This is a genomic window from Psychromonas sp. B3M02, assembly GCF_003318165.1.
Classification (GTDB): Bacteria; Pseudomonadota; Gammaproteobacteria; order Enterobacterales; family Psychromonadaceae; genus Psychromonas.
On record NZ_QOCB01000020.1, the window covers coordinates 1 to 48,975 of the forward strand.

The 48,975-nt window shown below is 37.6% G+C and carries 40 protein-coding genes and 5 tRNA genes; 15 read left to right on the top strand and 30 right to left on the bottom strand.

Features of this window, described 5'->3' with window-relative positions; translation table 11 throughout:
* Positions 1–255: 255 nt before the first annotated feature.
* Together DS885_RS02570 and DS885_RS02575 are read left to right on the top strand one after the other, a co-directional pair.
* The gene (locus DS885_RS02570; RefSeq protein ID WP_113817845.1) at positions 256–1,440 is read left to right on the top strand and encodes an efflux RND transporter periplasmic adaptor subunit; all 1,185 of its coding nucleotides are present in this window, start codon (positions 256–258) and stop codon (positions 1,438–1,440) included.
* Positions 1,441–1,448: 8 nt separating this feature from the next.
* The gene (locus DS885_RS02575) at positions 1,449–4,562 is read left to right on the top strand and encodes an efflux RND transporter permease subunit (protein WP_113817846.1); all 3,114 of its coding nucleotides are present in this window, start codon (positions 1,449–1,451) and stop codon (positions 4,560–4,562) included.
* A 63-nt stretch (positions 4,563–4,625) separates the two neighbouring features.
* Here the strand turns inward: DS885_RS02575 and DS885_RS02580 are convergent, their stop codons facing one another.
* Both DS885_RS02580 and DS885_RS02585 read right to left on the bottom strand, forming a co-directional pair.
* Positions 4,626–5,705, bottom strand: a complete 1,080-nt coding sequence (locus DS885_RS02580) for an alkene reductase (RefSeq protein WP_113817847.1) — start codon at positions 5,703–5,705, stop codon at positions 4,626–4,628.
* A 191-nt stretch (positions 5,706–5,896) separates the two neighbouring features.
* A complete protein-coding gene (locus DS885_RS02585) occupies positions 5,897–6,289 on the bottom strand; it encodes a hypothetical protein (protein ID WP_113817848.1) in 393 nt (130 codons plus the stop codon).
* A 252-nt stretch (positions 6,290–6,541) separates the two neighbouring features.
* On the opposite strand from DS885_RS02585, the gene DS885_RS02590 reads away from it, so the two are divergent.
* A complete protein-coding gene (locus tag DS885_RS02590) occupies positions 6,542–7,912 on the top strand; it encodes an MFS transporter (RefSeq protein ID WP_113817849.1) in 1,371 nt (456 codons plus the stop codon).
* Between the two features lie 525 nt (positions 7,913–8,437).
* On the opposite strand, the gene cyoE is transcribed toward DS885_RS02590, so the two are convergent.
* The 6 genes from cyoE to DS885_RS02620 form a co-directional block, all read right to left on the bottom strand.
* Entirely contained in the window at positions 8,438–9,319 is an 882-nt protein-coding gene (cyoE, locus tag DS885_RS02595; RefSeq protein ID WP_113817850.1) for a heme o synthase, read from the bottom strand.
* 31 nt (positions 9,320–9,350) lie between these two features.
* Entirely contained in the window at positions 9,351–9,680 is a 330-nt protein-coding gene (cyoD, locus tag DS885_RS02600; RefSeq protein WP_113817851.1) for a cytochrome o ubiquinol oxidase subunit IV, read from the bottom strand.
* On the bottom strand, positions 9,680–10,315 hold the full coding sequence (cyoC, locus tag DS885_RS02605) for a cytochrome o ubiquinol oxidase subunit III (RefSeq protein WP_113817852.1): 636 nt from the start codon (positions 10,313–10,315) through the stop codon (positions 9,680–9,682). Before cyoC ends, cyoD begins: the two co-directional genes overlap by 1 nt.
* On the bottom strand, positions 10,312–12,300 hold the full coding sequence (gene cyoB / locus DS885_RS02610; RefSeq protein ID WP_113817853.1) for a cytochrome o ubiquinol oxidase subunit I: 1,989 nt from the start codon (positions 12,298–12,300) through the stop codon (positions 10,312–10,314). The genes cyoC and cyoB overlap by 4 nt, the downstream gene beginning before the upstream one ends.
* 2 nt (positions 12,301–12,302) lie before the next feature.
* A complete protein-coding gene (cyoA, locus tag DS885_RS02615) occupies positions 12,303–13,262 on the bottom strand; it encodes a ubiquinol oxidase subunit II (RefSeq protein ID WP_113817854.1) in 960 nt (319 codons plus the stop codon).
* A gap of 307 nt (positions 13,263–13,569) precedes the next feature.
* The gene (locus DS885_RS02620; protein ID WP_113817855.1) at positions 13,570–13,977 is read right to left on the bottom strand and encodes a hypothetical protein; all 408 of its coding nucleotides are present in this window, start codon (positions 13,975–13,977) and stop codon (positions 13,570–13,572) included.
* 421 nt (positions 13,978–14,398) lie between these two features.
* On the opposite strand from DS885_RS02620, the gene ylqF reads away from it, so the two are divergent.
* Positions 14,399–15,340 (top strand): ribosome biogenesis GTPase YlqF, encoded by a 942-nt coding sequence (ylqF, locus tag DS885_RS02625; protein ID WP_113817856.1) that lies wholly within the window; start codon positions 14,399–14,401, stop codon positions 15,338–15,340.
* 161 nt (positions 15,341–15,501) lie between these two features.
* Here the strand turns inward: ylqF and DS885_RS02630 are convergent, their stop codons facing one another.
* Positions 15,502–16,995 (bottom strand): peptidoglycan-binding domain-containing protein, encoded by a 1,494-nt coding sequence (locus tag DS885_RS02630; RefSeq protein WP_113817857.1) that lies wholly within the window; start codon positions 16,993–16,995, stop codon positions 15,502–15,504.
* A gap of 126 nt (positions 16,996–17,121) precedes the next feature.
* Here DS885_RS02630 and DS885_RS02635 point away from each other — a divergent pair, with 126 nt between their 5' ends.
* Positions 17,122–17,631: an OmpA family protein gene (locus DS885_RS02635; RefSeq protein WP_113817858.1), complete on the top strand. Its 510-nt coding sequence runs from the start codon at positions 17,122–17,124 to the stop codon at positions 17,629–17,631.
* 292 nt (positions 17,632–17,923) lie between these two features.
* The gene (locus DS885_RS02640; protein WP_113817859.1) at positions 17,924–20,323 is read left to right on the top strand and encodes a diguanylate cyclase; all 2,400 of its coding nucleotides are present in this window, start codon (positions 17,924–17,926) and stop codon (positions 20,321–20,323) included.
* Positions 20,324–20,387: 64 nt separating this feature from the next.
* On the opposite strand, the gene DS885_RS02645 is transcribed toward DS885_RS02640, so the two are convergent.
* A complete protein-coding gene (locus DS885_RS02645) occupies positions 20,388–20,687 on the bottom strand; it encodes a hypothetical protein (RefSeq protein ID WP_113817860.1) in 300 nt (99 codons plus the stop codon).
* 243 nt (positions 20,688–20,930) lie between these two features.
* Positions 20,931–22,874 carry a DNA topoisomerase III gene (locus tag DS885_RS02650; protein WP_113817861.1) on the bottom strand — a complete coding sequence of 648 codons (1,944 nt, stop codon included), beginning with the start codon at positions 22,872–22,874 and terminating at the stop codon, positions 20,931–20,933.
* A 290-nt stretch (positions 22,875–23,164) separates the two neighbouring features.
* Here DS885_RS02650 and DS885_RS02655 point away from each other — a divergent pair, with 290 nt between their 5' ends.
* Positions 23,165–23,743: a hypothetical protein gene (locus tag DS885_RS02655; protein ID WP_113817862.1), complete on the top strand. Its 579-nt coding sequence runs from the start codon at positions 23,165–23,167 to the stop codon at positions 23,741–23,743.
* 20 nt (positions 23,744–23,763) lie between these two features.
* Here DS885_RS02655 and DS885_RS17870 read toward each other — a convergent pair whose 3' ends face one another.
* The 3 genes from DS885_RS17870 to DS885_RS02670 form a co-directional block, all read right to left on the bottom strand.
* Positions 23,764–23,985, bottom strand: a complete 222-nt coding sequence (locus DS885_RS17870; protein ID WP_113817863.1) for a DUF1294 domain-containing protein — start codon at positions 23,983–23,985, stop codon at positions 23,764–23,766.
* A gap of 121 nt (positions 23,986–24,106) precedes the next feature.
* On the bottom strand, positions 24,107–24,634 hold the full coding sequence (locus DS885_RS02665) for an NADPH-dependent FMN reductase (RefSeq protein ID WP_113817864.1): 528 nt from the start codon (positions 24,632–24,634) through the stop codon (positions 24,107–24,109).
* 415 nt (positions 24,635–25,049) lie between these two features.
* Positions 25,050–25,286: a PA3496 family putative envelope integrity protein gene (locus tag DS885_RS02670; protein WP_113817865.1), complete on the bottom strand. Its 237-nt coding sequence runs from the start codon at positions 25,284–25,286 to the stop codon at positions 25,050–25,052.
* 354 nt (positions 25,287–25,640) lie between these two features.
* On the opposite strand from DS885_RS02670, the gene DS885_RS02675 reads away from it, so the two are divergent.
* A complete protein-coding gene (locus DS885_RS02675; protein ID WP_113817866.1) occupies positions 25,641–26,693 on the top strand; it encodes an aldo/keto reductase in 1,053 nt (350 codons plus the stop codon).
* 73 nt (positions 26,694–26,766) lie between these two features.
* Here the strand turns inward: DS885_RS02675 and DS885_RS02680 are convergent, their stop codons facing one another.
* The 4 genes from DS885_RS02680 to DS885_RS02695 all read right to left on the bottom strand — a co-directional run bounded on the left by DS885_RS02680 (position 26,767) and on the right by DS885_RS02695 (position 32,735).
* Positions 26,767–29,181: a DNA polymerase II gene (locus DS885_RS02680; protein ID WP_113817867.1), complete on the bottom strand. Its 2,415-nt coding sequence runs from the start codon at positions 29,179–29,181 to the stop codon at positions 26,767–26,769.
* 167 nt (positions 29,182–29,348) lie between these two features.
* On the bottom strand, positions 29,349–30,614 hold the full coding sequence (locus DS885_RS02685; RefSeq protein WP_113817868.1) for a uracil-xanthine permease family protein: 1,266 nt from the start codon (positions 30,612–30,614) through the stop codon (positions 29,349–29,351).
* Between the two features lie 84 nt (positions 30,615–30,698).
* Positions 30,699–31,325, bottom strand: a complete 627-nt coding sequence (upp, locus tag DS885_RS02690) for a uracil phosphoribosyltransferase (RefSeq protein ID WP_113817869.1) — start codon at positions 31,323–31,325, stop codon at positions 30,699–30,701.
* A 192-nt stretch (positions 31,326–31,517) separates the two neighbouring features.
* Complete coding sequence (locus DS885_RS02695) at positions 31,518–32,735, bottom strand: ammonium transporter (RefSeq protein WP_113817870.1); 1,218 nt, start codon at positions 32,733–32,735, stop codon at positions 31,518–31,520.
* A 484-nt stretch (positions 32,736–33,219) separates the two neighbouring features.
* Here DS885_RS02695 and DS885_RS02700 point away from each other — a divergent pair, with 484 nt between their 5' ends.
* Together DS885_RS02700 and DS885_RS17875 are read left to right on the top strand one after the other, a co-directional pair.
* Positions 33,220–33,540 carry an ABC transporter ATP-binding protein gene (locus tag DS885_RS02700; protein WP_220149632.1) on the top strand — a complete coding sequence of 107 codons (321 nt, stop codon included), beginning with the start codon at positions 33,220–33,222 and terminating at the stop codon, positions 33,538–33,540.
* 120 nt (positions 33,541–33,660) lie between these two features.
* A complete protein-coding gene (locus DS885_RS17875) occupies positions 33,661–33,921 on the top strand; it encodes an ATP-binding cassette domain-containing protein (protein ID WP_369007747.1) in 261 nt (86 codons plus the stop codon).
* A gap of 139 nt (positions 33,922–34,060) precedes the next feature.
* Here the strand turns inward: DS885_RS17875 and DS885_RS17495 are convergent.
* The 8 genes from DS885_RS17495 to DS885_RS02740 form a co-directional block, all read right to left on the bottom strand.
* Positions 34,061–34,206 (bottom strand) — tRNA-Asn (locus tag DS885_RS17495).
* 65 nt (positions 34,207–34,271) lie between these two features.
* A tRNA-Asn gene (locus DS885_RS02710) sits at positions 34,272–34,347 on the bottom strand.
* Positions 34,348–34,483: 136 nt separating this feature from the next.
* Positions 34,484–34,559 (bottom strand) — tRNA-Asn (locus DS885_RS02715).
* A gap of 212 nt (positions 34,560–34,771) precedes the next feature.
* Positions 34,772–34,847, bottom strand: a tRNA-Asn gene (locus DS885_RS02720).
* 136 nt (positions 34,848–34,983) lie between these two features.
* Positions 34,984–35,059 (bottom strand) — tRNA-Asn (locus DS885_RS02725).
* 352 nt (positions 35,060–35,411) lie between these two features.
* On the bottom strand, positions 35,412–36,155 hold the full coding sequence (locus DS885_RS02730) for a DUF3379 family protein (protein ID WP_113817873.1): 744 nt from the start codon (positions 36,153–36,155) through the stop codon (positions 35,412–35,414).
* Positions 36,148–36,711 (bottom strand): sigma-70 family RNA polymerase sigma factor, encoded by a 564-nt coding sequence (locus tag DS885_RS02735; RefSeq protein WP_113817874.1) that lies wholly within the window; start codon positions 36,709–36,711, stop codon positions 36,148–36,150. Before DS885_RS02735 ends, DS885_RS02730 begins: the two co-directional genes overlap by 8 nt.
* Before the next feature lie 268 nt (positions 36,712–36,979).
* Entirely contained in the window at positions 36,980–37,471 is a 492-nt protein-coding gene (locus DS885_RS02740) for a hypothetical protein (RefSeq protein WP_113817875.1), read from the bottom strand.
* Between the two features lie 454 nt (positions 37,472–37,925).
* On the opposite strand from DS885_RS02740, the gene DS885_RS02745 reads away from it, so the two are divergent.
* Together DS885_RS02745 and uspE are read left to right on the top strand one after the other, a co-directional pair.
* Positions 37,926–38,669, top strand: a complete 744-nt coding sequence (locus DS885_RS02745; protein ID WP_113817876.1) for an FNR family transcription factor — start codon at positions 37,926–37,928, stop codon at positions 38,667–38,669.
* 179 nt (positions 38,670–38,848) lie between these two features.
* A complete protein-coding gene (gene uspE, locus DS885_RS02750; RefSeq protein ID WP_113817877.1) occupies positions 38,849–39,790 on the top strand; it encodes a universal stress protein UspE in 942 nt (313 codons plus the stop codon).
* A gap of 91 nt (positions 39,791–39,881) precedes the next feature.
* Here uspE and DS885_RS02755 read toward each other — a convergent pair whose 3' ends face one another.
* The 3 genes from DS885_RS02755 to DS885_RS02765 all read right to left on the bottom strand — a co-directional run bounded on the left by DS885_RS02755 (position 39,882) and on the right by DS885_RS02765 (position 43,628).
* A complete protein-coding gene (locus DS885_RS02755; protein WP_113817878.1) occupies positions 39,882–41,768 on the bottom strand; it encodes a methyl-accepting chemotaxis protein in 1,887 nt (628 codons plus the stop codon).
* Positions 41,769–41,946: 178 nt separating this feature from the next.
* Positions 41,947–42,411 (bottom strand): thioredoxin-dependent thiol peroxidase, encoded by a 465-nt coding sequence (gene bcp / locus DS885_RS02760; RefSeq protein WP_113817879.1) that lies wholly within the window; start codon positions 42,409–42,411, stop codon positions 41,947–41,949.
* 137 nt (positions 42,412–42,548) lie between these two features.
* Entirely contained in the window at positions 42,549–43,628 is a 1,080-nt protein-coding gene (locus DS885_RS02765; RefSeq protein WP_113817880.1) for an AI-2E family transporter, read from the bottom strand.
* A gap of 443 nt (positions 43,629–44,071) precedes the next feature.
* Between DS885_RS02765 and DS885_RS02770 the strand changes: the two genes are divergently transcribed.
* A complete protein-coding gene (locus DS885_RS02770) occupies positions 44,072–45,517 on the top strand; it encodes a M48 family metalloprotease (RefSeq protein ID WP_113817881.1) in 1,446 nt (481 codons plus the stop codon).
* A gap of 87 nt (positions 45,518–45,604) precedes the next feature.
* Here the strand turns inward: DS885_RS02770 and DS885_RS02775 are convergent, their stop codons facing one another.
* On the bottom strand, positions 45,605–46,294 hold the full coding sequence (locus tag DS885_RS02775; RefSeq protein WP_258546828.1) for a YgjV family protein: 690 nt from the start codon (positions 46,292–46,294) through the stop codon (positions 45,605–45,607).
* A 245-nt stretch (positions 46,295–46,539) separates the two neighbouring features.
* Between DS885_RS02775 and DS885_RS02780 the strand changes: the two genes are divergently transcribed.
* Together DS885_RS02780 and DS885_RS02785 are read left to right on the top strand one after the other, a co-directional pair.
* The gene (locus tag DS885_RS02780) at positions 46,540–47,160 is read left to right on the top strand and encodes a LysE family translocator (RefSeq protein ID WP_113817882.1); all 621 of its coding nucleotides are present in this window, start codon (positions 46,540–46,542) and stop codon (positions 47,158–47,160) included.
* Between the two features lie 18 nt (positions 47,161–47,178).
* Complete coding sequence (locus tag DS885_RS02785) at positions 47,179–48,828, top strand: FMN-binding glutamate synthase family protein (RefSeq protein ID WP_113817883.1); 1,650 nt, start codon at positions 47,179–47,181, stop codon at positions 48,826–48,828.
* Positions 48,829–48,975: the final 147 nt, after the last annotated feature.

A 48,975-nucleotide genomic window follows, 5' to 3' on the forward strand; every position in this document is an offset into this window, starting at 1 on the left:
ACATTATATTAATCACATACTTAATAAGATTTTTCTTAAAAATAATTTGTCACAATTGCCTGTTAATATTATTGAAATAATGGCTTTATTAAGTATTAAAATGCCATAACATATTAGCAATATGAGTAAGTTAATATTGTTCACGTTTTTATTAACTAAAAATGTAGATAATCGTTCATCTTAACTCTGCCTTAACTCCTTTTATGGGATAGTTATTATCCATCGTTCTATTTTATTTTACACCGAGGTTGACCTATGACTTTTGCTAACGCAATTAAATACCCTTTACTGTTAAGCCTTTCCTTAAGCCTATTGGGCTGTGGAGATGAAACACCACCAAATCAACAAGCTGCAGCAAAAATTCATGTCGATACATTAACCGTAGATTATGTAAATTTACGGTTAAGTAGTGAATTACCCGGTCGAGTGACAGCCTTTAAGGAAGCAGAAGTAAGGCCACAAATAACAGGTATTGTGAAAAGTCGCTTGTATGAAGAAGGCAGTTATGTACAAGAAGGTGATACTCTTTTCTTAATTGACCCTACCACTTATCAATCAACGGTGAACAGTGCTAAAGCTGAACTAAAAAAAGCGCAAAGTACAGAAGCTAATGCCAAAAAAGAGATGGAGCGTTACGCAGAACTATTAAAGAAAAAACTCAGCAGCCAACAACTTTTTGATCAAGCTGAAGCAACTTACTTAGAAGCAAAAGCTGAAACAGCAATCAGCCAAGCTGCATTAGATTATGCCAACATAGAGTTATCTTATACTAAAATTAAAGCCCCTATCTCAGGTCAAGCAGGCTTCTCTAATGTATCTGAAGGCTCTTTATTAACCTCAGGCCAAACTGATTACCTGACAACCATCATTCAAACGGATAATGTATATGTAGATATGCAACAGTCTGCTGTGAACTTATATAAAATAAAACGACAATTTAGAGATGCCCTCGCAACAAAACCTGTCGTGCCTGTTACATTGACATTAGAAGATGGCACCACTTACCAACAACAAGGTACTTTGGGCTTTGTTGACACTCAGGTAGAGGGCTCAACAGGTACAGTGACATTAAGAGCAGTATTTCCTAACTCAGACGGGGAATTATTAGCGGGTATGTATGTTCGAGCACATATCGCTTACCCAGAAGCACGAGATTACCTCGTTGTACCACAAAATACTGTGGTAAGAAGTCAATCAGGCGCACCTTCTGTTTATGTTGTGAATGAAGACAATGTGGTGGAGAAAAAAAGCATCACATTAAGCAATGAAGTGGGCAGCAGTTGGGTTGTTGAAAAAGGCTTAGAAGTTGGTGATCGTATTATTACCAACAACCTAACTAAAATAAAAAGTGATTTGTCTGTCGTCGTTGATAGTAACATCACCAGCGCCGAGCTTGCTGCAAACACCACTACCCCATCAACAACAGATACAGCGGAATAGGAACTAGTATGTCTCACTTTTTCATTCATAGACCCATTTTTGCGTGGGCGATGACCATCGTAGTATTAATTGCGGGTATCGCTTCGATTTTAAATTTACCAATAGCACAATATCCAACTATTGCGCCACCCTCAGTTGAAATCAGTGCAACTTATACCGGTGCATCGGCAAAAACCATTGAAGACAGTGTAACTCAGGTTATTGAGCAGAGCATGACGGGAATAGATAACTTACTGTACATGTCATCCACCAGTGACTCTTCAGGTAGTGCTTCAATTACCTTAACTTTTAGTGCTGAAACCGATCCAGATATTGCACAAGTACAAGTGCAAAATAGCTTACAACAAGCAAGTAGCCGTTTGCCTACAGCCGTTCAAAATGCCGGTACAACCGTCACAAAAAGTACCTCAGGGTTTATGTCGGTGACCGCACTTTATTCCCCTGATGGTTCAATGAATGCAGGCGATATCCAAGATTATGCTAATTCAAGTATCAAAGATATTATTAGTCGTGTAAATGGTGTCGGTAGTGTGACCATTTTTGGTCCTTCTTATGCGATGCGTATTTGGTTAGATCCCGCTAAACTATATAGCTATAACTTAACTCCTGTTGATGTATCGGACGCAGTATCAGTACAAAACAGTCAAGTCACGGTTGGACAAATTGGTGGTACCCCTTCCACTGATTCACAAATGATTAATGCGACGATTACCGCACAAAGTTTATTAACATCAGTTGATGAATTTAAAGAGATTTTACTAAAAGTAAATGAAGATGGCTCCAAAGTACGCTTAAAAGATGTGGCAAGAGTAGAGTTAGGTAGTAAAAGCTCTAGTGTTGTCCCGATGTTCAATGGCTATGCAACATCAGGTATTGCAATCACCCTTGCATCGGGTGCAAACTCGCTTGATACACAAAATGCTGTAGATGAAAAACTAGCGGAATTATCTAAATCATTTCCTGAGGGGTTAGCATTTAAGAAAGCCGTAGATAATAACAAATTTATTCGCTTATCAATTGAAGAGGTCGTTAAAACCTTAGGTGAAGCAATCATTTTGGTTTTCTTTGTTATCCTGCTTTTCTTACAAAATTTTCGTGCAACGCTCATTCCTACTATTGCCGTACCTGTAGTATTACTAGGTACCATTACTGTTATGTCTCTATTAGGCTTTTCCATTAATACCCTTACCATGTTTGGTATGGTATTAGCGATCGGCCTATTAGTCGATGATGCGATCGTCGTGGTCGAGAATGTTGAGCGTATTATGCACGAAGAAAAGCTCTCTCCTCTAGAAGCCACTAAAAAGTCAATGGGACAGATCACCAGTGCCTTAGTTGGCATTACTATGGTATTAACCGTGGTATTTATCCCAATGGCCTTTATGTCAGGCTCAACAGGGGTTATCTATAAACAGTTCTCAATTACTATTGTTACCGCAATGGTGTTATCGGTGATCGTTGCCTTAACCTTAACACCGGTACTTTGTTCAACCCTATTGAAACCAGTAGATAAAACTAAATCATCAAAAGTGTTTACCTACTTTAATATAGGCTTTGATCGTTTGTTAAAAGGTTATCACGGCTCAATTGGGCGTGTATTAGCTCGCCCTGCCCGCTTTGTGATTATTTACGTGGTGTTATTTGCCGGTGCTGGTTACTTGTTTAACAACATCCCAAGTTCATTTTTACCCAGTGAAGACCAAGGTGACTTTAATGTGATGGTACAACTGCCAACAGGGGCAACCATCAAGCAAACTGAAGCCGTCATGAACGACGTGAGAACTTATTTCGAAGACAATGAAAGTGACACTGTTGGCACCATATTTACTGTATCAGGCTTTAACTTTGCTGGGTCGGGTCAAAATGCAGGTATGGCATTTGTCGGTTTAAAAGATTGGTCTGAAAGAACCACAGATGAAACTAATGTTAATGCCATTATTCAACGCAGTATGGCTTACTTTTCGAGTTATAAAAAAGCCTCAATTGTTGCCTTCAATTCTCCAGCTATTCGTGAGTTAGGCACATCAACAGGTTTCGATTTCTATCTAGAAGATATTGGTAATGTTGGCCATAGCAAGTTAGTTGAGATACGTAATCAACTATTGGCTAAAATGGCTGAAAGCCCTGTACTGCAAAGAAGCCGAGCAAATGGCTTAGAAGATAATGCACAGTTCTATCTCGATATCGATTATGAAAAAGCCAAAGTATACGGTCTGAGTATCAGTGATATTAATGATACTTTATCGATTGCTTGGGGTTCATCTTATGTGAATGACTTTATCGACAAAGGTCGCTCTAAGACAGTGTATATTCAAGCAGATGCACCGTACCGTATGAGCCCAGAAGATTTAGATCATTGGTATGTACGTAATAACCAAGATGAAATGGTTCCCTTCTCTGCCTTTACCTCTTCGCATTGGGGAGTGGGTTCCCCGCAATTGTCGCGCTATAATGGTAACTCAGCATTAGAAGTGTTAGGTGAAGCGGCAACAGGTTACAGTACAGGTGATGCAATAGCGGAAGTTAATAAATTAGCTGCTGAAGTATCAAGTGATGTGCAAGTAAGCTGGACAGGAACTTCATACCAAGAGATAGAAGCGGGTAACCAAGCACCTATTTTATATGCGATTTCAATATTGATGGTTTTCCTTTGTTTAGCTGCTTTATATGAAAGCTGGAGTATTCCATTAGCGATTATTTTAGTTGTACCATTAGGGGTATTAGGTGCATTAACAGCTATCTTATTACGTGGCTTTGAGAATGATGTTTACTTCCAGGTTGGTTTATTAACCACTATCGGTTTAACCGCGAAGAACGCTATTTTGATTGTGGAGTTTGCTAAAGAACAATTCGATAGAGGTGTTGACCTAGTTTCTGCCACAGTACATGCCTGTGAAATGCGTTTACGTCCCATTATCATGACTTCGCTAGCCTTTGTATTAGGGGTCTTACCGTTAGTTGTGAGTACTGGAGCTGGTGCTAATGCACGAAATGCACTAGGTACATCAGTAATGGGGGGAATGATTGCAGCAACTTGTCTCGTTATGTATTTTGCACCACTGTTCTTTGTGATGATCGTAAAACTATTTAAAACCGAACCTAAACCGGAAGTAATAGATTAAACAGCAGTATTAAAAAGAGCGGCAAAGCCGCTCTTTTTGTTTCTGACATATAAAATAATATTATTATGACGCATCCATAAAAGGATAATCTGTATAACCCTCTGCACCAGGTGTATAAAAGGTACTTTGCTCAGGCGTGTTCAACTCTACTCCTTGTTGAATGCGTTCTACAAAGTCAGGGTTGGCTAAAATACTGGTACCAAAAGCAACACTGTCAGCTTGGTTATTACTGATAACCTCAGCCGCTTCTGCTGCTCCGTATCCCATATTCACCATTAGATGCCCTTGATAAGCTTCTCTTGCTACCGGAATAACATCAGCTTTCTGCAAACCAAAAAAGTCGGCACGCATCACATGTAAGTAAGCTAACTGATACTGATTCAACATAGTGGCAAGGTAAGTTAACCAAGCAATAGGATCGCTATCTTTCATGCTATTAAAGCTATTTAAAGGTGATAAACGCAAACCTACTCGCCCACTTCCCATTACTTCAGTTACAGCCTCTATCACCTCTCGTAAGAAGCGAGAACGATTCTCAAAAGAACCACCATATTGGTCTGTTCGTTTATTGGCACTATCTCGCAGGAACTGATCAATTAAGTACCCGTTCGCACCATGAATCTCTACTCCATCAAACCCCGCTTCTTTTGCATTAAGCGCAGCTTGACGAAAATCTGCAACAATTTCTTTGATTTCTTCAACACTTAATTCACGTGGTACTGTATAAGGCTTTTTACCTTCTGGTGTATGTGTTACATCTTCAATAGCAATCGCACTTGGCGCAACGGCTTCTTTACCACCATTAAGTAATGGATGAGCCGCACGCCCGGCATGCCATATTTGCATAAAAATACGACCACCGGCTTGATGTACTGCTTCTGTAGTTAACTTCCAGCCTTCGATTTGTTGTTGTGAGTAGATACCAGGATCATCACCAAATGAAGAAGTATTTTCACTGACCATAGTACATTCAGTGATCAGCAAACCAGTACTTGCACGTTGAGCGTAGTATTCCGCCATCAATGCATTTGGTTGGTGATTAGGAGCACGCGTGCGCGTTAAAGGCGCCATTACAATACGATTCGCTAGTTCAACATCACCCACAGAGACAGCTTGAAATAATTTATTTTCAGCTAAAGTCATCAATAACTCCTCATTTTAAACAATAAGCAGCGTCGATTAACGCTACAATAATAACTTTGGAATTGCATATTAATACCATAAAACATTAACAACAATAGACCTAAATACAATTAACTATTGTCTAAATAACAACAATTAATTCTCTATTATGCTTTTTATAATCAAAGCACCTCAAAATAAGTGACCACTTACTATACCGACTTACTAAGCTTAATATGTACAGCTTGAAGTAACTGGTCACCAATTAACTCCGCTGTATGACCATTTTTTTGTTGATCAAACACCTCATTATTATCTAACTTATCCTGTGCTATAAACAGGTCGCCGGAAGAGAAATCTCGATACTCGCCATTACGTAAGGTCATTCTTAAGGTTCCTGAGCGAATAATGATTAGTGTTGGATCGCCCGCAACATGCCAAGTACTAAAATAGCCAGGTTCACTGATTCGATAGCGAAAATTCAACGCACCCTGTCGTTCGCTGATCATTAAGCCGTTATAATCTTCAACAGAATATTCAACCTCTTTAAAAACAGAAAGACCTGTTACATCGGATGTAATGGCCGGTATTGTGATTGTATTCAAAATAGAAACGCCCTTTATAAAAAAGATAACAGGCGTTTATTATTAACATGGGTTGTACTGGAATGATAGAAAGATAAGTCATGCGTTGAAACCTTTTAGTAAATTGGAAAAGGATCAATGAAACATTCAAAGCTTAATAATTCACCTACAAATTACAAGGTTGTTTACCTTGATGTCCATGATAAAATATCGCTCCTCACCTGTGGCTTCCCCCTTGCTTAAGGCCTCACAACAACAGAGTTATAATATTTTATGAGTAGTACTGGTTTAAATAGCATTGAAAAAAGAGCAGCCTTTTCATTAGCCGCTGTTTTTGGTCTTCGTATGTTGGGTCTATTTATGATCCTACCCATTTTTGCCATTTATGGCGAACAACTCATTGGCTATAGCCCTGTTTGGATCGGTATCGCTATTGGTGCCTACGGCTTAACCCAAGCGATGCTACAAATTCCAATGGGCATTTTATCTGATAAATATGGACGTAAACCGATTATCCTGATTGGTCTACTTATCTTCTTACTCGGTAGTATTGTAGCTGCCATGTCAGATACTATTTATGGCGTAGTATTTGGACGAGCATTACAAGGAATGGGCGCAATTGCCAGTGCGATTCTAGCCCTTGCGGCTGACCTAAGTCGAGAAGAACAACGACCTAAAGTGATGGCGACTATCGGTATGTTTATCGGTTTATCTTTCACTATTGCGATGGTGGTAGGCCCTATTACCGCTGAAGCCTTTGGTTTAAGTGGGTTATTTTGGTTTATTGCAGTATTAACTATTTTAGCCATTTTTTTGATTCAATTCTTTGTACCTAACTCCATTAATAAAGCGCCTCGTGGCGATAGTGTTGCCTTACCAACACAACTCAAAAAATTAATCCGTCACCCACAATTATCACGACTTAATTTTGGGGTATTTACATTACATATGGCTATGACAGCGTGTTTTATTACTTTACCTAAACAGTTTGTAGAAAGTGGTTTAATGCTAGAAGATCATTGGCAATTATACCTACCCACGTTAATCGGCTCATTTTTCCTGATGATTCCATTTATGATATTTGCCATCAAAAAACAAAAAGAGAAGCAAATGTTATCAGCATCGGTTTTATTACTCACTCTATCTTTGTTTTTACTGTGGTACCTGCCTACCGGTTTTACTAGTTTAGTAGTAATGGTCGTATTGTTCTTTACTGCCTTTAACTATTTAGAAGCAACCATGCCCTCTCTTTTGTCTCGTATTTCACCGGCTGGGGTAAAAGGCAGCGTGATGGGTATCTATTCAAGCAGTCAGTTCCTAGGGGCTTTTACAGGTGGAGTATTAGGGGGATTAATTGCTGGTGAATTCGGTGAACAAGCTATTTTTCTTGCAATGTCGATCATTAGCGCCGCTTGGTTTTTGGTGTCTTTAAGCATGCGAGCACTAAGAAAATCTAAAAACTTTAGTTTTGCTATTAATGTCAAAAATGAAAAGAAAGCTGGCGAAGTCGCAGAGCAGCTAATCAATATGCCAGGTGTAATAGAAGCAACGATTGTCTTTACCGAGGCCATCGCTTACCTGAAAATTGATGAGAAGATTGTCAATATTGCCGATATTAAAGCTCTATTAAACCAACCTAAATAACTCTTTATATTACCAGTGGTACTGGTGCATAGCTTGCACCTCTGCCACACCTTCCCTGTTAATAATCCTTACTCCAATTCCCCTGCACTAAGCTTATATCAAGTAATGCACCTATATCTTTTATAAAGTGCCAAGTAAAAACCTACACTTACTCCGAAGGTCTAATACTAATTTTTTTAAATAAGTGATCTCAATATTGCGCAGGAGAAATGGCTTAGTTCAAGGCGTAATTTAAGCCTTTCGACGATTAACTTCGTTAATAGTCTATCGGAGAATTAACCAAACGATGTTAATGCTTTAATAGTTGTTTTATTTGCGAAAATTACAACGAAGGAATCAGTTATGTTAACAAGTAAAATAACTCAGTTACTTAGTGTGATTGGTATTAGTTTAACAAGTAAGCTAGATCAGTTAATTAATGTCATTGGGGTGATGACTATAAAACTACGATATTGGTTTTTAAAAACAAAAAAAAGGCCCTGAGTTCTCACTCAAGGCCTTCAATAAATACATTTAACTGTTTAGTTAAAAGCTGAACGCTTGCGGTGCAATGCTTTGGTAATCTAAAGCCATCGCAATACTTAATGCTGTAATATTCACAATTGAAAATGCGAATACTCGACGTGCCCAACCAACGATATCAACATCACGACGGTAGCCACGTAAAGCCATTAGTAACCACCAGAAACTAGTGATACAAGCAACCGCCATAAAGGCTAAACCTGTAAAACCAGCAATAGGCAATAACATCACCACTAATGCATAGATTGCGATATAAATAACAATACGTTGCTTCGCTTTATCAATACCTTGTGATACTGGTAATACTGGTATATTCGCTGCTTGATAATCTTTAAAGCGGAAAATAGCAATCGCGTAAGAGTGTGGCATTTGCCACAAACTGAACATGACTAATAAAATAACCGCTGCCATATCAAACTGACCTGTCACTGCACAGTAACCCACAACAGGCGGCACTGCACCAGATAAACTACCAACAAAAGTACCATACACAGATTTACGTTTCATATATAAGCTGTAAACAACAACATAAATGAAGTAACCAAACAAACCAGAAAGTACTGCTGCCGGCGTCGTATAGGCAATAAGCAGACCGAAACCTGCAATACCTAATACTACGCCGTGAGACAACGCACAGAATGCAGACATTTCGCCAGTGACGGTAACTCGCTTACGAGTACGTGCCATCACCACATCTATATCCCTATCAATCACGTTATTGATTGCACACCCCGATGCTATGATCAGTGATAAACCAATTAACGTGGCACACATTAACCATAGGTCTACATCACCACGCGAAGCAAGTAGAAAACCACCCGCTCCACTGATGAAGTTACCCATGATAATGCCAGGTTTAGTTACACTTAGATAACGACGAAACATCTCTAACCTCTTTTTGAAAATACACTAGAATCTAGAAGTGCATCATCATTGCGTTTGATTCATAAATAATCCAAACAGACAAACCTACTACCATGACAATAATCAATGCACTAAATAGGAATGAGAAGCTATTTGCACGGCCATCTTCAGTAATAAAGTTTAGGTGTAAGAAGTATTTTAAATGCACCCAGATTTGAATAATCGCTAAAGTAACGATTGTCCAAATAGTAGTAATTTTAGAGTAATCACCACCCATTACCATGTAAAATGGGATAGCCGTTAAAATAACTGATAGCACAAAGCCAACTAAGTAACTTTTAACAGTACCGTGTGATTCATCATGATGTGTATCTTGACTCATTACATTGCCCCCATTAAGTAAACAACGGTAAATACGCAAATCCAAACGATGTCTAGGAAGTGCCAGAATAAGCTTAGGCAGCTTAAACGTGTTACCGTCGCTTTACCTAAACCACGACGAGCCACTTCAATCATCATAATAGTCATCCAGATTAAACCAGCTGTTACATGTAAACCATGTAAACCAACTAATGCAAAGAATGAGCTTAAGAAAGCACTGTGTTGTGGGCCATGACCATTAACGATCAAGTGATGGAATTCGTAGATTTCCATGCCGATGAACACTGCACCTAAACAAAACGTTACTAATAACCAGATTAATGTTAATGCTTTCTTCTGGCCTTGCGCTGCAATCATTGCAAAACCAAAAGTAATACTACTTAACAATAATGCTGCTGTTTCCACAGCAACAAAATCCAGTTCAAAAATGTCTTTACCTGACACTCCACCTGCTGTGTTCATAAACAACACAGCGTAGGTAGCAAAAAACGAGGCAAATAATAGACAATCCGTCATTAGGTATAACCAGAAACCAAATACGGTATCACCTGATGTATCATGATGATCGTGATGATCATCATGTGTTGATGCAGCATCTACATTAGTAGATGCTAAATCTGCTGAAAGCGTACTCATGCTTTAACTCCTTCACGGCCACTTAAATTAAATGCTTTTTCAGTTTCAAGAATCTCATCTGGTTGTACGTAGTAATCAACATCGTTGCAGTAACAGCGCTTAATAAACACCGCAATCGCACCAATTAGACCAGCACCTGCTAACCACCAGATATGCCAAACCATTGCAAAACAGAAAATAGTTAATGTAGCACCCATTAGGACACCCGCAGAGGTATTCTTAGGCATATGAATCGGGCTGTAGCTTTCTTTAGTAACGTAAGCTTGACCTTTTTCTTTCATATCTGTCCAAGCGTCAATATCATCAACGTGTGGAATGACAGCAAAGTTATACGCTTGTGGTGGTGACGTACTCGCCCACTCAAGTGTATGACCGTTCCATGGATCACCTGTTTTATCATCAAGCGCTTCACGGTCTCTAAAGCTCACGTATAGTTGAATCACTTGCGCAATAATACCGAACATAATAATGATCGCACCAACAGCAGCTAGGTATAACCAGAAGTTCCACTCAGGTGTATTAGTATGATTTAGACGACGAGTCATACCTAGGAAACCTAGTACGTATAACGGCATAAATGCTACGAAGAAACCAACAATCCAGCACCAGAAAGATACCTTGCCCCATTTTTCATTAAGCTTGAAACCCATCGCTTTAGGGAACCAGAAAGCAAAACCAGCTAGGTAACCAAATACAGCACCACCGATAATTGTGTTATGGAAGTGAGCGATTAGGAATAAGCTGTTATGTAATACATAGTCAGCACCAGGAATTGCTAATAGTACGCCTGTCATACCACCGATAGTAAAGGTCACCATGAAACCAAGTGTCCATAATACTGGTACCGTGATACGCAAACGTCCGCGGTAGATAGTGAATAACCAGTTAAATAGTTTCACACCAGTTGGTACCGCAATAATCATGGTCATTACACCAAAGAAGGCATTAACGTTAGCACTTGATCCCATTGTAAAGAAGTGATGTAACCAAACGATGAAGCCTAAGATAGAAATAGCACCACTCGCGTAAATCATCGATTTGTAACCAAATAGACGTTTACCCGTAAATGTAGAGATAATTTCTGAGAATATACCAAATGCCGGTAATACTAGAATGTAAACTTCAGGATGACCCCATGCCCAGAACAGATTGATGTACATCATTGAATTACCACCAAGATCATTGGTGAAAAAGTGGAAATCCATGTAACGGTCAAGTGTTAACATTGCTAATACAGCAGTTAAAATTGGGAATGAAGCAGCAATTAGGATGTTTGCCCAAGTACAAGTCCAAGTGAAAATAGGCATTTTCATTAGGGTCATACCAGGAGCACGCATTTTAAATACCGTCACTAGGAAGTTAACAGAAGTTAACAGTGTACCCAGTCCCGATATCTGCAAGGCCCAAATATAATAATCGACCCCCACCCCAGGGCTAAAGGTCAACTCCGAAAGCGGAGGATAAGCTACCCAACCTGTCTTAGCGAACTCACCAAATACCAGTGAAATGTTCATTAAGATCGCGCCACTTGCAGTTAGCCAGAAGCTTAAGTTGTTTAAGAATGGGAAAGCAACATCACGCGCACCAATCTGTAATGGCAAGATGATGTTCATTAAACCAACCATGAATGGCATTGCCATAAAGATGATCATAATGACACCGTGTGCCGTAAAGATTTGGTCGTAATGCTCTGGCGGTAAATAGCCAGGCGAACCATTGGTTGCCAATGCTAATTGTGAACGCATCAAGATTGCATCACTGAAACCACGGAATAACATGATTAATGCAAGAATGATGTACATGATACCAAGGCGTTTGTGGTCAACTGAAGTGATCCAGTCACGCCATAATATGCCCCATTTTTTGTATTTTGTAATAAGCCCTAATAAAACGAGGCCACCTATAGCAATACCGATCATGGTCACCACAAGAATGGGATCATGAAGTGGAATTGCATCCATAGTTATTTTACCTAAAAACGACATGATTACTCCTCGCCTTGGGTGTGAGATGAATGCGCTGAATGATCCGAGTGTCCTGAATGATCTTTATGTTCACCCATTTTATGCTCCATACCTTTCATTTCAGAAATGTCATTTTTACCTGACATATGCACCATGAACTTCATCAGGATTGTGTGGAATAAATCGTCTTCAACATTACCGTAATAAGTAACAGGATGGTTTTCAGTAGGTTCAGCTAGTTCATAGTAACCATCTTTAGTTAATGTATTACCCTGAGCTTTAATATTACTTACCCAATCGTCAAAGTTCGCTTGCGTTGGTGTTGCAATAGCATTGAATTTCATTCCAGAGAAGCCAGCACCACTGTAGTTAGCTGAAATACCTTTGAACGTACCAGGTTCATCAGCAATCAAGTGCAATTTAGTTTGCATGCCAGCCATTGAATAAATTTGGCTGCCTAACTGTGGAATAAAGAATGAATTCATCGTGCTTTCTGATGTGATCTTGAATTCAACAGGTACATTAGCAGGGAACACTAATTCATTTACCGTTGCAATGCCTTGCTCAGGATAAATAAATAACCATTTCCAGTTTAATGACACCACCTCAACGGTAATGTGTTCACCTTTACCTTCAAGTGGTTTATATGGGTCTAAACGATGTGTTGATTCCCATGTGATGACACCTAAAACAAGAACGATTAAAATAGGCACAGCCCAAACGACAGCTTCAATCTTAGTAGAATGAGCCCATTTCGGTGCGTATATTTCATGAGTTCGGGAGTCTCTATATTTCCATGCAAAATATAAAGTCATTACGATGACGGGAATAACTACGAGCAACATAAGAACGGTAGCTATGATGATAAGATTTTTCTCATCGTAGCCGATCTGTCCTTTTGGATCGAGTACTCCGCCTTTACAGCCTGACAAGGTCAAGACTATGCTAGCTAAAGCTATATTACAAAGGTTACGAATTAACAATGGACCATCCTACTAATACCAATCCGTGTAACTATCTATGCAAGTGACTAGTAAAAATAAGTGAAAAATAAATCCTTTCACGCACTTTTATTACCTACTTTGACACATGTTAATTAAACGTATTGCTATAACCTAAAGTTAAAAGATGTTGTATCAAGTACTAAATACAACAGTATAAGATTATTCTCAAATACGTTTTCATCGCTGATAAAAAACATGAATGAAAACAATAAGAGAAAAGTAACTAAATGCGGCTAAATAACATTATAAAAATGAGTAACACCCATTTTTAAAATAACTATTTAACCTATACCTGAGGTGGTGCACGACAACCACGGGTATTAGTAACAATAAAGGTTTGCAATGTGTCACAAAAAGCAAAAGCTGCTTTTTGAACAACCATCGCAGCACGATGTTTAGGAAAGAAATAGAAGATTAACCAACATAACCCGACTATTAAGTGGTTAGACAATATAGGGCTAGTGAAATAACCTACTGCATTAGCTGAAATAATATCAGGTAATGCGCCTTTCGCTAACAAACTGCTTATTTCACTTTTTTCTTCAACAATGCCTTGAAAAAGTATTGCTAAGTTCAAAAATAAAATAACCAATATTGAAAGTACGTTTCGTTCCATAAAAAAGTTTCGCGCACGCGAAAAAAATCTACGGGTAATAGACAATAATTCCGTTTGCTGACGATACTGTAAACTCAAAGGTATAACCTTATTTGCTTTTTATAAAACGAACTGGAAAGTAATGGCTACTGTACTTTTAGATTACTTAATATGATATAAGTCAAAAAAACAGCGGTAGTCATTAAATTTTCGCAAGTATATCAAAGTCACTCTAGGCAACAAGTAGAAAACACCTTCAGCACTAAATTAATTGTTAAATATTGAGATCATAAGCCTGCAAAATAACCACAAACAAATTAACAGCGTCTATACATAGCAAACCATTCTATCTATTTTCTCCCGTTAACAAGTGATAAGTGTTAACATTTATCTATAAATGTTCATTTTTTATAATAGTAATGCTGATCAAGTTTTTATGGGGTCATAAAGTGTATTTATCCCCACCACTATTATCGAAAATAACTATCCAAATAAGTAAATTTAAAAGGCAACAACATACATGAGTAAAGCGAATATCCAGTGGTTTCCTGGGCACATGCATAAAGCACATAAGCAAATTAAAGAAGTTTTACCTCAGGTGGATATCATTATAGAAGTGGTTGATGCACGTATTCCTTATAGTAGTGAAAATCCACTTATAGGTGCGATTCGTGAAAAGACACCTTGTATCAAAGTATTAAATAAAGCAGACCTTGCCGACCCAGCTATTACTGAAAAATGGATTGAATACTTAGAGCAAGATCAAGATATCAAAGCCATTGCGATTACTACTAGTAAACCTGAACAAGTACATCAAATCACCAAACTGTGTGAACAAATGTTACCGCATCGTTTAGGCCAAGATAAACAGATTCGAGCCATGATCATGGGGATTCCAAATGTTGGGAAATCGACCATTATTAACATCTTAGCCGATAGAATCATCGCTAAAACAGGTAATGAACCAGCAGTCACTAAAAACCAACAGCGTATTCGTTTACCTAGTGGCATCATGCTTTCTGATACTCCTGGGTTTTTATGGCCTAAAATTGAAAATGCCAATTCAGGCTATCGTTTAGCAGTTACAGGTGCCATTAAAGATACAGCCATAGAGTATGAAGATATTGCATATTACGCGGCAGAGTACCTTATTGAGCACTATCTACCGCGTTTACAGCAACGCTATGAATTTGATGATGTACCACAATCAGACCATGAGTTAATGGAATTAATTGCTAAACGTCGTGGTGCTTTGCGTGCAGGTGGGCATTTTGATATCTATAAGGTATCCACTATTTTATTAAATGAGTTACGTTCAGGCGCACTTGGCCCGTTAAGTATTGAAACACCTGAAATGGCAGCAGTTGAGAAAGTGGAAGTTGCAGAGCTAATGGCACTTCAAGCAGAAAATAAAATTGAGAAGAAAAAATCGAGAAGACGTAAATATAATAAAAGAAAGTAACCCTCTTCTACCCTTTAACTTTAAATAGATTCTATTGGTACAAGTTATCATCAATACAAACTATAACTCATCTCTCAGTACAATCTCTTAAATAACAGACACAAAAAAGCCCACTTCAATGAGTGGGCTATTAAGTACTACTTACTTAAATGATTAGATAATTATTGAACGCCTAATTTCTCTAATGTCTCTAATGTTAATGCACCTTTGTTTAAGTTTTGATCTTCTTGGTATGCATTAACTGCAGCGCGTGTTTCTGCACCATAAACACCATCAACTTGAGTAATGTTGTAGTCTTCAGCTTGTAATGCACGCTGTAGTTTTGAAACAACATCTTCAGTTGTATTTGTTTCACATAAAATCTCTTGCCATTTCAGGTAAGGTTCAGCTGTTTTAACGCTTGTGTCATAGGTCTCATATTCTGCAGGAATAGAGATTTTAGTCTCTTTCGCAGGTACATCTAACACACGTGTTTTAACCATTTTGCAAATTGCTGGGATTTTAACTTCTTCAGTTGTTGCTGGCGTATCTAACACGTTACTTGAAACGAGCTCATATACAGCTGGTGTCACGACCTGTTTCGTTGTTGCAGGTGTCACTAGCTCTTGTTTAGTCACTGTTTCATAGATAGCAGGTGTTACTACTTCTTTTGTTGTTGCTGGCGTAACTAGTTCTTGTTTAGTAACAGTATCGTAAACAGCAGGTGTTTTGACTTCTTTAGATGTTGGTGCTGTATCTAATGCTTTTGTTTTCACCGTTTTGTAAACAGCCGGTGTTTTTACTTCTTTAGTGTAAGCATCTTGGTCTAATACTTTAGTCGTTACCGTTTTGTAAACCGCAGGTACTTCAACTAAACATAAGATCTCACCAGTAGCGTGGTCAACTTTTTCAATTTCACCACGTCCTTTTTTCCACTCGGTGTGAGCTGGAGAAACAAGGACTTGCTCAGAAACCATTTTATAAGTTGCAGGTACAGTCACTAGCTCAGTTTTTTCTGGCTCAACCATAATACTTTCACTTACCGTTTTGTAAGTAGCAGGTACGGCAACAAGTGCAGTTTTCTCTGGTTCAACCATCACAGTTTCGGTGACCGTTTTATAAACTGCAGGTACCGCAACAAGTGCAGTTTTCTCTGGTTCAACCATGACTCTTTCAGTCACTGTTTTATAAACAGCAGGTACTGGCACCAATGTTATTTTTTCAGGTTCAACCATGATGTTTTCTGTTACTGTTTTGTAAGTAGCAGGAACAGGTACTAATTTAGAACTCGCTTCACGAATCGTTACTTTCTTTTCAACAACTTTATAAGTTGCAGGTGTCACTTCAATTCTAGACTGCGCTTCTTTAATTAAACGTTGCACAGGGTCAGTACGGTATTGAGCAGGCACTAATACTTTTGCATAACAGTGCCCTAATTCAGCATTTGGCGGAATAAGAGAGTTAGCAACTGAAGCCTCATCATTTGCACCAGGAACTGAAGGTGAAGAACTTAATGCTGCAATTGTTGTGTTTTTCTCTTCGATTTGTTCATTCAGCTTTTGAATTTGTTGATCTTTAATTGCTAAAGCTTCATTAGATGAGTCTGATACCGAACACCCTGTTACAGTAAGCAAGACAGCGGCTGATATGGCTGATACTTTGAAGTTATTATTCATTGTTTTTCCCTTTCGTTGAGTAATATCAAGTACTTTATCACAAAAATAACTTTTATTTGCCTATTTAATTCTCAGTTCGTGATATAGTTCATTAAATGTTTCAGAAATTATAAAAAGGAGTTTATTTTGAAAACACTAAAAACACTATTTACAACCTCTGTTCTAACACTAGCATTGGCTAGTAATGCCTTTGCACAAGATGGGGGTGAGGATTGCCCTGATTGTATAATGGTTCCTGATTTAAATGTCGAATTTAAAAACGACTCAACTGTATATATGAATGACGCTGAAAAAACGGAAATCGCCGAGTTCGCAACTTTCTTAAAAGAAACTGACTTATATGCAGTAATCGAAGGCCATACCAGCAAATTTGCAACAGCCACTTATAACTTACAACTATCTTCTGATAGAGCTGTAAAAATAAGAGCTGAGTTAATTAAGTTAGGTGTAAAACCTGCACAAGTCAAAGCGATTGGATTTGGTGAAAGCTCTCCATTGTATGATAACAACACAGAAATTGGTGCTCAGAAGAACCGTCGTGTTATTGCTGAAGTATTTAATGATGCCGTTGAATTAGCTGAATATGTTTCTTCAGAAAGAAGCCGTATCGCAGAGATAAAATACAAAGAGCAATAAGATTTCATCTCATCGTTTAAACCGTTAATCAAATTCTTGTAACAGTAAACTAACGAGATGCCATAATTAACCACTATCTATTCTGATAGTGGTTACATCCACTCTCTCTATTGTATTACAATTTCGCAATATATCCTTCCATTTGATACGTATTTACCTTAAACCTACAAAAATATGATTATTTATTCATTTTAAGCCCAAAAATATCTATTGCTTTGAAGATCTCTGCTATAGTCAACTATTAGCAAATAGATTTGTATATATAGGCTCAAAGCGTAAAAGGAATTATTGAGTGCTTAAAAATATCAAAATATTAATCTCCTTTTTGGTGCTTCTTAGCCACTTCTCACATTCAGAAGAGTTAAAACAGATAACACTAAAAACATCTTGGTTTGAACAATTTCAATTTGCAGGTTATTACATGGCAAAAGAGAAAGGGTTTTACAATCAAGAGGGACTTTCTGTATCCATAAAACCTTTCACCATAGCAAGCCAACCGGACACAGTTAAACAAATACTCAAGGGAGAGTTAGACTTTGCCGTTGGCAAAGAAAACCTCATCCTAGAAAAAGCAAAACATAAAAAAATCGTGGTTATGTATGCTTTATTCCAATCAAGTCCATTAACCTTGCTCTCTACAAAGTCCTCAAACATAAATACATTTGCTGATTTCCCTGGCAAGCGGATCATGACGAGTGTTGCAGACGCTAAACAGATCTCAATTAAAGCGATGCTTAATGCTAATCATTTAAAACTAACTGATCTAGAACAAATCCCTCACTCACATAATATCAACGACTTAATCAACAAAAAAACCGATATTATGTCTGCTTATATTTCTAAAGCCCCCTTTGATTTACAAAATAAAGGCGTGGAATTTAATATATTCTCACCACAATATGATGGTTTTGACCTATACAGTGACTACTTATATACCAGTGAAGATTTTATTGCTAACGACATAGCTTCTACCAAAGCCTTTAGAAAGGCCTCGTTAAAAGGCTGGGAATATGCTTTTGCACATATAGATGAAACAGTAAAAGTGATACTCGAGAAATATAACGAGCAAAATTTAAGTAAAGAAGCGCTCACTTTTGAAGCTGTTGCATTAAAGAAGCTTGCCTATTTAAACACCGATAAAATAGGTGTTGTTGATAAAACAAAAATACAAAAAAGCTTTGATCTATATAAAGTATTAGGGATTAATGAAGGGACGATTAATTACGAAAGATTCATTTATGACGAACAAAACCCCTATATTTTCTTCACTCCTGCTGAACAAGCCTATTTACAACAAAAGCAAAAAATAACAATTTGTGTCGATCCAAACTGGCTACCCTTTGAAGGTTTAGATGGTCATGGTCACCATGTAGGTACCAACAAAGTATTTATTGATACTTTTAGAGAGCAACTACCTATTCCACTTGAAGTCATTCCTACAGAAAACTGGCTTGAGTCTGTGGAGCTGGCAAAACAAAGAACCTGCGACCTACTGTCATTAGCAGCAGAAACAGAAGAGAGAAAAGCTTATCTTAATTTTACTTCCCCCTATTTAGTGTTTCCACGTGTACTCGTTACTAAGTACCACGTTCCTTTTGTTAATAATTTTAACTTATTAGCAAATAAAAGAATTGCGATGGTGAAAGGATATGCTCAACAAGACTTTATACGAAAAAACTACCCAAATATTATAATCGTGGATGTTGATGATGTAAAAAGTGGCTTAAAAAAAGTCGCAGATGGGGAAATTTACGGTTTTATCGATGGCTTAGATGCCGTGACTTACTTTTTAAAAGAGCATTTTTTAGGACAACTTAAAGTCAGTGGTAAGTTTGATCAAAAAAGAGAGTTAGGCATTGGGGTGAGGAGTGATCAGCCTGCTTTACTCACTATAATGGATAAGTTAGTACATAATTTATCACAAGAAAAAATAGCCACAGTGATCGACAGTAATAATTCAATCAAATATATAGAGACGTTTGATTACAGGTTACTTGGTTGGGCAGCTCTACTTATTGTCTTGATCGTCGCATGTTTTTGGTATCGTCAGAATATACTGAATAAACTAAACAAAAGCTTGAATGCTCAAATTGAAGAAAAAACCAAAGCATTAAGAGAGTTAAATGAAAGTTTAGAATTAAAAATTAAAGAAAGAACTCAAAAAATTGAGCACTCCAAAGAGCTACTTCGCGATGTGGCTTATAAAGACAATTTAACTGATACCTTTAATCGTCACTATTTGATTGAACAATCGCGATTATTTTTTAAAACCGCACAAGAACTTAATGAACCTTTATCGGTATTGCTCATTGATATAGACCACTTCAAGAAAGTGAATGATGACTTTGGGCATATTACAGGGGATAAAATTCTAAAATACTTTGTAAAATGCATACAGGAAGCATTACGTGTGGATGATTTATTTGCCCGTTATGGCGGAGAAGAGTTCGTTATTTTACTACCGAAAGCAGGTTTAGAGGAAAGTATCACAGTTGCCGAGAAGTTACGTAGTAAAATAGAGAAACACCCCTACCTTTCTAATAGACTAAACTGTTATATCAACGTAACGATAAGTATCGGAGTGAGTGAATATGCAATAGACGATACATTAGAAAGCTTAATTGAAAAAGCTGATATCGCTTTATACAAAGCCAAAGAGAAAGGTAGAAACCAGGTACAGTCAAATATTTAAGACTATTGATGTGAATAATAAAATGAATTATTTTCCCACAGCAATATTTTGCAGCGGGAAAGGTTTATGCCGCAAAGGACAGCCTATTGGCAAAAAATATTTCCACCGACTCCCAAACAGAGACACTAGCAAACTCTAAAATACTAAACACTAACCAACAATAAGGATCATGTTCGTACCATCTTAATCCAGCCGAATCGAGTCTAAATTCGTTCGCTTTTTCATCGCTTAATAAACTCGGATCCTGTTGCTCTACTAAATCAATAATTTCTTTTAAAATGGGCTCCCTAACTTCAGGCTCCATCTCTTTAAATCGATCCAGTCCTTTGCCCAATTGAGGACGTTTGTCATACCATCTACTCATAAATTCTACTACTTTATAATAATTAAGGTTTTCAATCTTTTTATAAAAAGATCAAACATCTGAACATTAAAGTCATATAAAGTTTATTATTATTTTACATATAACATTTAACAACAAAAAGATATTACACCAAAGGGTAGTTAATTTCATTATTTAAGCGAGGATTAATACTTGAACCTTAATTTGTGATAAATAACTAGATGAATATATTAAAAACACACACTGCTAAGTACTTAATATCGCTTATTTTTTAGCTGGCCTTGCTCTTTTTTTATAACTGCTAGTAGTGGACTTACTTGTTGTACGCTTTTTAAATCTTTTTGCCGCACTTGTAGGGCTGCTTGGTAAATTAACCAATGCTTGTGGTCCATCAGCGATCGCCTTAACAATAATCGCATCAAGTTTAGCTAACAAAGGTGATACAAAGCCTTGATAATTTTGCTGCTTGAGACTTATTGCATTTAATTGCATTTCCCATAACGCGGTCATATCAGGTAAGGTTAAACTATCCGGTAAGCTTTCAATGAGCTTACGCCCTACTTCTGTCGCTTGAATAGTTTTACCAACGCGTTGTAAAAACTGCCTTTTAAATAAAAGCTCAATGATCCCAGCCCTTGTTGCTTCCGTGCCTAAACCATCTGTATCTTTTAACACTTTTTTAAGCTCTGGATCTTGTACAAAACGGGCAATATTACTCATTGCTGCAAGTAAAGTCGCATCGGTAAAATACGCTGGAGGCTGAGTATTTTTATCAATAACTTCCCCTCGCTCACAGTGTAAAATCTGCCCTTTTGTTAACTGCGGTAAAAAGCTTTCCGATTCTTTTTGTGGAAACAAAATTTTCCAGCCGTCACTTATTTTAGACTTCGCTTTACTGACAAATAAGCCCTGATTAATCTCGATTTCAGCAATACACTCTGCATAACAATAATCATCATAAAACTGACATAAATATTGACGAGCCACTAACTGATAAATATTTTTGCTTATATTATCTAATGAGCTGCTCAGTTTTTTACTATCTGTTGGAATAATCGCATGATGGGCATCTACTTTACTGTCATTCCATGCTCTGCCTTTAATTGATAAATTAGCGCCTTCAACGGCCTGCTTCATCTCTATATCATTATGCTTAATAGCCAGGCTAATTGCTTTAGCTTGGTGATGATGATTACGCGGTAAATAACGTGAATCAGAACGCGGATAAGTGATCAGTTTATGTCGTTCATATAATGCCTGTGCTGCATCTAAAACCTGTTGTGCGCTATAACCAAATCGTTTGGCTGCATCAATTTGTAAGCTTGATAAGTTATAAGGTAATGGTGCTATCTGTTTTTTCTGTTTATTAACAAAACTCAACACCTTTGCTGGTTGGTTAGTAATACGTGCTGCCACATTTTCGGCTAAGCCTTTAACTAGTACTCGACCTTCACTATCTTGATATGGCGCACAGGCATCACTAGGCTTCCACTTAGCGGTAAAGTTTTCTCCAGCCTCTGTATTACAATGAGCTAACACTTCATAAAAAGGTTTACTTATAAATTGCTGTATCTCTTGGTCACGTTTAGCGACCAAACCTAACAGTGGTGTTTGAACACGCCCCACTGAGATAACCCCTTTATAACCAGATTTTTGTGCCAACAAGGTATAAGCACGTGTTAGATTTAATCCGTATAGCCAATCTGCACGAGTACGTGCTAATGCGGATGTTGAGAGCGGAATAAATTCTTGATTAGAGCGTAATGACTGTAATGACCGCTTCACGGCATTGACGGTTAAATCACTGATCAAACAACGTTCAACTTGCTGCAATTTAGCGCCTTTTACACCACTAAAATGGATAACTTCATCAACGAGTAACTGCCCTTCCCTATCGGGATCACCCACATGCACTAATTGATCTGCTTGTTTAATCAGTTTTTTTAATATGCTCAGCTGTTTACTGGTTTTAGGGACTGACTTTAATTTCCACTGTTCAGGTATAATAGGGAGGTGTTCGAACTTCCACTGCTTAAAACTAGGGTCATAAGCTTCGGGATCCACTTGTGTTAAAAGGTGTCCGATACACCAACTAACAACATCTCCATTGCCCGTATAAATACAACCGTCTGCTTTACGATGTGGTTTAGGCAATGCATCGGCAACGGCTCGCCCTAAGCTTGGTTTTTCGGCAATATATAACTTCAACGTGGACTCCAACTGTTTTTATAGACAGTATTTTATATGCTACAATAATTCAAGTCCATCGCGCTTTATTTGCAACTAAATTAACCAATAGCGGTCTATTTTTCAGTATAGATCGCATCTAAGTCTGTTAGTTAACAATAGCGCTTCGATTGTTAATGAAGTTATTAAACAAAGTGTAGGTTGAATCGTCTGAAGTAAAAAATTCATAGCTCAATGTTTGACTAATTAACCTGCCTTTTATAATACTGATGCTCAATAAAATTACTCATGACAGTGTACAGGAAATAATTATGACCCATTCTACGATCAAAAATGCAGCTCTATCTGCAGCAGCCCTTTTACTCCTTAGCGCGTGTAATGATCAACAGCAAACCACCAGCGAACCAACTGTGGTAGAAACTGAGCAAGAGACTGCTGCCCAAAATAATATAGAAAAACCAACCTTATTAGAAAGAGCCACTGCAGATGCCGCTAAAGCAAGAGAAACAAATAAAGATTCCTCTTGGGATAATGTGAAAAAATCCAGTAAAGAAATTTGGGATAAAAGTAAAAAAACTAGCCAAGAAGCACTTAGTTTAAGTATTGAATCAGGTAAAGACGCATGGCAAAAAAGCAAAGAAACTAGTTTAGAAGCTTGGGAAGGTGGTAAAGAAAAAACACAAGCACTCTGGGAAGATGGTAAAGAAACCAGTCAAGGTTTATGGGAGAACGGTAAAAGCACTAGTGAATCTCTCTGGCAAGATAGCAAACAAAAAAGCAAAGACCTGTGGGATGAAAATAGCCAAAAGCTGAATGGTTTATTTGAAGAGTCAGACCAACCAGATGCATTTGAAAATGCCGATAAGGCTTTTGAAGCAGATGAAATTTAATTTTCTCTGCTTATTACTGATTAGTATAATTGAATAACTGGATATAAATAAACGCTTACGCCTATTATGTTTAAAAAGGTCATTATATAAAAATAACGCCGAAAAGGCTTTTTAGTGGTTTTATGGTTAAACAGCATTTGCCCAAGCACACTACCGAGCCAACTACAGCAAAGTGCTAAACCATAAAAATGTTTCTGGGGTTCTTTGCCAATGTTTAATCGCAGCCAACTTACCCATTCCATAAAAAATAAAACGAAGTAAATTAATAACCACTAAATAAGCCAACAACCAACTAGGGAATCATTGCATAGACTGAGCATAAAAAGCACCCAGCCCATATAAAATGGCGAGCATTACCTACAATTACTTACCTAACTTACCCACCAATTCAATCAGCGATGCTTGAAGTTGTTTGTTAACGACTTTATTCGTCACGATATCAAAAACATCAAAAAAGTTAGGTACTGATAGCTCTCCTTTTACATCGGCGGCAAAATAAGTCGCAGACCCTGAGGCAGAAGCAAGCACAGAAGCAGCGCCACCTGGACCAGGAGAAGTGCCTAGCATCAACATAGGGGTATCTTGATACACCTTCATATCAATACGTGAAGTCCAATCAAAGAGGTTTTTATAAGCAGCTGTGTAAGACCCATTATGCTCTGCAAATGAGATGATAATTGCGTCAGCTTCTGTGATCTTATCGTAAAAATCCAGTGCTTGTTGTGGTTTACCTAACTTAACTTCACGTTGAATACTGTAGATTGGCATCTCATAATCATTGATATCCAGTAACTCTACTTCAGCGTCTGTAATTAGACTGGCAGTGTATGCAGCTAACTTTTGATTAATTGAGTTTTCAGAATTACTGGCGGCAAATGCTAATACTTTCATATTGATTCCCTTGTTACTTGAATGACAATAAACTCTGGTTTAATCGTTCTTTTAGTTATTACGACATAATGGGTAAAATCACTAAAAGAGTCACAGAATTTACCTTTGTGTCTCAGTACATATTTATAGTTAATATTCACGTTATGTTAATGATTCTTATAACGTTAACCTTTGAAAACATTTTAGCACCTTCATTCCAGATCATTCAATGACGATAATTGATATCATTTCCACAGTATGTAAACTTTTCAATCTACGTCACTTATATGAAGCTTTACTAAAAATAGGTGAAAAAAAAGGTTGATGTAATCATCAACCTTTTTATGACAGAAAATATAAGGGAAAGGTGCCCAGATTAGTTCTGTACTACTTTAAAAAACATAGAGAATCACTTCTCTGCAAAGATAAAATATCTTTAGCTATCTAGGTAATCCAAATCGTCGTAATCATCACCTAATAGCTCTTTTAAACGTTTTCTTTCTTTAATTTCTTCAATACTACGGCGTACTTTGCCTCGTTTTCTGTCGTTCATTAATGCTTGTTTCTTTTTCACTGATGAGTTGTCCTCATTCCAGTCATCTTCAGAAAAAAAGTCAACCATATCTTGTGTGTCGTCTTCAGTTTGTAGAGAGTTTCTATTACTATTTGCCATTTTAGTTCTCCAATCATGACAGTATTGCTGAGCCGATTATCGGCTTATATAACTACAAAAATTAATATTTAAATTGTGTGGTATGGGTGACTTTATTCGGATTTAAATAAATAACCATACACTCTCTTTTTAACTCATTATTCGAAAAATTCAATATAAATATTCAAAATAAATTAACTAAAATATTTTTTATTAAAAAATATGCGATTAGTGCATTATTTTAATACAGATTTAAATTATACCCAGCTAAGTGGTCGGACATATTAAACACATTGATTCATAACAGAGAATATACAATTAGCCGATAAGCGGTTACATTAACCACTTATTTTTAAGACGAGAAAAAGGGTGAATATGCAATTTTCAACGTTAGGTAGCAGTGGTGAATCAGTTTCGCGTGTTTGTTTAGGCAGTATGACGTGGGGGTTACAAAATAATCAGCAGGATGCAGACCAACAAATTGCCTATGCTTTAGCACAAAACATCAACTTTATTGATACGGCAGAGATGTACGCGGTCCCGCCTTCAGCAGACACTTATGGTAAAACTGAATCCATCATCGGTCATTATTTAAAAAATAACCCAAGTCAACGCCAAGATATTATCCTCGCCTCTAAAATTGCAGGCCCAGGCTTACCCTGGGTAAGAGATGGTGGTCCTATCACAGGAGAAGCTGTAATTAGCTCTGTAGAGGCTTCTTTAAAGCGCTTACAGACCGATTATATCGATCTTTATCAACTACACTGGCCAAATCGTCAATCGCCGCACTTTGGTCGTCATCAACCAAACCACTTTAAATTCTCTGACAGTGATGCAAACGAGCAGACGGAGTCTATGCTTGACGTATTACAAGGTTTAGAAAAGTGTGTTAAAGCGGGCAAAATTCGTCATTGTGGTTTATCCGATGATACCCCTTGGGGCATTAATACTTTCTTAAAATTAAGTGAGCAACATAATTTACCGCGCATGGTCTCGATTCAAAATGAATTTAACTTATTGCATGCCAAAGATTGGCCTTACTTGATTGAAAATTGTGTGCATGAAGATATTGCTTATTTACCTTGGTCACCCTTAGCAACCGGTATGTTAAGTGGCAAGTACTTGAATGGTGAACGCCCTGAAGGAAGCCGTTGGACATTACAACAACGTAACGGTTTATACCGCGATACTGAAACCAGTAAACAAGCCATTAAAGCTTATCAAGAGATTGCCACAGCGAACGGGATCACTGCTGCACAGTTAGCATTAAAATGGTGCGATCAAGTTGATGGAGTAACGTCAACTATTATTGGGGCAACAACAATGGCACAATTAAAAGAGAACATTGATGCCTTTAAAGATCCACTTTCTGAGCAAGCATTGTCAGATATTAGTGCCGTGATCAAACAATACCCTGCGCCTTATTAATCTATTTAATAACAACGCAATTTAAGCACAATGTAATCGCCGAACTGCCCGCAGTCCGGCTTTTTTATATCTTTTAAAATAGCGACATTTGATCTGACGTTATTAAGTTAAAATCTTTGCCTAACACAGGTAAAATAGCTTCTGCGATAGGTTTTAATTGCTTATCAATGTATTGCTGGTAATCAATATCAGAATGAAGATATTCCTGTGGCTCTGGACCATTAACAGTCAACAAATAGCCTATTCTTCCACGTTGTTGATAACGTAATGGTAAACCTAATGCCGCATTTTGTTGATCCGCTAAACGTGCTGCTTTTACTTGTGGAGGTACATTCTTAACATAATCTGCTAAAGGGCGACGTAAGCGTTTATGATAAACCAGCTTATCATCTAATTGCCCTTGTTTGAGTTGCTCAATAGTATCCATGATATAGGTTTCTACGGGCAACCCTGCGAATATCTTTTGATAAAGTGCCTTCTGAAAATTTTGTGCTAACTCAGTCCAATCCGACCGAACCGTCTCCAATCCTTTGAAGACAATTTCCTCGCCTTTATCGGTCATGGTTAAACCTGCATAACGCTTTTTAGACCCAGTATCTTGGCCGCGTAAGGTTGGCATAAAAAATTTCGAAAAAGCCGTTTCAAACTCAATCTCTAAGAAACAATCTAAATCAAACTCTTCACGTAACCTAGTTTCCCAATAATGATTAATATCCTTAGCTAACAGCTTGCCTGCTTGCATTGCTTGTTGTTGATCTTGGCAACTTTTCAAGTACACAAAAGTAGAGTCCGTATCACCATAAATAACCTGCTGTCCCTGCGCTTCAATAAACTGTGCCGTATCTTGCATTATTTGGTGACCACGTAACGTGATCGAGCTTGCTAAGCGGGTATCATGAAAGCGACAACCCGCAGAACCCAAGACACCATACATACTATTCATAATGATCTTAATAGCATGTTGAAAGGCATGATTTTTATCTTTTTTAGCCTGTTCACGAGCAGCAGTTAAGGTATTAATAATCTTAGGTAAGTGATGCGCAGTACGGCTAAACCTTGCTCCTCTAAAGCCGGGTATGGTTTCATCTTCAGGTGCTAATAACCCTTCTACCATACCCAATGGGTCAATCTTAAAACTACGCATGATATTAGGGTACAAAGACTTAAAATCTAATACTAATACCCACTCATATAATCCCGGTCGTGAGTCCATCACAAAACCACCCGGGGAGTGCTGTGCCTGTACATCCCCTAAATTCGGTGCAATATAACCACTACGGTGTAATAACGGTAGATACAGATTAATAAAGGCCGCCACCGATGCGCCGCGCCTTTCCAAAGCAAGTCCAGTCAAACGTGCTCGTTGAATAGTATATTCAGCAAGTTGTTTATCCTCAAAAATACGCTCGACGAGTAAGCAATCTTGTAAATTGTAACGTGCTAAGGTTAACGGCTCTTGCTCAAATTGGCGTTTAATTTCAAGGCCTTTATCGCTGTTGTTAGCGATTAACTTACCTTCACCAAATAAGCTTTGGCTAACAAACTCTAAACTATAACTTTCAAAGTGAAGACTGGCATTCTTTAAGGCATCTATGCCGTCCAGGACAACTCTTCCATTTAATATCACAGAACCAGAGTCAGGATTGTCTCTATGTGTTAACCACTTTAAGGCACTCCCATCTCGGCCTATAGTCAAAGGCACACTTAATATCTGGGCTCTTTTAGCTAATAAACGCATATCGAAATTTGCTACTGCCCACCCAATAATTGCATCGGGGTCGTGTTGTTCAAACCAATGGATAAGCGCTAATAACAATGCCCGTTCATCTTTAACCCATTGCACATTAATATCATCGGCGGCTTGAGGGCGACCTATCATTAATACCGTATGATGAGCGTTTTCAGCGTCACCAACATTGCCCATACTTAATGCAATACTATACAACTCACTCTGTGGGCTACATTCGACATCCAATGACACCATAGTTACATGCCCATTGGCTTCAATCACCTCAGCATCTGTCTCACTAGATACTGTCGCATGTTGACAGGACCAGTACGATCCAAGCCAATCAATTTGCCCTGACACCTTGACCACACCATAAATAAAACGCTCCATCAAAAAACGGTCGCTTAATTTAATATCTCCTTCATAGGTAGCAATACCTTGCTGCATTAAGGCCAATTGGCACCACTTATGAAGTTGTTGTTTAAACGTGTAAATGGCACAGACTTTCTGTCCATTAAAGGTTTTAAGGTCAATAGGCCTAATAAAATCTGGAAAGCAGTTTTCTTGTTTCCAAATAGATTCAGCCTGCTCCAGTTGTGCTTGCTCAATAAGGAAAACATAACGTTGTTGGGGGATAACAATACGGCATGGTCCACGCTCGGTGGTTAACCAGAAAATCAAATCAACACCCTGTGTTGTTTCGACTTGTTGGCGAGATAAAATCAGGCCAGATAGGGAAGTAATAGAAGTTTCGCTCATAAACTGCATCTTATACTAATATCAATTATATTAAATAAGTGTTGTGTGTTATGTGTAGAAAAAATGACTTAGTTTAAGCTGTTAATTGAAAGGATTGGAATGTGTTATAAAGCTGAGAGTGAATAGCAATCTCTTATTCAAGATAATTGCCATTCACTCCCTTTATGTTAACCGCGATGACGAGGTAGGAGTAGATTCAATAAGATAGCCACGATGCCACACAGGCTAACCCCCTGTAAACTGAATGAACCAATGCCTAATGCCATACCACCAATACCAAATACTAAGGTAACAGAAACAATACACATATTACGTGGTTGAGATAAGTCTACACGATGACGAATCATGGTATTCAACCCTACAGATGCAATCGTACCAAACAACAGCATCATAATACCGCCCATGACTGCACCCGGAATAGTTTGTAATACAGCACCAAACTTACCTACAAATGCCAGCAAGATAGCAATAATAGCTGCCCACCACATGATTTTAGGATTGAAGTTACGCGTTAGCATGACTGCACCCGTTACTTCTGAGTAGGTTGTATTAGGCGGACCACCAAATAATGATGCGGCGCTTGTAGCAATACCATCACCTAGTAAAGTGCGATTTAAGCCAGGCTTTTTAAGGTAATCTTTACCTGTCACATTACTGATCGCTAGAATGTCACCAACATGCTCAACGGCAGGTGCAATAGCAACCGGAATCATAAATAATACCGCCTGCCAATTCCACTCAGGTGCCACAAATTTAGGCACACTTAACCAAGCAGCGTTACTAATCGCACTAAAATCTAACACGCCAAAAAAGAAAGCTAGAATATAACCGACCAGTACACCACAAAATATCGGCACTAACTTAAATATACCTTTCGCTAATGTTGAGACTAACAAGGTGGTGATCAATGCAGAAAAAGAGATGATCATAGCCGTATTCTGTTCCATCAATACCGCACTTGCATCACCGGTTTTACCTAACGCCATATTCACTGCAACAGGTGCTAAACCTAAACCGATGACCATGATCACAGGGCCAACCACCACTGGTGGTAATAAACGATGGATAAAACCAACACCTTTTAATTTCACTGCATAAGACATCAACATATACACCACACCGGCTGCAAATAAACCGGACATCGTTGATGCAATGCCCCAGGTTTGCACGCCATAGGCAATAGGTGCAATAAAGGCAAAACTAGAAGCAAGGAAGATTGGCACCTGACCTTTGGTGACTAAATGGAACAATAATGTACCAATACCTGCGGTGAATAACGCCACATTAGGATCTAAACCAGTGATCAAAGGCATTAAGACCAATGCACCAAAGGCCACAAATAACATTTGTGAACCAGCAAGCGCTTGCTGGAATAATGATAGATTAGCTGTACTATCTAGCTCAGCTGAGTCAGAGGAGACACTGTCTGACATATTAAATTCCCTTTATAAAAACAATAGAGTAGGTAAATCAACCTATTTTACTTAAGTAAAATAGGTTGATTTATTAGCATAAAATTATTTAGTACCGAAGATTTTATCACCCGCATCACCTAAACCAGGTACGATATAACCATGCTCATTTAAGTGAGAATCGATAGAAGCCGTATAAACTTCAACATCTGGGTGAGTCTCTTCCAAAGCTTTTAGACCTTCTGGAGCAGCCACTAAAATAAGTACTTTAATATTTGTACAGCCACTTTCTTTGATCAAATCTAATGTTGAGATCATCGAACCACCAGTTGCTAACATCGGGTCAACCACTAATGCCATACGTTGATCAATTTGACTAACTAGCTTTTGGAAATATGGCACGGGTTCTAGCGTTTCTTCATCGCGGTAAATACCAACTACACTGACTTTTGCACTTGGGATATAGTCTAAAACACCGTCCATCATGCCTAAACCTGCACGTAAGATAGGCACAACCGTTACTTTTTTACCTTCGATTTGCTGTACTTCAATCTCCCCTTCCCAGCCTTCGATTTTCACTGTTTCTAATGACAAGTCATTAGTTGCTTCATAAGTTAATAAGCTTGACACTTCACGTGCTAATTCACGAAAACGTTTGGTACTAATACCCGCTTCACGTAATAAACCTAATTTATGCTGGATAAGCGGATGTTTTACTTCAATAACTTTCATGCTGTGTCTCCAAATGAATAAAATGTTAAAATCGACCGATGTTAGCAAGATAAAATGAATCAATTTATGTGCTGTATCATTATAAATTGAAATCAGTTGTTTTTGTTAAAATTAGTCAATTTTTTAAACAAAAAAGGCTAAGGGTTTCCCTTTAGCCTATTGATTTAAATGTATATTAATAACAAGAGAGCCCTAGTTATTATTTAAATTAGTAGCGCCGATTTTATGAATCGCCACATCTGCACCTTTGAACTCGTCCTCTTCATCTAAACGAATCGGTGTAATCGTATTCACTAGCTTATAAACAATAAAACCACCCACTACAGCAAACACAATGCCCGCTAATGAACCGATTAATTGACTCATAAAGGTTACGCCACCTAAACCACCAAAACTTTCTAATCCAAAGATCCCAGCGGCAATACCGCCCCATAGTCCACATATTCCGTGTAAAGGCCAAACCCCTAATACATCATCAAAATTAGAGAACTTATTCTGTACATAAGTGAATACCCAAACAAATAAACCACCCGCAACTAAACCTGTCGTTAACGCGCCAATGGGATGCATCAAATCGGAGCCAGCACAAACCGCTACTAAACCCGCTAGTGGGCCGTTATGAATAAAACCAGGGTCTTTTTTACCAATCACTAAAGAACTGATAATGCCACCGACCATCGCCATTAAAGAGTTAATGGCTACTAATCCACTAACGCCCTCAATCGCCTGTGCAGACATCACGTTAAAACCAAACCAACCAATAGATAAGATCCAAGCACCTAACGCTAATAAAGGGATATTAGACGGTGCAAAGGCAATCACTTTGCCTTGACGAAAACGCCCATGACGACTGCCTAAAACAACAATGGCAGCAAAAGCAATCCAGCCACCCACTGCGTGTACTACAATCGAACCGGCAAAATCATGGAAAGCAGCCCCGAAATTAACCGTTAACCAATCTTGGAATCCATAATTACCATTCCAAATCATCCCTTCAAAAAACGGATAAACAATACCAACACATAAAGCGGCAGCAATTAACATGGGATTAAATTTAGCTCGCTCGGCAACACCACCTGAAATAATCGCAGGAATTGCAGCAGCAAAAGTCATTAGGAAGAAGAATTTAACTAATTGATAGCCATTATTTTCGGCTAAAACGGCGGCGCTATCGAAAAAAGTAACACCGTAAGCTAACCAATAACCGAAGAAGAAATAAACCAGTGCAGAAACACCAAAGTCAGACATAATTTTAACCAAAGCATTCACTTGGTTTTTATGACGAACCGTCCCAACCTCTAAAAAAGCAAAACCTGCATGCATGGCAAACACCATGATTGCGCCTAATAAAATAAATAAAGTATCCGCACTACTGATTAACGCGGTGACATGATTTTGTACTAAGTCCATCTTTCCCTCTTTTTACATCCTTAAAAAATTGAGGCGAACCTTACCCGATCAATAAGTTAGTTAACATAGCTTTATCCTATTTTTCGCTTTTTTTTGATATCAAATCAAGATTAGGCAAAAAGATGAAAGGTCGTGCATTTAATAAAAAACAACCTTTATAAAAACAACACATTTACTTAATTTAAATCAGAATAAATAGAGATGAATTTACTTTTTTCCTATAACAAACCAACCGTTAATCAGTATCAGGTATTTATTTACATCGCCCACTGAAATAGATTGAACGCCTCAGCAAAATGTTACATTACAACACTTTTAAATTAATGGATGAATAGAGGTTGGCTTACATTGAATTTGATAAAGGTAAGAGTATACAGATATACACTCACTTCCCTGCTTTACACATTGCCAACCAGCCTGTTTACAATTAAAAGCCTTAACTTGGTCTCCTAGCCGCCACAAAACTTTATTAAAACCTATCTCGTTGACCGTACAATCAGGTGAACTTGTCGCTGTAGTTGGCCTTAATGGTGCAGGAAAAACCCGCTTATTGCGCTGTCTTTATTGCGTAAATAAACCTTCTAGTGGTGAAGTTCTACTCGATGGCGAAAAAATTTGGTCTTTAACAGCTCGTCACTGTGCGCAACGCATTGCCACGGCATTAGAAGATTCCAACGCAGAGTTTGCATTGACCGTATTTGAAATGGGTTTAATATCGAAATCGACTCATTGGAAGCGAACCTCATCTGACATCATAGCAATAGATAACCACAGTTCTGGTTATTGGAAGATAAACATCACATAAAATCAGATAGTTAAATCATGTAATAGACAATACTGATAGTGCTGCGTAGTTCAAGGCAAATTATTGCTCAATAACGGGTTATTGAGCAATAATTTAACGCCGAAATCCTTATAAATAGCGGTGTTGACTCGCTTTTCTTATCCAGTATTGAGGTTAGAAAGTGTATTGGCTTTGCTCGATATAAGTCACCTTCAATACAGGCATTTTAATTCATTACCAGAAGGTGAACGACAGCGAGTCATTATTGCCAGAGCGATAATACAAGAGCCCGACGTACTTATTTTGGATAAACCAACCTTAACACTCGAAATTTTCCCAAAAAAAAGCCTGAACATATGTTCAGGCTTTTTTAATGTCATACCAATTATATTAAATAAGTGAGCTAAATTTTGCGTAGGAAAAATGACTTAGTTTAAGGCGTAATTTGAAGTGAAGGGTATTTCCTTTACGAAGATTACAACGCAGAAATAAGTTATTTTAACAAGTAAAATAGATTACTTAATTAGTATGATTGGTATAACTCCTCTTGCTGGGCTTGAACCAGCGACACACGGATTAACAGTCCGTTGTATTGACCTTGGTCTCGCTCACAGTATTCAAGTAAGCGATCTTGGTACCAACTAAATAACAGTGCTCAAATTGCTCTACCAACTGAGCTAAAGAGGAATGAATCTTAACACTCGAAATTTTCCAAAAAAAAAGCCTGAACATATGTTCAGGCTTTTGTAATGTGGCTCCTCTTGCTGGGCTTGAACCAGCGACACACGGATTAACAGTCCGTTGCTCTACCAACTGAGCTAAAGAGGAATTGTAACTTTCTCACTGATTAATCTAACAAGGATTAACAGTATCTCTATGGCTCTACCGACTAACCTAAAGAGAAATTATAAATATTTATCGTAATTTCTTACGTTTAACTTCGATTTATCAAAGTTAAAGAATGTGGCTCCTCTTGCTGGGCTTGAACCAGCGACACACGGATTAACAGTCCGTTGCTCTACCAACTGAGCTAAAGAGGAATTGTAACTTTCTCACTGATTAATCTAACAAGGATTAACAGTGTCTCTATAGCTCTACCAACTTAGCTAAAGAGGATTGTATTTTTCTTACTTATTAATCTGAATACGGATTAACAGTATCTCTATGGCTCTACCAACTAACCTAAAGAGGAATTGTAAATGTTTATCGTAATTTCTTACGTTTAACTTTGACTTATCAAAGTTAAAGAATGTGGCTCCTCTTGCTGGGCTTGAACCAGCGACACACGGATTAACAGTCCGTTGCTCTACCAACTGAGCTAAAGAGGAATTGTAACTTTCTCACTGATTAATCTAACAAGGATTAACAGTGTCTCTATGGCTCTACCAACTAACCTAAAGAGGAATTGTAAATATTTATCGTAATTTCTTACGTTTAACTTCGACTTATCAAAGTTAAAGAATGTGGCTCCTCTTGCTGGGCTTGAACCAGCGACACACGGATTAACAGTCCGTTGCTCTACCAACTGAGCTAAAGAGGAATTGTATTTTTCTTACTTATTAATCTCAATACGGATTAACAGTATCTCTATGGCTCTACCAACTAACCTAAAGAAGAATTGTATCTTTTCACTGACTAATCTAATAACTGATCAACCGAGCCTTTATATCTAAAAGGTCTTATCTAGCCCTTCATCATATCAATTCATTTTATAAATGAAAGGATAACTAAACAATATTTTGTCCGAGTCATCTTAAAGACGGGCGCAGTATATTTTTTGCAGTGAATCATGTCAACAAAAAAGGAGGATAAAAAAATTGGTTGCTGATAAATCAAACAACCAATCACAAATATTCGCTAACCTGCTTTTTTATTGTGCAATATCAATCAGATTAAATATCCCACTTAATACTGTCGTGTAATTTTTCTTGCGTCATTTCAAGTGGTTCATCTGGCTCACCAACAATCACTATGTTAGTTTTGCCCATTTTTTCAGACATACCTTTTAAATGCTCATTACTAAATTTCGCAGCAGGTGTGAATTTTCCTTGTTCTGGTACGACAAACACAGTCACACGCCCTTTCTCACCTTTTAGTATCATATGTAAAGCTGAAGTACCTTTGAAACTACAGTAGTTTACAAACATCACTTCGCCTAAACCTTCTTTAGCTTGTCCGCCATATACTGCGAGTTTAGCATTTACCGCCTGTAAGCTTGCATTCTCATTAGCCTTAGCTGTTAGGAAATACTCGTTTTTAACCATCTCTAACGCAACATTACCTATATCTTCAGGCGCTTGCTCAACGGCTGCGACTTCCACTGGTGGGGTAACTGTTTTCTGTATAAGAGGTATACTTAAACCAATAACAAAAGCGACAGAAGCAGCAATAGCCAGATGCCATCGAGCACTGATATTTTTGTCACGCTCTAACGCAAAGCTTTGCTCTAACATTATTTTGTCGGCTAAATCATCAGGCACATCCACTTTTAAACTATCTTTTAATAATTTATCGAATGCTTTGCTGTCATCGACTAGTTTTTTTGATGAATCAGAAGACATTGCTCTCTCTAAGAACTCTTCGGACTTATCATTGGGTGTTGCAATCGCTGTATGACGAAATAAAATATCATCCATGCGCTTCTCCGGTATTATTAATTTCTACTTTTAAATTAGTTTTAAGTAGATTTTTGGCTCTAAATAACCGTGTTAACACGGTATTTTTATTTAAATCTAATTGGGCCGCTATCTCTTCTGCAGTAAAGCCTGCAATGAGTTGTAACAACAGAGGTTCTTTATAGTCAGCAGGTAACGCTGCTATTTTTTGCTGAATGAGCTCTTTATCATATGGGCTAGACTCTTCTTCTGCTGCTACTTCGTAATCATCAATATCAACTAACGATAATTGCTTACGTTCAAAGCGCCTAGCATTCTCGCGGCGCAAAATTGTAAACAACCAAGCTTTGGCTGATTTATCATCAAGTAAACTGTCAATGCTTTTCCATGCACGTAAACAAGTTTCTTGCACTAGATCTTGAGCAACCTCAGAATCACGGCAAACCCACAATGCGTAGCGGTAAAGATCAGCGCTATAGACATTCACTAATGATTCATATCGTTTCTGTTTTCTATTCATATCCTTAATGACCGAGGATGATGAACTTTTATTTCGTTTCGATTTAAAAAAATTCATTATTTTCCTTTAATGCAAACTTTTCGCCTAATTTCGCTTATGAATGTCTGATATTTAGCGTCCTGCTATATAAATGCGAAGGGCTTTCTTTAAATACTATTAATAGTACCAGTAAATTAATAACCTCTATTATTGAATAGTTCTAGCAAGTTCGCAAATACAACAGTATTAAAACAAGGTTAGGTTATGCGAAGTTATTGAACATTTAAATAAATAGGTAAATAAACAGTAGATAATACGTATTGAGTGTTGAAACTTAGGCTAACCTTTAATTTGCTACCAAAAACGTGTATTCGATAGGTACTGTCTTATCATCAATTAATAAAGTGATTTGTAGTGTGATTGATGCATTTTTTTCAGAGCAGGCTCCCACCATAGTTTGTGCTTGGTAAGTAATACTGTGGTTTATACTCTCAACGGGCACTAAGGTGACAGATATTTTACCTTCAAAGCCTTTTTCACTGACCATTTTTGCATCACTTACTGTCCAGTTTTTTAATTCACTGGTTAAACTGATATTAAACGGCTGATCAGGCACAACTTCCCCTTCCTCCACCGTTAATATAAAACGCCCAGACGCTGACTCTAGGACACAAGGCTTAGATAACTGACACACTAGCTGATCTGTTTTTGAAACTTGATTTGATTGCTCCGAAGATGATTGTTCACTACTCTCAAAGCTCAGTGTTCTCCATACAAATAACCCAATTAATAACGAGAGCATAATCAGTAGTTGGATTAATCGAGTAGGTGTGAGCATTATTTTTCCTTGTTAGTGGCAAAAACCACTTTTATATAAACCTAATGGCTTTACATAAAGTTACATCAGATAAGTTATACCGATGGTATTTGATATTGGATCTAAATTTAGCGTTGGGAAAATAGACCGGTTAATGATTGTGATTAGTATTCGCTTATTATAAATGTTTTCAGTTAATGGTTAAAACTTTTTAGTTTACACAATCAAATTACAGCAGTTCCTATCTACAGTTTTAATTATTAATGATGAAAAGTATTAACACGCTTAACCTCTTGCGACTGGCAATACTCCTTTATTAATCAAATTTCTTTGCGCCAGCGCATAAAAACAATAAAAAATAATAATGACACCATCATTTTTAAGCAAAAAAACACCCACTAACAACTTTAGTATTAACTATTTTAAAGGTGCTTTATAAGGTGCTAGTATTAAGTTAAATCAATAAAATGAAGAGATGAACATGGATAAAAGTAATACAAGTCGTATACAAAGTGGTGCTTGTGCAATTCATTGCCAAGATTGCAGTATCAGCCAGTTATGTATTCCTTACTCTCTCAACGAAACTGAATTGGAGCGTTTAGATACGATTATTGAACGTAAAAAACCAATTCAAAAAGGCAGTGAGATTTTTAAAGCCGGTGAAGCAATGAGATGTCTCTATGCTATTCGTTCTGGTACTTTAAAGTCTTATACCATTACAGAGCAAGGTGATGAACAAATCACAGCTTTCCACCTTGCAGGAGACTTAGTTGGCTTTGATGGTATTAGCTCTGGCACTCATCCGAGTTTTGCACAAGCATTAGAAACAGCAATGATTTGTGAAATTCCCTATGACACACTTGATGATTTATCGACATCAATGCCTAAGTTAAGACAGCAAATTTTGCGTCTTATGAGTAATGAGATAGTAGAAGATCAAAGCATGATCCTACTTTTGTCCAAAAAGAACGCCGAAGAAAGATTAGCTTCTTTTATCCATAACCTTTCAGTGCGTTACGCCGCTCGCGGTTTCTCGCCAAGAGAGTTTAGATTGTCAATGACACGTGGGGATATCGGTAATTACCTAGGATTAACCGTTGAAACAATCAGTCGATTATTAGGTCGATTCCAGAAAAGTGGCATGATTGCAGTGAAAGGCAAATATATTACCGTATTAGATGAAGCACAACTTTCAGCATTATCAGGCTCAATGACGTAATAGTGTTAACACACAATCCATTGCCCTTTATCGCTAATCTCATCACTAATACACTAACTATATTGTTAAGTTTTAAGGAGTATCATTAACCACTGTAGTTAGTGTGATTGGTATCACTACCTAATTAGCTGTAATTGCTCTAAATTAAAGGTAGTGATTTCTAAAAATTGGAGGCTAACATGCTTAAATATAATAATATTTTAGTTTATATCGATCCAACACAAGAACAACAACCCGCATTACAAAGAGCGATTGAAATAGCGCAAAATGATAAAAACACCAAAATAACGCTATTCCTATCTTGTTATGACTTAACCTATGAAATGACCTCGTTAAGCTCTGCTGAAGAGCGCCAGGTGATGCAATCTTTGGTTATCAAAGAAAACCAAGAATGGTTAGATACCCTCGCAGATCCTCACCGAGCAGAAGGTTACGCCATTGCTTGCCAAGTCCACTGGCATAACCGCCCTTTCCAAGCAGCCATTCAACTTATCCTAAGAGAAGGCTACGACCTGTTAATTAAATCTACTCATCCACACTCTCGTCTTAGCGCCATTTTATTCACACCAACTGACTGGAACTTATTGCGTAAATGCCCTATCCCACTGTTATTAGTGAAAGCGAAATCATGGCCTGAAAATGGCAATATACTGTGTGCTATTGATTGTAAAAGCGTTGAGGATGAAGCACACCATAGCTTAAATGAAGCGATTCTGACTGAGGCTAATGATATTGCTCAGATGATAAAATCTAATATTCATGCGGTTAATGCGTATCCAAGCCCGCCAATGAATATCATGATGGAATTACCTGAATTTGATCCAATTCATTATGAAGATGGATTAAAGAAATTCCATCAAAAAACCTTGAATGATTATGCTAGTAAGTATCAACTTATGCCTGAAAACATTCACCTGGAGCAAGGTTTACCAGAAGATGTGATCAGCGAGGTGGCGCAACAGATTAATGCTGAATTAGTTATCTTAGGCACAGTGGGACGCTCTGGCTTAGGCTCAACGCTACTTGGACATACTGCAGAGCAAGTAATTGATAAATTAGACAGTGATTTACTGGCGTTAAAACCACAAGGCTTTGTTAGCCCAATTAAGATAGATGAATAATAATATAAATTAGATACATAAAAGTATTGTGCAAAACTAAAAGGCCCAATAACCAAATACTCGGTTATTGGGCCTTTTTAATGGAAATATTCTAAAGCTTAAAGACTTCCACTGACTTACTTAATGCATTGGCGATATCTAATAATTCATCAGCACGTTTTGCATTATTTGCAGAGCTTTCTGAGGTTACTTTCGCCATGTCGTTAATACCTACAATACTTTGATTAATCTCACCCGCAACTAAGGTTTGCTCTTCCGCTGACGTTGCAATCTGATTATTCATATCTTGAATGATAGAAACAGAATGACGGATCTCTTCTAAGGCCTGATTTGCCTCTTGAGATTTAACTGCCGTTGACTGTGCATTATTTACATTCACTTGCATCAGCTCCACTGAGTTTTTAGATTCCGTTTGCAGGCTGTTGATCATGGTTTGGATTTCAGTGGTACTCTCTTGTGTTCTATTTGCTAAACTACGCACTTCATCTGCAACTACAGCAAAACCTCGGCCTTGCTCACCAGCCCTTGCGGCTTCAATCGCGGCGTTCAATGCTAATAAGTTAGTTTGCTCAGAGATAGCACGGATAACTTCGATAATACTACCGATATTATCAATTTCACCTTCTAGCTTATTCATCACTTGCTGCACGCCCGTCACCCCTTCAACCAAGGTTGAGATATCAGCGTTCATGCCATTAACCACTTCAATCCCTTTATTGGACTGATTATTTGCTTCATCAGCAGCTGTAGAGGCACTTAGCGCATTACGCGCGACTTCATCAACGGTCACCGCCATCTCATTCATCGCCGTAGAAGTTTGCTCTAACTCCATCATTTGAGTTTCTGAACTGCGGTTAACATTTGAAGCAGACTCTGACATCTGTGTAGAGGCACTGTTTAATTGACTGCTTGATACATTAATATGCTCAATAATATCTTTTAAGCTATCAACCATAGTTAAAATTGCACTATAAATTCCCGTCTCTTGCCCGGTAGCCGGCGCGACTGAACTCAACTTACCCTGTGCAATATTCTCTACAATTTTCTCTATATCAGCAGGCTCGCCACCCACAGGACGATACATAACCTTGATAATAATCAAATAGATCAAGTATAAAGAAACAACAATAAAGACAAAAGCAATCAATAAGGTTGATTGCAAATCTTCACTGGAAGCTTTTGTTATTTCATCCCATTCCGTCCAGGTCCATACATTCCAATTTAAGCCATCAATACGAATACCTGACACTGTGTATTCTTCACCCTCTAAAAAGTAATTATGGTGACTCATTTCTGCGGTTTGGAACGCTTTATATGAAGGTCTTTCCTGATATAGGTTTTTACCCACTAAGGTATTATCTTTAGCTGCTAATAGATAACCATCTTCACGACTTACGAAGACATGATTATCAGGGTCCAATATATGTACAAACTCGCTCATTTGTTTAACACTAATATTCAAGCAAACAACACCAACAATCGAACCATTCCGTTTCACGGGTAATGCTAATGCCATGACGTTACTGCCTAATGAACTTTTATAAGGCTTAGTAATGATACGGTCTTCGCCATTAAATATTCTGACATACCACTCACGTTGTAATTGTTTGGCATTAAAGCCCACTTCTAAGCCATCGCTGGCATGCGCATAGGTTTTAGCATCCTTAGTGGTAATATAAGCGTCGAGGATATCCAAATTATTAGCCATGGCATGTAGGGCATTAACCGTTTCACGTTCATTTAATAATCCCGTTGAGTTAATCTCAACACTATCAGCCAAAATGCTTAACGCATCAAAATAGCGTTCCATTTTCTGTTCAATTGATTTAGAAATCAAAGCGGTTTGAACATCCATTCTAGTATTGTTATTTTCAATAGATTCAGCTCTAAAGTTAAAATAACCAACACCCGAGATAGCTGATATAGCCAGCGTTAGTAACAAGCCTATCAGTAATAATATTTTTGTTTTTGCGGTCATAGTTTATGCTTCCTTGGTAAACTACTTTCATTTCAGTAATGAAGAAAAGTAATACAATGTTCTGTTGGCTTTTGATAACCGTTATAGCAACAGAAATAGGTAAATAATGTGGGTATATTCGATCAAATTGACTCCTTTTTTACTGAGATATTTACAATAAAAAAGGAGTGTTCTAAGGTTAAGCTTGCTCGTTTAAGTAATTCAACACCACTTCGTGGTGATCTTTAGTTTTAAACTTATTAAAGATATGTTGTAACTTGCCCTCTTCATCGATTAAAAATGAGGTTCTTACTACGCCCATATTTTCTCTGCCCATGAATTTTTTTAGTTGCCAAACACCAAAGCTTTCACAAACGCTATGGTCCTCATCACCTAATAAAGTAAAGTTCAAGGATTGTTTGTTGATGAAGTTAGTTAACTTCTTTGGTGTATCAGGGCTAATACCTAATACCACTACATTCAAGTCTGCTAAATCATCTTTACTATCGCGCAAAGCACAGGCTTGTGTTGTACAACCAGGGGTAGAGGCTCTTGGGTAAAAATAGACCAATACTTTTTTACCCAAGTAATCACTTAAAGTAACCTGGTTATTATCTTGATCTGGTAAGGTGAAATTTGGCGCTAAGCTACCGACTTCTAACATAAATTTTATTCCCACTAGTTAAAAATTAGACACATTATTAGTGTTTGTCTGTTCTTTTGATGTTATCGGCAAAAGAACCGACTTCTTTACCTACTTTTTTAATAAAATTGAAAAAATATCCTATAAAAACAACCTTATTAATCAATAGACTCTATTACATTGTTCTCCATTTGTACTGCTGGCCACGCATTAAGCACAGCTTTGACTAAGGTCGCTAAAGGTATCGCGAAAAAGACTCCCCAGAAACCCCATAAACCGCCAAAAATTAATACTGAAATAATAATAACAACTGGGTGTAAGTTTACCGCTTCAGAAAATAAGATAGGTACAATCAAATTACCATCTAATGCTTGAATAATGCCGTAAGCAATCATCAAATAAGCAAACTCTGGCGATATTCCCCATTGAAATAACGCCACAACAGCCACAGGTACTGTCACTACGGCTGCACCGATATAGGGGATCAAAACAGATAAACCGACCAATACAGCTAATAAGGCTGAATAACGTAAGCCCATAAAGAAGAAGGTAAAGTATGTCGCTACGCTAACAATTAATATTTCAGTAATTTTACCGCGAATATAGTTCATGATTTGGCCATTCATTTCTGACCATACTTGCGCAGCTAGTTTTCTGTTATTAGGCAAAAACTTAACCATGCTCGCTATCAACTCATTTTTATCTTTAAGCATAAATACCATCATCAGAGGCACCAATATTGCGTACACGAGTAATGCAGCAATATTCAATAAAGATGCAAAAGATTGGGATAATAGGAAGCCGCCACTATCCACTAAATAACTTTTTATAGTGCCTATCAAGTGTGTAATGGTTTCAGGATCAACCGCTTCTGGGTAATGTGCCGGTAGGGTTAACATATAAGTTTGTCCCTGATTTAGCATAGTAGGTAAATCTTGTACAAAAGAAGCAGCCTGTTTGAATAGTGTTGGTAAAACACCTAAAAAAGCAAAAATAGAAATAGATACAAACAATGCCATTACAATCAGCGTTGCCACTGTCCTGTTCATTTTGAAGCGCATCAAGTAGGTCACAGGCCAATCCAGCAAATAAGCCAAAACAATCGCAACAAATAAAGGCGTTAAAATATTACCAAAAAGATAGATTACAAAAAAAGAAAACAATAAAAGCAGGAACAAAACACTTAAATTAGGGTCTGAAAAACGTGTCTTATACCATTGAATTAGTTGCATAAACATTGGAGATTTATCCTTATATGATGGCGAATATGTTATTTTATCACTGACCTAAATAATGAGATAACAAACGCTATTATCCTTGTTTAATACCAATCACACATATTAAATATTATTGGTAATACACAAACACTAACACATTATTTTTAATGTGAATGTAATGTACTTAATTTGCTCAGCGTATCTACTTAAAATAGATACCTTAAAAGACCAATAGATAACTGATTAATTTCATTTAATCATCTCTTTTGCTGATCATGATAGCAACCATTGTTTCTATTATGAACGGTTAGTCAGCGATAGTTAACTATACAAACTAAAAGGCGAGTTAATGTAAATGACTGTTTTATTAACAAAGTTTAATGGTAGCATTTGAAGCAAGTAAATAAGCAACCTTTTCCAAGCCGATCAGTACTCAGCCGTGACTTAATTAAACCGGAGCGCATATGCTTTACAGATTAAAAAAATTAACAGTTTATTTACTGTTATCAACCTTAACCAGTACCAGCTTTGCTAATAATGATTTGCCTGAAATTGGTACCGTAGGTGCGGGTGTATTAACCATTCAAAAAGAGAAACAATATGGCTGGGCATTTAAAATGATGGCCCAACAGTCGTTACCTATTGTACGCGATCCAGTATTAAATCATTACATTACTAGCCTCGGAGAAAACATTGTTAGCCATGCTGATTCAGTAAAATTACCCTTTGAATTCTTTTTAGTAGAGGACAGCGAAATCAATGCTGCGGCATTTTTAGGCGGTAATATAAAAATCAATACCGGTTTATTTCTTTACGCTGAAACCGAGAGTGAGTTAGCCAGTGTTATTGCTCACGAAGTCGCGCATATTACCCAGCGCCACCTTGCACGTATGTTAGAAAAGCAAGCACTGAGTAACCCTGCTTCCATGGCTGCATTAGCAGGTTCGGTTTTATTGGCTATTATCGCACCAGCGGCGGGGTTTGCTGCGTTAACATCAACCTTTGCCATCAATATTCAAAATCAAATCAACTATACCCGAGCCAATGAATATGAGGCTGACCGAATCGGTATACAAACCTTAGCTAAGGCTGGTTATAATCCCTATGGCATGGCTGACTTTTTTGGAAAGCTAGCAGAAAAATATAAATATGCTTCTTCACAGCCACAAATGTTATTAACCCACCCGCTCCCTGAAACTAGATTGGCAGAGGCAAGGTTAAGAGCCAGTCAGTTTATCAATAAACACATGAAGAAAAGCCTCGACTATCAATTGAGTAAAGCACGTATTATCGTGCGATTTGATCAAGATAATACAGCGGCGCTAATCAGTCGTTACCGCAGTCAACTTACTAATCAAAGTTATCAACTTAAAGCTGCGGCGCAATATGGCTTAGCCTTAGCTTATTTTAAGAATAAACAGATGGACCTAGCCGAAAAATTAAATAACCAATTGTTAAGCGACGATCCAGATAATCTTTTCTATCTTGATTTAGCAACTGATATTTCACTGTCCACTAATCAAGATCAGCAAGCAATTAAGCGCCTTACTAATTACGAAAATAAGTTTACTAGCAATGCCGTTAGCACGTTAAACCTGGTTATTGCATTACAGGAAGATAAGCAATATGAGCTTGCTGATAAAAAGCTTTCTTACTTTATCCGCAACAACCCTGAACATATTTTAGCACATCTTATTGCCATTGATCTTTATAAAGAAACAAAACAAAAAGCCAAGGAATTTGCCACCAAAGCAGAATACCTTGCTCTATTAGGGCGCTTTAAAGAAGCCTCTGAACAGATGGGCTCTGCGCTCGCCTATACTGATAAAAAATTAGACCAAGCACGCTATAGCGCCAAAATAGAAGAGTATAAACAGGATGACTTACGATTGAAGGAACTACAGGAATAATGAGTTTGCTGTATCACCTGTTATTAAAGAAATGAAACAGGTGATACTAACTTAGCGGTAAATGCTTATTTGCTTAGATGTACTCGCTTAGATTTGTTTTTCAAAATGTAACTGATCGTTTGCTTTAGCAACAAAGCCCATCTTAATTAAATAATCACGGTGCATATAATGACTTGCCGCTGCTTTTAAGACCTGTATTCCTCTATTTTTTAAGAACTCTTTATGTGTTTTAAAGTAATAAGTCCCTAATTTATAGTCACGGTATTTGGGAACCACATAATCTAGATAGATTTCAAAGTGTCCCGCTTCATCTAAGTAACCAATTAATAATCCAGCGATATTATCATCACGCAGCATGTAAAAAACACGGTTAGCTCGATACAACTCCGCAAAGCTTGCCTGCTTTGTTATCTCCTCTTGATTATTAGTTAAGAAATGACGCAGGTACTCAGAATCTATAGATGTGGCAACTATCTTGAACTCTTCTTTGGTCGAGTAAATCTTGTATAAAAAATAGATATTAATAACAGCGATACCTAAGTTCATTGCCACTGTCGGCCATGAATTAATAAAATAGGCAAAGGCCGCAAATAATAAACAACCTATAAAGTTAATCAGACGTAACTTAATAATCGAACTCATGGTTAACGAAATCAATACCACTAATGATGCTGCATACCCAAACCATTCAACCCAATTTGTTGAAATTAACTCATACATAAAACTTACTCCAATAAAAACTAACAACACTGCTCGTATTCGGCAGTGTAAATACAAATCCCAAATTCAATTAAGACTAAAATCAAAAGTAGTTTAAATAAGTTAAGTATTTTTAATATATAAATAAACATAACTTATGATGCGCCTCTCTACTTTGCTAAAAATTTAAAGCTACTCCTTTTACCTACTTCACTGCACTACATATAAATGAATGATAAAACTAAATAAATACTATATTTAATCATCATTTTGTCACTATAATGAAACTTCATTACTCCTCACTAAACGACACGAGAACTTCTATGGATCACAATCTCCTACTGTTATTTATTCCCACTTTTTTTGCTGTTTCGATTACTCCAGGTATGTGCATGACATTAGCAATGACCTTAGGTATGACTATTGGTATTCGCCGCAGCTTATGGATGATGTTAGGAGAATTGGTCGGCGTTGGATTAGTCGCATTATCTGCATTAATAGGTGTCGCAACCTTATTACTTGCTCGCCCACAACTTTTCTTATTACTTAAATACGCAGGCGGCGCTTACTTACTCTACCTTGGTATTCAAATGTGGCGTTCAAGAGGGAAAATGGCAATCCCTTCTACTCCAGTTGATAATGCCTCAGTCAAACGTTCAGCTTTAATTACACAAGGGTTTATTACTGCTATCGCTAACCCCAAAGGCTGGGCATTTATGATTTCATTATTGCCCCCTTTTATTAACCCAGATATTAATTTGTTACCTCAAGCCACTCAGTTAATTGCAGTTATCTTATGCTTTGAGTTAATCTGTATGTTGTTATATGCAACAGGCGGCAAGACCTTACGTCACCTATTACAGCAACAGAGCAGTGTTAAACTACTTAATCGTATTGCTGGGTCGATGATGATGTTAGTGGCGGTATGGTTAGTGATCAGTTAATTCATTACAGGGGTTTCTATGACAATAATGCAAAAAACACTTTGGTTTATTGCAACAGCTGGAAATCTTTTCCTACTGAGTTTATCTATTTACTCTCCCCATATCATCACCTTTATACTGCTATTCTTCTCACTGACTTACACTTTTGTTGGTTTATATGATTATTTTTATAGCCCACATACTTTAAACCGACTTTATCCTGTTGTTGCTTATTTGCGTTATTTCCTTGAGTCTTACCGCGTTGAAATACAACAATACTTCATTGCTAACAATACCGAAGAAACCCCCTTTAACCGCGAGCAGCGTTCGCTTGTTTATCAACGTTCAAAAAACCAACGTGACACCATGCCTTTTGGTACACAACGAGAACTACTCGAAAATAACTATTTAAGTTTATGGCATTCTTTAGCCCCGGTGCACCTTACACAAGAAACGCAAGGTGTGTTAATTGGCCAACATAACTGTGCACAACCTTATACGGCATCATATTTAAATATTTCAGCAATGAGTTTTGGCGCTTTAAGTGGCAATGCCATTGAAGCGCTCAATTTAGGGGCCAAAAAAGCTAACTGCTACCATAATACGGGTGAAGGTGGTGCAAGCCCCTACCACTTTAAGCATGGTGGTGACCTCGTATGGCAAATTGGAACAGGGCTATTTGGTTGTCGCGACCAGCAAGGAAATTTTGATGCCAATAGCTTTCAAAAAACAGCCAGTTTACCAAATGTAAAAATGATTGAAGTGAAATTATCTCAAGGTGCGAAACCAAGTCATGGCGGCGTATTGCCTAAGGAAAAGATCACCGATGAAATTGCTAACATTAGACAAATAGAACAAGGTGAAGATTGTATTTCTCCAGCGGTGAACTCTGAATGTACTACTCCCAAAAAATTACTCTATTTTATTGAACGATTAAGAACATTAAGTGGTGGAAAACCTGTCGGTTTCAAGTTATGTGTAGGTAACCCAGCTGAGTTTTTAAGTATTTGTAAAGCCATGCTGGCAACTGGTATCACACCTGACTTTATTACAGTAGATGGCGCTGAAGGAGGAACGGGAGCAGCACCCGTTGAATTCTCGAATCGGCTAGGGCTTATGTGCATGGAGGGTATAAGCATCGTTAATAATGCCTTAAACGGCGTTGGGCTACGCCATAAAGTTAAAATAATTGCTTCTGGTAAAACAGCTTCTAGCTTTGATCTGCTTGCTAAAATCGCAGCAGGTGCAGACTTAGTCAATGCAGCAAGAACCATGATGATGGCAATCGGATGTGTTCAGTCCAGGAGTTGCAATACCAACCTATGCCCAACGGGCATTGCAACACAGGATCCAGCACGCTCTAAAGCACTAGATGTACAAATAAAAAGTGAACGTGTTAAACACTTTCATAATAATACACTCACTAGCTTCTTTGAATTAGTTGGTGCAATGGGTTTAGACTCCCCCGCTAAACTCACCACACAGATGATCAAAAAGCGGACTATTTGTGGTAACCAAGTGTCTATGGCTAGTTTTTCTGATCCATTAAATACTAATGATCTGATTGATAAAAAGGACCTAGGGGAGCCATGGCAAGGATGGTGGGAAGCGAGCAGCGCTGAGCAGTTTTTTGTCAATGATCTATTTATATTAAAATTGCCAACACCTTATACCAATTGTATTAAATAACTGATCTAAATTTTGCGCCGGAAAAATGGCTTAGTTTGAGGCGTAAGTTGATGTAAATGGTTGTTCCCTATACGAAACTTACAACGAAAAAATAAGTTGTTTTAACAAGTAAAATAGATCAGTTACTTACTATGATTGGTATTATTA

Coding starts and splice junctions, on each gene's coding strand:
- DS885_RS02580 (WP_113817847.1), bottom strand. CDS start 5,705: ATGACTTTAGCTGAAAATAAATTATTTCAAGCTGTCTCTGTGGGTGAT.
- DS885_RS02685 (WP_113817868.1), bottom strand. CDS start 30,614: ATGTCAGACAGTGTCTCCTCTGACTCAGCTGAGCTAGATAGTACAGCT.
- DS885_RS02765 (WP_113817880.1), bottom strand. CDS start 43,628: ATGTTTATGCAACTAATTCAATGGTATAAGACACGTTTTTCAGACCCT.
- DS885_RS02780 (WP_113817882.1), top strand. CDS start 46,540: ATGGATCACAATCTCCTACTGTTATTTATTCCCACTTTTTTTGCTGTT.
- ylqF (WP_113817856.1), top strand. CDS start 14,399: ATGAGTAAAGCGAATATCCAGTGGTTTCCTGGGCACATGCATAAAGCA.
- upp (WP_113817869.1), bottom strand. CDS start 31,325: ATGAAAGTTATTGAAGTAAAACATCCGCTTATCCAGCATAAATTAGGT.
- DS885_RS02665 (WP_113817864.1), bottom strand. CDS start 24,634: ATGAAAGTATTAGCATTTGCCGCCAGTAATTCTGAAAACTCAATTAAT.
- DS885_RS02590 (WP_113817849.1), top strand. CDS start 6,542: ATGAGTAGTACTGGTTTAAATAGCATTGAAAAAAGAGCAGCCTTTTCA.
- cyoB (WP_113817853.1), bottom strand. CDS start 12,300: ATGTCGTTTTTAGGTAAAATAACTATGGATGCAATTCCACTTCATGAT.
- DS885_RS02735 (WP_113817874.1), bottom strand. CDS start 36,711: ATGAATTTTTTTAAATCGAAACGAAATAAAAGTTCATCATCCTCGGTC.
- DS885_RS02575 (WP_113817846.1), top strand. CDS start 1,449: ATGTCTCACTTTTTCATTCATAGACCCATTTTTGCGTGGGCGATGACC.
- DS885_RS02740 (WP_113817875.1), bottom strand. CDS start 37,471: ATGCTCACACCTACTCGATTAATCCAACTACTGATTATGCTCTCGTTA.
- uspE (WP_113817877.1), top strand. CDS start 38,849: ATGCTTAAATATAATAATATTTTAGTTTATATCGATCCAACACAAGAA.
- DS885_RS02570 (WP_113817845.1), top strand. CDS start 256: ATGACTTTTGCTAACGCAATTAAATACCCTTTACTGTTAAGCCTTTCC.
- DS885_RS02680 (WP_113817867.1), bottom strand. CDS start 29,181: ATGAGCGAAACTTCTATTACTTCCCTATCTGGCCTGATTTTATCTCGC.
- DS885_RS02785 (WP_113817883.1), top strand. CDS start 47,179: ATGACAATAATGCAAAAAACACTTTGGTTTATTGCAACAGCTGGAAAT.
- DS885_RS02770 (WP_113817881.1), top strand. CDS start 44,072: ATGCTTTACAGATTAAAAAAATTAACAGTTTATTTACTGTTATCAACC.
- bcp (WP_113817879.1), bottom strand. CDS start 42,411: ATGTTAGAAGTCGGTAGCTTAGCGCCAAATTTCACCTTACCAGATCAA.
- DS885_RS02630 (WP_113817857.1), bottom strand. CDS start 16,995: ATGAATAATAACTTCAAAGTATCAGCCATATCAGCCGCTGTCTTGCTT.
- DS885_RS17870 (WP_113817863.1), bottom strand. CDS start 23,985: ATGGAATGGGTAAGTTGGCTGCGATTAAACATTGGCAAAGAACCCCAG.
- DS885_RS02655 (WP_113817862.1), top strand. CDS start 23,165: ATGACCCATTCTACGATCAAAAATGCAGCTCTATCTGCAGCAGCCCTT.
- cyoC (WP_113817852.1), bottom strand. CDS start 10,315: ATGAGTACGCTTTCAGCAGATTTAGCATCTACTAATGTAGATGCTGCA.
- DS885_RS02745 (WP_113817876.1), top strand. CDS start 37,926: ATGAACATGGATAAAAGTAATACAAGTCGTATACAAAGTGGTGCTTGT.
- DS885_RS02730 (WP_113817873.1), bottom strand. CDS start 36,155: ATGGATGATATTTTATTTCGTCATACAGCGATTGCAACACCCAATGAT.
- DS885_RS02645 (WP_113817860.1), bottom strand. CDS start 20,687: ATGAGTAGATGGTATGACAAACGTCCTCAATTGGGCAAAGGACTGGAT.
- DS885_RS02695 (WP_113817870.1), bottom strand. CDS start 32,735: ATGGACTTAGTACAAAATCATGTCACCGCGTTAATCAGTAGTGCGGAT.
- cyoE (WP_113817850.1), bottom strand. CDS start 9,319: ATGTTTCGTCGTTATCTAAGTGTAACTAAACCTGGCATTATCATGGGT.
- DS885_RS02755 (WP_113817878.1), bottom strand. CDS start 41,768: ATGACCGCAAAAACAAAAATATTATTACTGATAGGCTTGTTACTAACG.
- cyoD (WP_113817851.1), bottom strand. CDS start 9,680: ATGAGTCAAGATACACATCATGATGAATCACACGGTACTGTTAAAAGT.
- DS885_RS02670 (WP_113817865.1), bottom strand. CDS start 25,286: ATGGCAAATAGTAATAGAAACTCTCTACAAACTGAAGACGACACACAA.
- DS885_RS02675 (WP_113817866.1), top strand. CDS start 25,641: ATGCAATTTTCAACGTTAGGTAGCAGTGGTGAATCAGTTTCGCGTGTT.